The sequence below is a fragment of the Pseudoalteromonas sp. S8-8 genome (assembly GCF_000497875.1).
Lineage (GTDB): Bacteria > Pseudomonadota > Gammaproteobacteria > Enterobacterales > Alteromonadaceae > Pseudoalteromonas > Pseudoalteromonas arctica.
Genome location: NZ_AUTR01000047.1, coordinates 1 through 57,671, shown reverse-complemented (window position 1 = coordinate 57,671; position 57,671 = coordinate 1). Strand labels below are relative to the sequence as shown.

Below are 57,671 nucleotides of genomic sequence, written 5' to 3'. Positions count from 1 at the left end.
CCAAGAATTAATCAAATCAATTAAAGCAAAGTCTGAACGCTTTACTAAACCAACAGTTCACTAGGAGAGCTCTATGATTATTTTCGTCGTAATTTTAATGGGTGTGTTTTTCTTGATTACTACTAGCTCATCAATGTTTTCTGATACCGCTACTGATGAGCAAATGCGTGAGGTTGGTGTGCTGTTACCCAATCAAAATAAGAGTGTTAATTCTGACGATGACGATGACGATTTTTTGTTAGAGTTTGATGGCACTTTACCTCCAGATTATTATTCAGATCCAAATAATCTAGTAGTGATGTCTATAAATGATAGTGAAGAATTTTAATAGTTAAATTAGATGCTGGGCTTAAAAGCCAGCTCTAATAAATTTATTTAAGTATGTGTGTTAAAAAATACCCCAATTAATTGTTCTAAAAATAATAGCACTCAACTTTAGTATCATTAAGAAATAATTAAACTCGTATTTATGGGTTGGTTTCGTCTGAAATTAGGTGTTTTTTGATAGATCATTGATGGCTGGGTAGCCGTGTGCTTTCATCTAGTGAATTATTGGTGACTTTCTTTAAGTAGTGTTATTAACAGCTCGTAGTAAGGGGGGGAGGCTTTCTCAATATAGGGATGTTCTTGCTTTATGTTTTCCTCTAATTCATAAATTTTAAACGCAGGCACATTAAATTGTACAACTAACCGGTTAAACACCTGTTGTGGATTTGCCCCTGGTTTTTGTTCGCTCCCAACTTCCTTTTGTTTCTTTTTAATTAGCGACGTTACCTTTTCTTTCATCTCGCGTATATCGTCAGGAACATTGAATTCATTTTTAAGACGAGCCTTAAATGTTTTTAAGCTATGGCTGTCGTGTTCTTGTATGGCCGCATTACTTTGCGCGCGTAAATGCTCCATTCTATTTGATTTATTTACATCAAATCCATTTTTAATATCGTGCTTATTTTGTGAGTGTATTAGCTTCTTAACTGTTTTTTTATTGATACCAAGTGATGCAAATAACTCTGGGGTGATGAAGATACGCATACTTTGATAGCGCTTTAGTTTAACGCTGTAATTCTGTTGTAACATGACCAGCCCTGCAGCTGCTAAATCCTTTAATGCATTAATTACAGGGTTGTAGTTTTCACGACCATGGCGGTATTTGGCTGTTGGCTCTGATATGTGAAGTTGATTAACCATTTTGGCCAAAGCTTTAATGGACATTTTAATTTCAAACAGGGAGTTAGAATAGGGTTTGTATGAGGCACAGTAAACTAACGCCTTCATCGTTTCGCGAAGGGTTTGCTCTCTTTCTATTCGCATACGGTTAGTTCGCGCCGCTAGTGCGATGGTACTGAAACCAAGATTTAGCATGCCACCAGCGTATCGCGCTTTGTTTAAGAACGTATTAAGTTTGAAATCATGCATTTCAATACGAGCAATAAGCAGCTTAGCAATTGGATTTTTAGCTTTAAAATCGAAATGCGGAGTCAAATGCCTATGCACAGAGCGACCTGTTATTACAGTGTCGCTCATGGTCTGATGCTACGATCAGATAGAGTAGTTTTCATAAAAAACACTTATAACTTAAATTTTAGCCAAAAAAGCCCTTGACCTTATTTTTATGTAGTTATAAGCTTGTCCTAAGTTACGTGGGACTTACCAGTTGGCGCTGGTTGCTTACAACATTACATAAATATAAAACCTTCCTAGAACCGACTTTATGTCGGTTTTTGTTTTTCTATTGCTTAGCAATGTTACTTTATTGTTAGTTTTTCGTTGTGCTTAGCCTTATCTATATGTTAATTATTCAATTATTTATCGAATTTCGATCAAAGGATACTTCGCTTAAATAGTTAGATCAAGATAATTCACAAATGATGATCACTTTTTTATGCTTATTTGTACCCTTTTCTAATCAGTAGCCTAAAAACTCGAAATACGTATTATGTCTCTCAAGGGTTAGGCCGAGTATCCAACACTACTCTCCGTTGGGTATTTGGCCTTTTTAAATCTACCTTTGAAGCGCTTCTAACTCCTTTATCATTCTGTCCGTTTCCTTCTTTGCCTGCTCGATTATTTCATCTCGAAACTTAACTATATTTATACCTTTATCTTTAGCCATCGCGTTTATATCGCTTACGCGCAGGTCTTTAAATTGCTTGTCTGTTGGCGCAGTTATTGTTTGATTACTATCAATAATTAATACTCCCTCATCCTCCATCATTTTAATTAATAGCGCGAATGCCTCCATTGACTCCGCTTGTGTGTTTCCATCACGCATAAACTTATCAATTAATCGCTTACCATTTAATGCGATCACTTGAGATGATTTTTTACTTACTTGTTGCTGCAGCTGTGCTATTTGCTTTGTCTGTTGGTAAGTTTTAACGCTTACCAACAATAAAATAGCAAGGCTGGTGGCTAAAATTAGTTTTGTTAAATAACCGGCCATTATTTTTGGTCCTTAATATCATCTTGGTTCAATTGTAAGGTCATTCCCTTCTGAACTAAGAAATCTACTTCAATACCTGCTGGAATCTCTATAACAGGCCACATAGCCTCAGCAATTGCTAAGTAATATGAAGCTACACGTTCCATGGCGCTACTTGCACCTTCCATTATTCCTGCTCCAGCGTACTGGTTCAGGTTTTGGCTTTGCCATACGGTTGATGCAGAAAGCTCAGTATTAATCGAAGGTACTTGCTGCGGCGCAGCAGCACTTGCAAAACCTGATAAAAAGCCTGCTTTTATAGAGTTGCCTATTGCTTTACCACTTCGCTCGATTACCGTACCACGTATACCTGTTAAACCATCTGAACTAGACACAGCATAAGCCGTTAATGATTTTTCAATGGCTTGGCCATCATTGGTAATACATGAAATTGCTTCTGCACGGATTTCAACGCGTTCGCTTGCTAGGTTACCAATACCTGCACCAAGGACCATGCACTCACGTATATCCAGTGAGAAAAAGTTAGGCATAATCGCTTCTCGTTTTACACGAAGTAAAATAGGGATAGGTGTATCTTGTGAACCTACTTTTGTTGGCGCCGCAACACCATTTATTAACGTGCCCGATAATATTGAGCCCATTGCTAATGTAAATTCCCCTTTATCACCTTTTGCTGATGGGTTTCTTTCGTCATTATTTTTAGCAATTTGCCCTTCACGACTATCGTCTACATTTTGATTGTCATTCGTTAAACGCTGAACTTTAATATCACTAATGGTTACTTCACCAGAGCGCTGCACTTCACGTATACTGCGTTGAGTAATTGTTCTAATAACGTTGCCTTTAATTTGGGGTGATTGCGTTATTATCTCAGTTTGTGGCCTATATAGTACATTTTGGTTTTGCTGATCTGCTTGGTAACTGACTGGCTCACCTTGTACTTGAAACTGTTTGCTAGGCAACTTAGTGCTTATATCAATTGGTTTTGTGTTCGTAGCGCTCTTCCTTTTTAGCTCAAACATCTCATTTTGCATTTGCTGCATTGAAAGTTTCAATTGTTCAAGGTTTTCAGCGTCTTTATTGTATTTAGCCTCCATTTCGCGCTCTTTATCGGCTAAACGAACTTTCATTTCATCAACAATACCTTCTGCTTCTTGTTGGTCCATTGTACCCAATGTGTCAGATAGGCCCAAAATTGATGTTACAGACTGACTTTCAACCTGCTGTTCACTCATAGTGTCATCTGTAAAAAGTGAACCCCCAACAAACCAAAGAATAACCAGAAATATGATTCCTAGAATGCCCTTGCGTAACCATGGGTTGTCTTCAATATAGGTTTTTAGCTTTTCCTGAATCATTCACCTGCCCCCATTGTTAAGCGTGGTCTAGTCTGACCATATGACTCCGCGCTTGCCTTTTTCAGTTTACGAATAATATAAATCTCTGTTTCTTCCCCTGGTTGTAAGTAAGACTTTGGATATAGCGCAACCGATGTAACCCCATCGTTTAGACACATTTCTTCACGTACTTGGTAAACACGATCGCTATCATTGTGCACAAGAACTACATCAATAAAGTCCTGGCTTCCACTTAATCGTTGACCCGCTTCATGATATATAGCTATACGACACGGATGCTTAAGATAATTTGGTATATCGTTCGTTATTGAGTATCCAGATGGGGTCTTACCTTGCGCTATCGGTTTCAAGATAGAAACAATACTTTTTTGATAACTTGATGAACGCAGTACCGGTGCGTTTTGCGCTTCAAGAGTCGCTTTATCAATTTTTTTCTGTTTTTCCATTTCGTTAAAATGATTCAGCGCTTTTAACGTCATCTCAGCTGGCATATCTATATCAATATCTACCATGGCTGGTGGTGAAGCCATTGGTACTAATACGATGGAGATTTCAGATTCAATAACACCGTCTTCAGATAGTAATAAACTAATTGGTTGCATTGTTCTCAACGTCACATACAAGTGGCCGTCCTCAACCTCAAGTAAAGCTTGCTCTGAGTTAGCACTTGTTTTTACAGATAAACTTCTAAAGTTAGTTCGTATGGCATTACTAAATCCCTGCCCGACTGGAATTACTATGTTTCTTCCCGGCTTTAGGTTGTAAGATTGTTCGGGTTTAAAGCTTTGTTTCACTTTTTGTAAGAAATCAGGTTCATTACTACTCTTACTTACAGGAGTGTTTGACGCTGATCTATTAGTTTCGTTAGGTACAAAGCTATTAGTTGCAGCGCGCAACTCAGCGGCCCCGTTATAAGCTGGTTGACCCGCCGGTGTTGCATTCATTGGTTTTCTACCAAAGTTTGTTTGTATTGGTATGTCTAACCCTTCATCTTGTGCATAGACTGCCGGCATTAAGCTCAGTGATAAACAGATAGATGCTGTTATTTTATTTATTAATTTCATTTTCATTCCTTAATCGTCACTTATGACTTTTTTAAGCTCAGCAGTTAACATTGGGTTTTCTTCAACCAGATATTCAACATCACGGTTCTTTGGCAGACCTTTGTATGAGTTAAAGTGTGTAATAGCAGCGCGTTCAGAGAAAGGTTTAATTCTGAACTCATACGTCCATCTTTGAGGTAAATTGATATTATTGGCAGTGGCTTTTAGTTTGATAGTTCTGTCACCCCAGATCCAAACCAAGTCCTTTACAGGGTCATAAATAGCGTCTTTGATAACAAAGGTTTGCTCTGCATCTCTTGCTATTAAAATCTGAACCTCTTTTTTTAGAGAGGGTAATATTTGCTGCCGTAAGTAAGGTGAAAGCATGCTATCCAGTTGATTCAATACAAAATCAGCATTGTCCTTCGATAAATTCCCTGCTATCGACGCTGCCGCAACTGCCCATCGTAATTTATATTCTTTATTAGCCACATTACCCGCAACGACTAAAGGCTGTGTGAAATTAGGAGGGGTGGCGATTACTTCTGTATCTTTAAAAGCCAATGCGCAAGCTAATACCCCTGCAATGGCAAGTAGACCGTATTTAATTATTGTATCTTTAGTTTGATTTGTTTGAATCTCGCTAACGGATTTTAAAACTTTGCTTTCACTTCTTTTCATCTAATGAGTTCCTATTGAAAATATTCACGACTATATGGGTCAGGTATATATTTACTTTTTTTCAAAAATGGCAAAGCGCCATGCCACCATAGGAAGTGAAGGATAAAACCTCTTGAGTAACGTTCTTCGGTGTATTTCAGTGTAAAAAACCAAATTAAACCAAAAGTAAGTAGTTCCATTGGTTTGTTGATCAATATGCCAAATCCAAAACACATGATGGGCATAAGCACATAATGCATTGGCCATAATATGAGAGTAAGTGGCTCATTAATGCGTTTTGGCATTCTGTATTGAAAAGGATTATCTGACATTTGTTTGTCCTTCATTAAAATCTATTCGCTATTATTTACCGTTAACAGACGAATGCATAAAATTAGAGAGGGTGTATTTGATACCTCTAATTATTTAGATCAAAAAAAAAGGCTCAAAATGAGCCTTTTTTCTAGGAGGGAAACTAAGTGTGTTATTAAAGGCCTGGGATACCAGCGGTAAAGATTAAATCTAATACTGAACCAGCATTTACCATTAATACTGCACCAAGGAATGCACCAGCAGCCATAGTGTAGTTTTGTTGAGTGATGTTATAAACAGAGTAACCAAATGCTAATAGCGAAATAGTCTTACCCGGAATACCTTTTATCCAACCATCAAACGTTGTATATATCGAGTTCCATTCGGTACCACTACCTGCAGCAAGTGCTAGTGATGAAAACACTACACATACTATAGCTAGTGCTAATAGAAGGTATTTAGTTTTTTTAGATGTCTCAACGTTATTCATGTTGTCGATGTTTGCAATTGCTATACTCATGGTTATCTCCGATTAATGAGTTGTTTTAATTCAAAGTGATTATTCACTGTAATTCATTCATTTTAAAATTTTAGAGCGTACTAAAATGGCCCCTCTAAGCTATGCTAATTTTAAAGGAGCACATTAATGTGTTCCTAGTCCTTCTCAGCAAAATCATTATTACCTTTAACTTGGCTTATTTTAAATTTTACAGAGGGTTAAAATCGCACCTCTAAGGTATACATTTATAAAATTCCACCTATTAGGCGACTAATGCTGAAACCTTGAGCACTAACTGACTTAGCATCTTTAGTCTCTGTCATCTCCATTAATTCATTTTCAACTTCTATTGTGCTACTTATCCCATCTATAAAGCCTTTTGACTTAGCATCCTCACCAAGCCACACCATTCCATTAAACAGTTCAGGATCGTTTGCAAGTTTGTCTTTTCTCGCATCAAGCACAGATGAAACGAAATTGGTGTGCATTGGCATCATTAACGAATCTTTCAATAGCTGTTCATCTTCAACTTTCAGTTTTTTAAATGGATCAATGATTACCTTTTTACCCACGGAAGTTAAAATTTGTTTTTTAACTCCCAATTTCTCAGCTAAACCCGTTAAATCCCATGAATCAATTCGCACACCAATAGAGCCAACCATCGAACTTTTGTGGGCATATATTTTATCTGCAGGCGATATAGCTTGGTAACACGCTGAGGCACAAATGGCTTGAATGCTTACATAGAGCAGCTTTCGTTCAGTTACCGGTTTATCTGTGTAACTTTTTATAAATGAATAAGCCGTTTCTCCCTGTACGGGCGAACCACCACCAGAATTAACAATTAGCATTATTGCACTCGCCCTTTCGTCTTTATCCGCGCGTTGTATTTCTTTCGCTAAATTGTAGCCAGAGCCGCCACCAGCATCAGTCATCTCACCCTCAAGCATTATTTGCGATACATACTTAGGCTTATTTATTTCTAATGTCTCTGTCTTCCAGTTTATTAATATGGCCGTTAAGAAGCCTCCAAATATAATGAATGTTTTAAAAACCTGTGAAAATGAATAAGCCTTAGCTACTGGTCCTAACTTAGATTCAACTGTTGAAGTTAACTCTGATATGGCCTGTGTTAAATTTTCAGGTTGAACTTTAACTTGCTTAACTTTTTTTCTTTTAAGTTTTCTTAGTAAATTTGTAATCATTTTAACTTGTACCTTTATGGAAATTACGGATTATTCCTGAAATCAATAAGGCAATGCCTATCAAATAAATAAATGGAAAATAGGGCAACACTCCGCCTACAAAATTCGGAGCTAACATAAAAAATGTAAATAAGCAGAATGAAACCCAAATGATTTTTATATATAAACGCACCAAATTAGGTTTAGCCCCACCAAATCTATATGCGTTTGCTTTGTGTCTGTTCACAGACCCGTAAATTAAAGCTAAACAAAGTGGAAGTGACACAAACAACCAATACTTAAACATCATTATTCGCAAAGCGATCTGATACGCTAGTATCTGCCCGTTTATTGCTAATCTTTCTTGGAACGTACTACCTATGACACCATCCCATTCCGTGTCCTTTTCAGGCATTAACTTTGATAAAAACCATTTGTATAGCCCACTCCCATTTACCCATTTATCTTGTAAAAAGAGGGTTTCGTTATGCAATACGTTCCAATCATTCTCTGAAATCGCACCTTTAATCTGATATGACTCTTGCAGTACATTCGATTTGTATTCGTCTGGTTCAGTTAATAACAGCATGAGTAACATGGCTGCTACAGAAAGTGAGGACAGCAGTAATAATATTTCTAAACGCGTATGCTTACTTGTAATTGCAGTCTTCATACTGCATCCCCCCAAAATACTGCCAGCCTTTTGCCTGTGGCCGGCACTCCCCAAATACTTAAATCAATGCGATTGAATACCAATAGATTGAAAATTAAATATAGTTTTTTATTCGTCTCTTTCGTTGGCGTATGCAATGTTATTAAATTGTCCTTTGGGTGTTTATTTGACCAAGCACGCAAGCTTTCTTTGGTCCAATCCCACACCTCATTTTCACATTGAATTTTCATGCAACATAATTGAGTTAATTGATTTGAAATATATTCACAAAAAACCAAATACGCAGCCGATTGTCCTTGTATCTCAGCCTTGGCGTAATATGCGCTCAATGATGTTGTAATGATGGATATGTAAGTAGGTGCGCCACTATTGAATATATCAATGTTGCCCATGTACTCTTTTACTTTGTTGCATATTTTTACTACTGCCGGGTTGATGGTATCTATCATCGACAATTGTATTTTAATATTTGACTCACCAATTGAATCAACCAATTGCGCTTTCTCTGTCAGAGATTTATTTTTAACTGCATGCATGAATTTTAAAATTGATTCAGCGTCAAAGAATTTATTTAAAATGAGTAGCCCTACTTCATCTTTACGCAGGTACTCTAACTTTACGTTAAGTTCAGTCGTTGAAATTGACTCAAAGTTATTGTTTTCAATCCACGAATATAAACTTTCATTCGTAAAATCCCACGTTAATGAGGCTGACAATCGCTGGCCTTTTGGCCTGCCCGACACTTTTGCGTAAATGATTGGGTATAAGTTTTCTGATACTGCCAGAATTAGAGTTTCAACTTTTGTATTTTCAAGATTGTCTATAACGCCGTTCATAATTAGGCTAAATACGTGTTCTTTGTATATCTTGTTTTGTAAACCAACATACAGCGCAAGGTTTCTTGCCAATTTCAATAATGCTTCGTTATCACTGCATAACTTTAAAAACTTATCCTGATTTTTTTCACTTAGTCGTGCTCGTATCTCATTCTTAGATGATTGCTTTTCAATGTCATTCAGTGAAAGCCATGTTTTTTCAGCTGTTAAACCATTAAAGTTTTCAATTCGCCACTTTTCTATAACCATTTGGCTCGCTCCTCTGGGCAGCTGTTAATTACAATAGGTAACCTCATTTTAAGTTTACGGCCATCTGCTAACCGTGCTATGTATTGAAGTTTTGGTAAATCGCCCATTAAGCCCATTGGAAATGAATCATCCATCTCTTTAGCTGAACGCTCACCATGCATTGAGTTGAAGGCAAATATACTTTCGCTACTTGATGCACCAGATGAACTTTGATTTTGAACTTTTGTAATTGCTGTCTTTGAAAATTGCGCAGCAACATACTCTTGGGTCTTTGGATCAGTTGTTCTAAAAGAAATGAAGTTATTACATAATCCTAAAACCCTGTTTGCTGTAGGCTCATCTGTTTTAGCTGCAATATCGCTGATTGTTTGTGTAGCAAGGTAAAGCTCGATTGATGATGCACGACCAACAGCAAGGAGGTTTAATAAGCTGTCATTATTTTCAAGTGCGGCATGTGCTTCATCTAAGAAAACAGCAACTCGTGATGCTTTCTTGTCGTTATTGTTATAACGGCGACCAGACACGGCGGCAATCTCAGCCATAATCAAACGCGCTAAAAAACCTGCCGTTTTATTATCAGTCATTGAATCTAAACTTATATACAGACACCCCCCTTTTTCCATGAGGTTATCTAAATCTACTATTCTTCGTTTATCTTCACTTTCGGGATCATCAATAGGGGAAAACAAATCATCCATTGGCTTTGACGTTAACGCCGTTAATACAGGGCGTAACGATGTGATCATCTTTATAAAATGCTCAGAAGGGTGTTCTATTAATTGAATAATACCCAATATAGCCGCGTTCTCATGCGACTCGCTTAAACGAGCTTTATAGTATTCACTCATTACTTGCCAAGCTTCTACACCTTTTTTAAGGTACTCAGCCATATTCAGCTTTGTTTCGTACTCCGGCCCTAGTGTCCTTTCGTAAAACACACGTAACACTTTTTCACAGAACGGTATTTTCCCTGAAGACAACGCTTTTTGGATGGATGTTAAGCGAATAGGTGTGCCAATGTACTCCATGCCTGCAGCCACAAATGTTATTTGTTCATAGGCGAAATCTTCAAAGGTTTTGCTGCCCCCTGAAGTACCCATTAGTGGTGCCACTCTGTCAGCAATTTCTGAGACGCGTACAAAGTTCTTTAGTAACGGTATACGACAAGAGTCACTTTGTGCAGCTGGATGCACACTGAAAAACCTATCGCCATAGCCTAAGTGCTCCATTTCCTGCTTGATAGACTCTTTCCAGTCAGTGTCGTTTTTTGGGTCGATAACGACGATTACTTTGCTGTTATTTTTTGTTTTGTCGCCTTGTTTGATCTTGTTTTGTTGTCCATTTATATTGAAGCGAGCTGAACTTTCTTTAGCACCCATATGTATAGCGTTTAGGCTAAGCAAGCGTAATAGAGTTGTTTTGCCTGTACCTATATTTCCTGATATGAGTGTGTGCCCGAAATATGTATCTTCCACAACTTTTATTTCTGTCTCATCGCCTACGGCATGGATAAAGGGTTTTCCACCAAGCTCTTCAGTTTCATGCTGAAATTCGTCTGTTGCTTTACGTAGAAAAAATGGCAGCTTTATATCCGTTAGTTTAGAGTCCATATTCATAACTTGATAAATACGATTGGCATGTTCAGAACCCCATTCGAACCCATACCCCATAAAGTTATGTCTAGGGTCAACAAATTTATCATTCGTTATTCTTGGTTCAAGCGAGTTGATTTCTCGTAATTTTTTACAATCCATAAACTCTTTTCTATTGAGTTTTAGTTTTAACTGACGCTCAATTAATGGTTTTGCTTTCATAGCATACAAATAACTTCCACCAGCTAGTATGCCAGCAATACCAAATGAAACGGTTGCTCCTGGTTGAAATGCACCTAAAGTCATAAACGGAGTTGTTATGGCACCAATGCCATAAGCTATTGCTGTGTTTACTTCATAGATAGGTCGAAATAGAAACTCAACGTATCGTCCATCTGTTCTATTGTACTTGCTACTCACTGAACACCTCTGTATTTGATACATCTTGTATGTGGACTTGTATGGAAAAGGAACTCATGTCGTTAATTTTTACGTCATGTTTATAGCGCGCTTTCATTGATTGGATTAGTTTGCTTATTCGTATCCCCTTTATAAAAGATGGGTTTGAATCGCTAACTAACGCTACTTCTTTTAATATAATGTCTATGTGTTCTGGACCACCAGACACCTTAATTTTGTGAGCTAGCAAGATTTCGCCAAGACTTCCTTTGATGCTTGTTGTTGTGAATTCAAACTCTGTTGGGTCGGTTGAAGGCAAACTAGATTTATCTTTACCGGCAGTATCTTTTTCCTTAATAGTCATACTCTTTGCTTTAGATGAATTGGCATTAAAACTTTTTTTGGTTTCTGAACTTCTTTTAACAGCGCCAGTTAACGAGGACTGACCTAAAGGTGTTAGTTCAAAGCAAACGACAGACTTCGCTTTTTGACGCCGAACAAGTGTTGCAAGGGATGAGCTACCTAGTTTTTGCCTTATAAAACCTTTGCTTAATAGCTCTTGCCCAGCTTCGATTTGATTAGTGTTGTGAGCTTCAACGTACTTGTTTACGTCTACGTACCATTTATTATTGATTTGCAAAACATAGTCGTGGGATCTAGGCTTTTCTATCTCCAAAGCTGGTGGTATTGCCCGTTCAGTTTTTTTCGCAGGTGAAGTCTGTTCAGTTTTTTCCGCAGGTGAAGTCTGTTCAGTTTGTACTACAGAGGTATCGGTGTCGTTCTCAAATAGAATTGGTGTAACATTCGCCTTCTCCGGTTTTTTAGGCTTTGCCATTTTCTTCTTTTTGGCCGTGACCTGATTTTCCCCCCCGGTATTTACTTCACCTTTAGGCGCAACTGTTTTTTCTGTTTTGGCGGTATTGGTTTTTTCCTTCACATCGTTTACAGCAGTGTTAATTGAAACGGTTTGTTTAGTCGTGCTAATGTTAACTTTGTCATGTAATTCGTTCGTACTTTCAATTACCGTCTCTTTTTCTTCGCTAAGCGCTGCAGTGTCAAAGCTTAGCTCTGTAAAGCTTCCATCTTCTTTCGTAATGAAATATTTGTTTGATCCACTTAGGTAAAGCAAACCTTCTAAGTTTGGGTGCACTGGGTCAGAATCATATATCCACTCGCGATACACCACTTTGATCAACTCAATCCAACTAATGCTGATTGTTTCGTCAATGATGTTGATCACATCTTGTTCAGTGAACTTGCCTATAGCAAATAGCGCAAAGCGATTTTCTTTATCGAATGGCTCTACTATTCTGAAGTCTTCCATCATTCCTAATAGTGACTTGGTATCATTTGGCAGAGCATCGAAGTGGTTAGCGCGTGCAGCTTTGAGGATTCCATCAAACGCTGATTGCCAACGAATAAAAACACAATCTCCAATTACAAAAGCATGACTTTTTTCGGTATTAAAATTCCATTTACTTTTAAGACTTCGCATCGTATCAACAATAGACATCATTCTGGATTTTTTTAAGGTACCAAAAGCCGAAGTTGCCATTGTTTTGACATCTTTAGCCGTTGACACTGAATCTCCAAAACGAATTGCAGTGGCAAGGTATCCATTGATATGAGCATATCCGTTGAGTGCAGAGGTTAGATTGCTATATAAATCATCTGGGGAGTCCATAATGAACTCTAATCCCTCTCCTTTTAATATGTGAGGTAACAGAGTTGCACCTGAAGATACGTGTTCCCTGTGTACACGAGAAGCCCTAAAATGGACAAAATATCGTTCGACTTTATTGCGGGTAGCCCATTCAATTAAAGTTTCAATTTGTGGTATCCAAGGCTTAATTGGTTTCCCCCAACTCGCGATTGGTACACTTATATTTTTTTCATCATCAAAAATTGTATACGCACTCACCTGCATATCTGTCAAAATTTTACCTGTATCATGTAAAAGCGCCCCAACCCACGCTGCATACATGTAACGGACACGACGTTGTGCATCTAAGTCCACTTTGCCCACGGTCGGAGGCAATTGATTGTCTGCCTTACGTAAAGCGATTAAAGCTGCATCTAGCGAGTGCCGAAATAATCCACCTGGTTGTGAATGGTGGTGGTATTCAGATGCAGGAAGCATGTGAACATATTCGGCCAACTTGCGAATTACACTCAAATAACGCGCGCCAAAAAGATTAACACCATCCTCAGTGGTTCTATGAAACCCAATATCTACGTGTTGCTCAAGCGCTATAATTTGGTCCTTATAGCGCTTTAAAATGGCATCTACACAAAAAACACTCAGACCATTTACTTTGGGTGGGTAAAATTGAGCTTCAGCATCGTGTACCGGCCTGTTATAAATATCCAGATAAATTTCTCCACTTACATTGGTCTGTAGGTGGATGGGCTTAGGTTTATCGTTAAGCACTTCTACGTCACCGGAAACCGGCTTGGTAGAAGTGGATATACCAAATAGCATTTTCATGGTGGATACAAATGACATTAGGCTACCTTGCTTTCACTATCTTCATTTTTAGCTTTAACAATTAATACTAATTGCTCTTCTGTCAGTATTGTTTTTGCTACCTCATAAGGAATGTCACACAGCGAAAGCATGTTAAATTGTGGATCACGTAAAAACTCCAAATAGTAACGCGGATTAAATTGGCCACCTTCACGTTTACCCGGCGAAGTCACTTTCATTATTCTGTCAGTAACACCAGTAACAATTGCTGCTGCCTGTTTGCAAGCTTGCTCATACTCAAGATCATCTAAAGCACCAAACATAAATAATTTTTCAATTGCGTTTAACTCTTTGTCCACGGCAACAATTAACTGAGTAATTGTGAGTCCTACTGGGTGCGAAACTTCAAATTGCATGGCATAGTTGTCTGGTGTATTAATTATAAAGTCACCCATAACCGGTAAACTTTTCTCACGCTCTACACGTTGCTCATGAAGTGTGTCCAACTGAGCTTGAGCAAGATTTAAATTAATATCTCTATGCCACTCACTTATTCTTGTGTACGCAACGCTTGAGGTTTTTGCCATGCGTAGAATTGCGGCTAAGCGCTCGAATGCATTTAAAATTTTATGCTCGTTAAGCTTTAAATATGAGTGAGTGTGGTCTGTTTCATAGTTAATCGTGGTCGTGATTGTTTTCATTTTACCAGCATGCTTTGTTGTGGCTCTTTGCGCCTGGTTATTCTTTACATGTTCAGCCGATATTGAATTTTCAGTTTTATTCTGCATTTTGGATCTCCTTAGTTTCTAAAGTTTTTGTGTTGTTTAGTAGCTTTAAACTTTGATGAATCATATTTATAAGTGTGATAATTGGCTCTGCTTCAATTAGAAATTCATCAATTAATTTAACTTCCCAGCTTTCAGCGTTTTTTACTAATTGGAATCGACTTGTGGTGCCATCTTTATTCCGCTTGAGTTCTTTTGCGTAGCGAAGCGTCTGCTTATTGCTTTTAGCAACATTCAGCCTTGCCCAACTATTTTCGTAAATTCGCCACCTGAGTGTTACTCGGTTGTGGTTTTTGGTTTTGTATATGCGAATGCTCGGTGCAACCTTGCCGACTTTATCGGTTCGGTCTGGATTAGCGGCTTGACTTATGATTTGTCTATTCATGTCTCGCCAAGCACACCAATACCCATCCACTAACGAATCAAGCTTTAAAGCTAGGTCGTCCTTTTTATCAGTTAAATACTGCCGTACTTCAAATGCATCTTGGTTCATTTTTTTAAACTCTTGTTTCTGTCTTGTTGTTATTTTCGCGTAATTATCTGTAAGAGAAAAAAAATACAGAGGGTATAAATGCATGTTGTAAATTTCGAGCACCTTCCGGTGAGGTTTTCTTTTACTATTGATGCCCTAAAATCTAATTGAGGGCAGTTTTCTCAAACTGCCCCTAAACGGGCGGTTTTGCAAAAGCTGCCCCCAATTAATTAAGGGGATAATTAAGTTTTAGAGGTTTGTTTATTTCGTGTTTTATTTGGTAAGTTAAGATTGATTAGGCAAATGCCCGCAATGGGCGTTTTGAGTGAGGTCTTAATTAATTGAGGGCGCATTTAATTATTTTTATTAGTTTAATTTAATATTCTGCCCTAAAAATGGGCGCAAAAAATATCTCTCCCTATTAATTGAGGGCGGTTTCTTTTCTTTTTGCTGATTTATTATTTTGTAAACTTTTATTTTAAGAAGCATGAAATTTAGCGTATTTCCTCTAAATAAATAGAGTTGCGCCATTGGGGGTAGGTTTTGGGGGAATGCACTATTAATTGAGGGTAGTTTTAATTAATTTATATCTTTGAGACTAGTGGTAATGCCCTAAAAATGGGCGTAAAAAAAATCGCACCCTATTAATTGAGGGCGGTTTTAGACTTTAGATTTTTATGGTTCTAAATTATTGAGGCGTAATAGTCTTAGTTTTATATTATAAATATGCGAGTTTTTTATCGTTCAGCATCTCAATCATAATGCTGGCTATACCAATAAAGCAGAAATGAGGCTCACTTTGTTAGAGCGTTAATGCATTTAATAAGATGGAAATATTAAACGAGTAGCGCTGTTCATAAATAAAAGCAGCATGAGAACTATATGTTGTTTACTTATCGTTAATCCCTACGTATTGCCATGTTGCGCCGTTTTTGTGCCGTTTTTTTGCCACCTACCGGTAAACAACCGACCTACCCAATATAATAAATAATATAGTGCCATATTGTGCCGCTTTAGTGCCGTTTTCATACCACTTGCCTATAAGCGATTGACATCTCCAATACCATAAACTGCGCATTTCCATATTACGCCGCTTTCATGCCGGTTTTATGCCCATTTTGTTCTGTGGCTTTGGTATTGACTGTGTTTTTAGTTTTCGCTCACTCAAAATAGCTAATTAGTTCCATAATTAAAGCTTAGAGGTGTCATTTTGGGGTGCTCTAATATTTAAAGCTTTTAATTACTGGGTGTATTCTCTGCCTGAACAATAAATATAGGAGTGTAGAGAATGGCTAAGAAGATAGTGAGAGCTGCTGAGGTTGGGTTCGGAACAGTAAGTTTTACTGTGTCGGGTGACGATAAGCCAGTGATAAAAACGTTTAGCTCTTCTGTTGGGCGAATTAATGAGAGCCGAATTGGGCAAGCCGATATGGGGATTGGTAAGCGTGAAACGGTAGAAGTAGATATTGATGGCGACATTTTTGAAGTTGGGCCGGATGCTTATTTAAGTGCTCAAGATTCTGATGATGTTTTAAGTGATCATTATGTTGGTTCCAAACAATATAAAGCATTATTAAAAGGCAGTCTTTCTCTAATGCATGATCGTGTTATTGATTTGCTTGTTGTTGGCCTACCAGTTAATCATTGGTCCAAAAAAAATGAGCTTATAAAGCTAACTGAAGGTGTGCATGATTTCAAAGGCGGTAAGCAACGAATAGTTAAAAAGACTATGGTGTTGCCACAACCTGTTGCTGGATTAGTCTCTTATGCGACAAGTCTACCTAAACAAGAGTTTGAAAAAAACTTTAAAACAGCAAACGTTGTTTGTATCGATGCCGGATACTTAACACTAGATGTATGTACATCTCGTGGACTAACGCCAATAGAAAAAAGAAGTGGTGCAACTGAGAACGGCTTTTCAACTGTGTTGAATGAGATAATACCGACCCTATCAAAAGCTTTTTCATTAACTAACAACCTATCAAGGCGCTTAGTGGATGATGCTTTCTGGAAAAAAAATGGAAAGCTAAAGGTTAGAGGTTACGAATACCCATTTCCAATTTGCAAAAAAGAAGATAATGATCTTGGTATTGAATATGACGTAACGGGGAATATAAATAGTTCTACAAGTACGGCTGCAAACTATGTAAGAAATATTGTAGGTAGCGGTGATGACATTGATTATTTTGTTTTATTTGGTGGACCTATTAAAACGTTTGAACCTGCTATTAGAGCGCAATACCCACATCACAAAATGATTGTACTAGAAAATAATTTAACTACCGTTGTTGAGGGGTTGTTCTACGCAGGCAAACAAGTCGTTAGAGGTTAACCTATGAGTAGTATAATTAAAGTAACAGCGAGAATAAAAAGAGAAAGTAAACTTGGGGTTCATTTGGTCAATGATTCTCAGTTATCTGGCTATCCTAATGAGTTAATTAGATTAGCCATTCAAGGTTTGTTATTTGAGAGTCTAGTTAATAATGGGGGCGAGGTAAAATTATCAGTTAACCAATCGAATCACTCTTTGGTTAGCAGTAGTTTGAACAAAGCCTCTAATGCTGTAGAAAAAACTCAAAGTAAGCCTGAAGAACAAACCCAAATTGAGTCTGTAGAACAAGTTGAGGAAGATGAAGACCAACTTGACCTCGTACCTTACTTGGGCAGGTACATTGACGATTCTGATTTTAATTTTACAGATTCAAATGGAAATCCTGATTAAATAACTGCTCATCCAATCCTTTAGGATGGGCATTTTATAAAGCGCTTTGAAAAATAAATGTAATTTAATTTTTTTTATTTTAAATGTTTTAAGTTAATGTCTCATTAAGCATTGAATCTATTAGTATTTATAATTTAAATTAAAAATTAACCCACCCCTAGTCACAAGTGGTGACGTTATTTTTATTGAGATGTTCCTTTTATGAATCTATAATTCAAATTCATTGAATAATTTTAAACGGAACTAGAGCAATGCTAGAAAATGCTAACAACCTTGCTGAGCAAATTAATAACTACTTTAATTGTAATGTGGAGCTGTTATTAATTATTAAGTCACTTATTGATTTTGATTGCGATATTGAGGGTGTCATTGGCATTGATTCACAACTTGTAGAAGCCCTTAAAAGTACACATGTTCAAGATATTGCATGTTTAAAAAATGCAGATTCTCGCCTTCCTTTATTCCAATTAGCGTGCTCACCAAGTGACCTAACTAAAGCTATTGCTAGTATGACAAAAAACAAGCCAAAAGCAGGGTCAATAGACCACATATTTGCTTCTGAGGTTAAATAGAATGTCTATATCATTGACTAATATTTATAAAAATGAAATTGCAATATGCGCTTTAGCAGTGTTAGGTACTGAGAAGAAGATCCTACTTGCTTTGTCTCATAGACGAAAAGACAACATTAAACACTTTTGGAAAGACCTCCCTTTTTCTAGACAATTTCGTCGTGGTCAAGGGGGTTGGGTAAAAGATACTGAAGGGCGGTTGATGGCCGACAGAATTTTATCGTTATATAAAAAAATGTATAAAGATACCCAGCTCGACAGACCTATAACTGGTGTTCAATTACTGAATATGTACTATGCTTATAATGCATTGTACCCAAACTCAAAAATTCACCCTACTCGTATATTTTACTTTTTCCCACTAGTACGTGAACAGCTACTTGGTATTATGCCCTCATGTGCTTGTTGTTCTAAGTCTTATGTAGTTCATTATGATGACAACTCTGATATAAACCTTTGTGCATCGTGCCAAATTACTGGTGCGAAAGCTCCAAAGGCTAAACGTGAGAAACATGAGCTATTTGAAGATCAGATAACTGATGTTCCAATGCATGATAATTTACCTCAGCGACAACAAGTTTAAAAGTTAATGTAAGAGACGCATTTAAAAAATTTGATTTTTAATATTTGAAAACCAATACTAGTAGCAATTTCAAGTGCCAAGGTGTTGGTTTTTTATGCGTAAAACTTTTTTATCATTACTTCTTATTGCTTCACTACCTTTGCAGGCCGGCGAATGGCTTGATCCAATGATTCCTAATAAGTCACAAATAAGCATTAATTTTGTTAACTTACTAGGTGATGAACAGGCTTCGCTAATTAATGTTGGGTCAAACAATAATGCTGAACAAAAGCATTATCTTGCGGGTGTGCTAATTCAAAAAGATAAACCTAAATATTTAGCTTTAATAGTAGCTAACTTAGATAAAAGTTTGTCAGGATTTGATTTTGATTTCAATCACGTAAATGTAAAGGCTACATGTTCTCGCCTAAAAGGTGATGTGGCAGATGAACTCTTAAAAACTAAGGCTTATTTATCACAAAGCGTGGAGCTGTACTATAAACAAATGTCATTTTCTTCTCCATGGCATCAATTTAAGCAAGCAAGTAATACTAAGCGTTTTATTCAAAAAATCTCAGATGTCGGTAATGTAAATTCTATTTCATTGTGTGAAATTCCAAGTCAATTTTTATAATTTATAAAAGAGGCTCATTAGCCTCTTTTTTATTTCTTCAGTTAACTATCCCCCTCCTTTTTTAGACGATTGAATGTTTAGAGGTAGCATATTTGTACTCTCTATTATTTCAAAAGTTCCTATATAAATAAGAAAATGGCTCAATTGAATATTGGGGGTCATTTTGAAAAACACTATATTAGCTACTTTACTACTTGCAAATTGCTTTAACGCTTCAGCTGCATCATCAACTTCAACAAACTCTCCTTTTTATGGCGATAAGTACAGAGGTTGGTATTGGTTTGAAGATCCACCAGTAGAACCTGAAAATGAGCCAGAAAAAGAAAAACAGGCAGCACCTGCAGCTGAAACTAAGCCAGAAGAAGAGAAAAAAGAAGAAAAAGTGCGCTTAGATGTTGCTTGGCTCAGATCAAAAATACCAGAATATCAAGAAGTTGCAATTAATAACCCAACGAGGGAAAACATTGCACGATACATGTATGTTCAGCGTTACATGCTAGATATGGGCTCACGATTTGCAACTAAAACAACGGAATTTAATCAGTTCGAATCTGAATTAGATGAATCAAAACGTCGCCCTATGTCCACGTTTTCATTAAACGTATTTAAAGATGACACTAAAAAAGCGATAAGCAATGTTATTAGTGCAATCAATGAAAAATCTCATTTATGGTTTTTCTTCTCCTCTAATTGCGCCTATTGCAAAAAACAACTTCCGTTATTAAAAGAATTAAAAATACGCTTCGGTATGAATGTACTTGCTATCTCAATGGATGGTTCAGTATTGCCCGGCATGGAAGATATTGAAGTTGTGGTTGATAAAACAAATGTTGCTCAACGCTTTGGCGTTCAGTTCACACCAACCATGTTTATGGCTCTTAATGACGGTACCGGTTTTACCAAAATAGGTGAAGGCTTAACTACATTACCTCTAATGCAAGACCGTATTCTTTTATCCGCCCGCTTAAAAAATGTAATTACCGATGAACAGTATCAACAAACTCAAAACGTTCGGGAGATAAATGTGCTGACCGATACGGATGGAACTATGTTAGCGGATGCAGAATTAATTGAGAATGATCCTGGTTATTTAGCTGAAATACTAAAAGCGAAATTAGCTGATTCTAAGCCAGTAGGTGCTCAACTGTTTAACTCTCTTTCTGGGGAATAATGATGAAATTAAAAAGAATTGGAATTTTTGTTAGCTTATGCATATTAACAAGCTCTCAAAATGCTAATGCAGGAATGAAAGACTTATTTGATTCGTATCAAAATGATTTAGGTCCATATCAAGTTGACGTTGCTAGTGGCAATAACTGGGGGTTAGGTCAATTTTCTGCTCGTTGGAATCAGCCTACAATTGATGTTGTATCATTAGAAAGCCCATCTATGTCAGTAGGTTGTGGCGGCGTAGATCTATATGGAGGTTCGTTTGGTCTAATATCAGGCGACGAGCTAGTTCAAGTTGGTAGAGCTGTTGCTCAAGGTGCAGCTGCGTACTTTTTTAAACTAGCAATTAATAATATCTGCTCAACATGTGCTGCAGAAATGGAGAACTTACAAAACAAATTACAGCGATTTAATGAACTGGCTCGAAATGCCTGCGCTGAATCTCAAACCTTCTTAGCTAATAACGAATATGTTGGTGAAGATAGGTTGGTAATGCAAGAAAGTCTTATTAGTTCAGATATGGCCTCAAAAGTCGGTTCTGTTACTAGCTGGGCGGGGTCTATTCTTGGCGATAAAAATACAAATGAAAAGAAAGATTTAAATACCAGAAAACTAACTCTTGAAGGTAACTCAGTCTATCAAGCGGTTACCTTACTAAACCCAACTTCAGCAACGCCTTTTTTGGATGCGCTTGAGTTTAAAGGTGATACGCAGAAGAAAAAAATGGCGTCTATGTTAATGACTTTATTGGGTACCAAAGTTATTAAGTTTGAAAATGGTGCGACTGATGTAGATTCAGAACCGGGAGTTGATAACACTGGACCTGCTAATTATTCTGATTTCATTTTTGGGAAAACAGCTGTACCGATAAAAATTAGAAGCTGTGGAAATGAAACTATCCCAACTGGAGGCGATTATCGCTGCTTAAATGTTGAAACAGAAACAGTGAGCTTTACTCCATTAGAAATGGTAGTAAAAGCGAGACTTGTTGGAGAAGCCGGTAGCCCTGGTATTTTTGCTAAATATTTAAGTCAAACACCTCTTAACGCAGAGGAGAAGCGCTTTGCTAAAATATTCACTTTCCCATATGTACGTTGGGCAGTATTTGCTAAAGAGAACCATATAAACATAGACGATATTGCGAATTATGCAGCTACATTGTTGTTGAGACAAATTAACGACGAAGTTTTTAATCAGGTCAGCAAAGTTTATGCAATGACCGCTTCGGCTAAAGAAAATATGTATAACTCAGGCACATCTTTAAAAAAGGAGTATGAAATTGCATACAGAGACTTTAGCAAACAGTATGAGCTTGTAAGCGATAAGATATATGCAAGTAATACAGAGAGCACCCAAGCCCTCCAAACAGTAGTGCAAATCTCTGCTATAACCAAACAGACTAAAGGGTGATATATGGACTTAAATGTTTATTTACAAGGTGATTTAGAGTTTGCGAATGATACTCTTGTTGCTGTAGCTCGTATGTTTAACGCTGGTTCGACTTACGAGCAAATACAAACAGGTGCAGGGATTTTAATATTCCTAACTCTATTTTTATCATACTTTAAGTATATTTTAGATCCAGAGCGCTCACCTTACCCTTTTAAAGAGTTTGTCTTCGGCGTTATGGGCTTTATTATGTTTGTAGGTCCCCTATCCCCACGTTTTACTGTTCATCTACAATCAGTTTCAACTAGTTCGCTTGACGTTAGAACTGTCTCAAATGTACCTTTCTTAGTAGCTGTTCCTTCTTGGGCTGGTACGAATTTAATAGGTGGCTTACGTGATATAGCTGCCAATAACTTCACAACACCTTCAATGGGCAGTAATGCACCCGCAGACCCATTAGGAGCACTTGTAAGACTCCATTCTATTCCTATGTCTCCCGTTATAAACTCCTTAGATCACCCGGGACAATACGACTTTAAAACGTCTATCAAAAATTATATAAATGATTGCTATATACCTGACCAGCTATTAAGTACAGGTAATCCAAATGGGAACATGGGTGGACTAGATGCAGCTCGCTTAGACAAGGTAATTGATAAAATTAAGGTTACATACCCTGACTACTACACGAGAATATTTTTAAATAATAGTCCAGATGGAGAGTATCTATCGTGTGACTTGGCCTATAACAAAATCTATGCCCATGTAAATACGGGCAAATTCCCTACTATGGTTTCTAGTTATTATGAAGCGCGCGGCGTTGATGGTCCTTCTATAACTGCTGCATATAGCCTTTTGACTGGTGGCGGTATGGCCAGCCCTAATCCATATGAAATAATGGCTGGTCGTTTTCTTGCTTTTCATACTTACGAGGCTCTACAAGGTCAAGATAGCCCGTGGGTTAATAAAATGGTTTTTGAGTCAATGCAAAAACGTTTGTATGAGCAAGCAGGTGAACGCTCTTTGTTCATGAACTACATGATTCCAATGATTTCTGTTTTTGAAATGTTTACGTTCTTTATAGGCCCTGTAATGATCCTATTATCTGTTATGGGCGGGGCTGGCTTCGCCATGATAGGTAAATACATGTACCTCATCTTGTTCGTCAATTTATGGGGTTTCATAAAGGTTTTTGTTGATTTATTTACATATAAAGCAGCAGAAAAAGCATTTTCAGTATCAACTAGTTTCGCACAGATGGACCCATTTTCAATGGGAGCTATGCCCGCTGTAATATCTGAAGTAGAGGGCTTCTTAGGTGTTGCTTCTGCTTTAACTGCTGCAATTCCAATGCTTGCAATGTTTTTACTTTACGGTGGTGTTCACTCACTAATGGGTGTTATGAGTTCTGTTAACCCAACTGGTAAAGGCAGTGTTGATGGTACAAATATGGCCCCAAGATTATCAAGTTCATGGTCTGATGGTGCGCAAAGTATGGGTACGCACAGCAATACATACAACGCTGGCACTGGAGCTATTGAAGCTAACGTGAAATCAAGTGATTCGGGTCGTTTTGCAAACGTAAATATAGATTCTGGTATTAATAATTCATTAGGTAATTCAACATCCATTGCCGAGAAAGATGTTCAATCAAAAACCCAAGCATATGAGCAGACTGCATCTACTGCTATGGCGTCGCTTGAACAAAACGCAGATGTAGTAGCAGGATCAAAAAACAAGACTTGGGGAGATATGAATACGGCCGAAAAAACCGTTGCATTGAAAAAGTCACTTGAAGAAGGGCAAAGTATTTCTTCGGATGCTGCTAGCCAAGCCGCATTCCAAATTATGGGGCAAGCAGGAGTTTCAGTAGGGGGCGGCGTTAATACGCCTAAAGGTTTTTCTGCGGTAGGTGATACTCCTACTCCTGGTAAGCTTGGTTTGAACGCAGGCGTTTCAACAAATTTATCAAATATGGATATGACTAAATTTGGTATAAAGGATAGTTCAGCCCAAAAGCTTCTTGAAGATGTAGCAGAAAGCCATAAGGGGCAAACAACTAATAGTGAGCAAGGTGCTTACAATATTTCCGAATCAAATCAACAAAGCGAAAGTTTTCAAGAAAGTTTAAATAAAGGGCATAAATTACAAGAGCAAATTGCACAATCACGAGAACTTTCAACTAACTTAGGTGCAATGTACAACTCAAGTAATGGTCTTAAATTTAGCCAAGCGCTAAATAATGAAGCTTTAGCACCCCTTGTAGATGGCAAAGCTTTAGATACTTATATTGATGGTCTATCCGACGATCAAGTTAAATCATTAGTGGGTAATGATGCTGGTGGCACAGTTGATAGTAAAAAAGATTACCTCAAAGATAAATATCAAAAAGAAGGCGCTGAGTTAGCAGGTCCAGCGCAAGCAGGTTACGGAGGTATGCTGTCTATACTTGACGACACATTAGCAAAACAACCGCAGTCTATCGATGAAGTTAACAGCCAAGCAGATATGCTTGCTGATTGGAGCCAAGTTGTATCCGACAATGGCCAATCAAATGGCGCAACACCATCTCAGCTTAATGCGCTAAGTATGATGAATGACTCTTACCGTAAACTTGATGAAACTACAGCAGATGGTGGCGTGATAAAAAATGCTTCCCCTGAGTTACTAGGATTAGATACAGATACTTCTAATGCTAAACAGGCCGAAAATGCGATTAAAACGTCCAAGATTGATAAGCCTTTTAAAAATGATATTCCTTCTGAAAGTGACTATTCAAAAGAAAAATACGGGGCAATGACTGAAAAACAAGCTGATGCAATGAAACGTGTTGAAGGTCATACTTTATTAAGTGGTGACCAACAAGATGTAATCGATAGAATTAAAAGCGGAGAGCTAAACGGTGCAATGTGGGCGTTCGGGCAGATTGAAGGAGAAGATAAATTTGCTCGATTTGCTGCTGATAGAGCTGCTGAATTAGGCTATGACGAAAAGAGTGTTTATGAAGGTACTCAAGCATTGAATACAAAATCGCCTTCTGAGATCCAAGATATGTTTGGTCGCGTGAATACCGGCACAGCTTCATTTGATGATATGAAATCAGTAGCACAAATGTCACATGCAGCTGATTATTTGACTAATACACAATCTGGCAACGACTCTTTTATTGTAGGTTTAGGTGCTGGCGAGTTAGATGAATTTAGCGGTTCTACATTAGCATTTAAAGCTGGAGAGCAAGCGTTAAGTAAAACAGCGCTAGGTCGCGATATTAACGATGTAATGGATATGGGTGGTAAAGAAGGGTTTAGTCACGCGTCCGCTATAGATGCAGTGGGCTTGATGGCCGGTAAAGGTGGTACTGTTGGTGGACGATTCGCTTATGAAACATCACAGATAGACTTAGAAAGTAAAAATCAATCATACAAAAATGGTATTGATAGAGCCGACAAAGATAGCTTCTTTGGTTCCGGTATAAATTACGGAAAGGACGGTGATTATAAAGGTTCAGCTTTAAATTCGTTCAAAGATAAAGCTGCCAATATTATCCAATCTAATCCGACAAGTTATGACGCTCATTCTGCTGTAGCTAACTTACCAGCATTGCTTGATAACGAATCACTTGTAGGTGGTAGAAATGGTGAATTTACATCTGACCTAGCGAAAAAAGTAATGCTAAGTGGTGGAGATAATAACTTATTAAGAAGCGTACATGAGAATTCGGATGAATTAAGGGCTTCGGTAAATTCTTTACCTGATCAGGGCAACCTAGTCGAATATAAAAAGAATATGAATGAAATGCTTGACCAAGCTGGCGTTGCTTATAAAGAGCAAGGGCTATCATCCCTTTCACCGTATTCTGACGGGAATGAAATACAAAAGACAAGTAATGTTGATGTACCAATGGAAGTAAGCTCTAGTCAATCTCCTGTAGCAACATTCAAGACTGATAACGGTAGATTTACTTTACAATCACAAAATGAAGATGGTTCATTTGTTTATCAAAATGAAAAGGACAAAGGTTATTCCTATAAGCAAGGTGATGCTTACATGTCACCTATAGAGAGTAAAGAGCCAAATAGTGTAAATTCGACTAGTAAAACTACTGATAAATCGCTTAAAGCACCTGAAGGATCTACAAATACTACTCAGTTTGATAATAGCGAAATACCACTATCTACTGGTGTATCAGCATTCGCAGTTGGTGTTCCTGGTCTATTGAATTATGTAAATTCACAAACTAACGCTAATCAGTCAAAAGTAAGCGATGAAGCGGCAGAAAAACAGATACAAGGCGTGGATAGTTCTTCTTCTGTCCCAAGAAATACTTCTTCTATTGATGGTTATACTTCACAACCAAAAGCAGACAATACTCAGGCTGACAATGACAACTCATTAAATGGTGATCAAGCTCTGAACGCTCAGAATGTGAAAGCTACTGATGTTGGTACAGGTAATACGCCGCTAAATACAGGAGTTGCTGCTTCAACTGCTCAAGGTAACGCCACTCAGCAAGTGGATGAGACTACTCAACAAAAAGCTGACAATGCTCAGGCAGGCAGTGAGAACACATTAAATGGTGAACCAGCTGATAATGGCCAAAACGTGAAAGATGATGTCGCTACTGCAAGCACTGCACCGCTGAATACGGGTGCTACGGCTTCAACTACTCAAGCTAACGCGACACAGCAAGTGAATGACGCTACTCAACCAAAAGCTGACAATGCTCAGGCAGACAGTGAGAACACATTAAATGGTGATCAAGCTGATAATGGCCAAAACGTGAAAGCTGATGCTGCTACTGCAAGCAATGCACCGCTGAATACGGGTGCTACGGCTTCAACTGCTCAACCTAACGCGACTCAGCAAGTGAATGACGCTACTCAACCAAAAGCTGACAATGCTCAGGTTGACAGTGAAAACTCACTAAATGGTGAACCAGCTGACAATGAGCAAAACGTGAAAGCTGATGCTGCTACTGCAAGCAATGCACCGCTGAATACGGGTGCTACGGCTTCAACTACTCAAGCTAACGCGACACAGCAAGTGAATGACGCTACTCAACCAAAAGCTGACAATGCTCAGGCAGACAGTGAGAACACATTAAATGGTGATCAAGCTGATAATGGCCAAAACGTGAAAGCTGATGCTGCTACTGCAAGCACTGCACCGCTGAATACGGGTGCTACGGCTTCAACTACTCAAGCTAACGCGACACAGCAAGTGAATGATGCTACTCAACCAAAAGCTGACAATGCCCAGGCAGGCAGTGAGAACACATTAAATGGTGAACCAGCTGATAATGGGAAAAACGTGAAAGCTGATGCTGCTACTGCAAGCACTGCACCGCTGAATACGGGTGCTACGGCTTCAACTACTCAAGCTAACGCGACACAGCAAGTGAATGATGCTACTCAACCAAAAGCTGACAATGCTCAGGTTGACAGTGAGAACACATTAAATGGTGGACCAGCTGATAATGGGCAAAACGTGAAAGCTGATGATGCTACTACAAGCAATGCACCGCTGAATACGGGTGATGATCCTTCATTAGCTCAGAGTAATGCGACCCAACAAGTTAATGATGTACAAAAAAAGGAATTAGAAACTAAAGGTGAAAGAAATGAAGATGTGCAAAGTGGTAATGAAAGTAAGCCACAAGCTGACATTGCTAATAACGCTAACTTAGACCCAGGTACACAGTCTATGCCTAGCGATGTAAACGAAGAGCCACCAGCGACAAGCAATGATGTTACCGGCAATGCAGATCAACAATCTGAAATGTTAGATGAAAGTGACGCTGTTAGCGGTACAGATACACCAAAAGAAACTAGTTTAGATGCGCATCCTGCACCACATTCAATGATGAGTGAAAATACAGGAGACGTAGACACTGGTGCTCATATAGAAGCTGGAAGTAAAAACAATGTACCTATTAGCGAAAAAATAGAAACAACAACTGACGGTGTTGATGCACAAATCTCATCTAAAACACCAATAACTAGTGAGTCAGATGTAGAGGAACTACCAATAGATGCTATGCAGTTTTTAACTGATAATGAAGTTGGCCCTAAAGAGTTTGAAACAGACTCAGGTGAAAAATATACTCGCGTCGGTTCGTTTGGTTCTGCCGATGATCCAATTGGTAATGTATACGTTAATTCCGATGGTAATGCATTTTTCAATGATGGATTTAGTTCTAAATTACAGGACTATGGTGATATATCCGGTATTGACTATGTGAAACAGAAATAACAAAAAAAGCCCGAAAGGGCTTTTTTCTAAACGGTCGCGCGAATTGTCAAAATTGCTATTATGTTAAAAATTTTAAAGATAGGCTTTGGTTATGAATAAATATACGTTTGCAGTCGCTCTACTTGGTTTAATTCATTTCAACGCAACAGCAAAGCAAATTGAAGTGAGTGTTTCAACTATCGGCCTTACTGAGCATCAGGTTAGAGAAAAGGTAAAGTTGGAAGCTCGCTGGTATTCGGCCAAAAATGTACCAGTATTAGTTTCCGGCAGTGAAAAAATAAACTCGATCGGTGAATACAGCAGAGAAGTTACCGCTTTATCAGCAGCCGCTTTAAATATTACAGTGTTGAACGAATATTGGGATAACGAGGCTGAGACTTTAACCAGTAAGCTAGAAGTCACTCAAAATACGGATATAAGTGAGCATGTATTCGGTAGCCTTCTGAAGAATGACGCTTTAAAAAAACAGTTACGAAAAGCATATGAAAACTTGGATAAAGTTTTAAAGGTTAACTCAGAATACGATTTTACCGCTGCAAGTAGTGAAATGGGGATGTTGGACACGGTTTATAACGTTTTGTATATGCGTAATAGTTATGAAGATTCAATGCGGGTGAAATCATTATTACAGATTGATTATGAAAGTTATGTTTTAAATAAGTACATCACCCCTTATTTCAATTCATTGGAGCCCATAGCTATTGATGTAGACGATAAAGGGTTGGTTATTAAGTACGGGAGTAAGTTTTATAAAAAGCTCTCAAAGAGCTGTATGGCGCTTGTAAATGCATTTTTCTTTCAAAATACAAGTTCAACTAACAAAATATCTAGCAATACCTGCATAGACGAGCCGATATTTAATCAATTAGATCTTTCATATAAGAAAAAATGGTATGCATATGCTTCGGACTATAAGGATGGTGAAATTGTAATTATATATCCAAAAAAATACTATGGTGCTGAAGAATTAACGAGAATAATGAATGATCCTGTTAACGAGCTAAGAAAAATAGTTGTGATTAGTTACAAGGAAGATAACAAGGTTCGTTGGTAAATTTATGATCTGGTTTGCTTATAAAAATGCCTAGGCGAAGATGTTTAGCCTGTTTAATGTACGTTTAACAGGCTAAATCGGTATGAATTTCAATTCAAATAACTTGTTAGTAAAATACTGATCTACACTATTATTTCGGGATGATGATACAAGTAACCTTGGGCAAGTTCAGCTCTAGTTTTCTTTGCAATCAATAACTGCTCCTTTGTTTCAATCCCTTCAATAACTACTTTATGCCCTCTGTTTCTAATTAAATCGACTAAGCGATAGAATTTAATAGCGTTAGCTTTTGATGTTGTCGCTTTTTGTATTAACGATATATCCAATTTTACAAAATCTGGGTTTATAGAATTTAACGATTCAATATTAGATAACCCTACCCCGTAATCATCGATAGCAATTTGAAATCCATGCTTTTTCAAATTAGCTAAATTCTTCTCAAATATAACTTCATTGTGTTTGGCTTCACACTCAGTCACTTCTATTACTATTTGTGTGTGAGCTAATAACTTTGATAGCTGGTTACTGCAAAGATTAAAAGAAATGTTAGCAATCTCACAACGGGAAAAATTCATGAAAACCCATACATTACGCTGTTCAGCTATTTTTTTTACGGCAGTTATTTTCAGATTTGTTAATTCGACCAAGTTATCAATAAAAAAATTCGATGAAAATGGCTTGCTATTCTGAACGACAGTCAACTGACGACGTATTAATAATTCACATGCAAGCACTTTACCTGATTGTAAGCCCACGATTGACTGAGAGTAGTAGCTGACATTATTCATTAATGTATTCCACCAGCTCCACAGGAATATGATTAAGTAAAAAGAATGTAGATTTTAGTGTTTCATTCTTTTTGTCCTTTATAAAGATACGATGCAGCTTACCCTCTTGCCTGGTTGTCACAATAAACGCGTCAATATGATGGAACGTTAAACCGAAAATAGTCAGTGATAGTGACGTATTTGATACCTTCATTCGCACTAATAGCACAATCAATGAAAGAAAAGTTGGTATAGCAAGGTCATTAGGTGGCGTATCTTGATAGCCTGAGAAGTAGTGGAGCATCATTAATGGCCACAATACGCCTATACTCATTAAAATGATAAGTATAGCTCGCACAGGTGGTGATATCGAAAATAAATAATAAGTTCTGTTCATAATTACTCCTTAAATTTTCAATATTATAAAACAGGGTATTTGAGTCATGAAATTTTACACATGGGTAAAATAGGCTCTGTAAGTTTCGGCTAAAAACAATTTTTGCTTTAAGATAGCTATGGTTGATCTAAGAGAGAAGTTTATCGAAGTCAAATTCTTCATTTAATCTTTAATTTTTGGATTCAAAAGATTTAAGGTTTGATGTAATGAGAACTATTATTATATTTCAGTGAGTTAATTTGATTACATGAAAAAACATTACAGTGCTTGTTAGATTTTATTCGTTAAATCGCTTATTATTAAGTTTGAGTGCATTAAAAATTGCGAAAATGCATGACTAGACGTAAGTTAATATAATTTAAGGTATATAAATAATGCCATCGACAAACTCAATATCTAAACTAGGGTTAGAGGAAGCTGCAGTAAAGCTTTTTCAGATGGGTATTCGTTCTGCAACAGATTTTCAAAAGTTGTGTAACGGCCAGTTTAATGGATTGCAAGGTCGTCCAGCAGATATTCCCTCTAATCCAATGATGTATTTTAAAGAGATCAGCAACTTTAAAGAGCTTCTTAAACTCGGGCAAAGACTAAGTGAAGAAATACAGGCTGAAGAACAGCCAAAAAAAATAAACACAGATGAACGCGATGTAATGTCTTATGAAGATCTAAAGCAATTGGTGCGAAAATACAACGTAACCTCGATACGTCAGTGGAAAAAGGTTGTGAAGGAAGATAAGTTACCGGGTTCTTTCCCTAGCTCTCCACAGGCTTACTACAAGGATTTTGAAGGCTGGGATCTGTTTCTTGCGCCTAAAGCGTCCCGTTTTTTAGAATGGGATGAAGCAAAAGCCTTGGCAAAAAGCGTCCGTGTAGAGCATGGTTTAAAAAACGCTTATGATTGGCGTTGGCTTTCAAGGCAAGGCCATAGACCAGCAGAGTTACCGAGTGCGCCTGATTATTATTATACTCAGTTCACAACATGGAAAGATTTTTATGGACTGGAGTAAACATATTTGTAATAGCAGTAAAGCACAATTGCTTTACTGCTGATTTTTTTCTTTCAAGTAAATGTGTAGACGCGGTATTAATGGCTCTACTTTGCTAACCACCTCTTTTCTACCAGCATAATCTCCCAACGGTTTAAATTTAAACGTATCAACACAGTTAATTAAGAAAACAGGCGAATGCGCGTGTAAATCTTTTCTGAGGGTCATTTCCGTACCGCTATTATTCGGGTTTTTAGGCTCGTTGAAGCGCAATTTCAAAATCGGCGTTGCAGGTGCTTTCCTAGTTATGTTAAATAGCGTGTTACTTGTGAAATGACTGATAAGCTTACGCTCTTCTTGAATGTGAAGCTCAAAGCCTGCTCGCGAATCTGTACTATTGCCATGGTTAGGTGCATACGCCAAAGAGCGGTCTATTTTCTCAATCACCTGCTGCTTAGTTAGCGTTTTAATTTGTGACTTATGTTCCCATGAAAAACGCGCACTCAAAATATCCTTTTGAATAAAGACAGGGTGTGTTCGTGTTGCCATTGGAAATATGAGCCCAGGTTCTGCGTCGTGAACAATTTCAAATCGTTGATCAACTGATTTAGCCAAGCGGTGAATAACACCTTTGAGTTTCACCTTCTCTGCATTGAGGCTATCAAATAAAGTGGCCAACCTTTGCATATACGCAAAGTCGCATTGGATATTGATCAGGCCCGGTAATTTGATTGAATAGCGAGTTGATTCATTGTGTTGTGCGCGAAACTTACCGATATGCGTAATCGTCTTACGGATAGCCTCAATGCCGGTTTGGTGAATAACATCAAACGGTGCATCTAAAAGAGCTTGTTGATGTTCATCATTGAATTTCAAACGAATGCGAGACTGTACCAAGCTTCGAGTTTTGGCTATGTCTTCAGTGATGGTAGGTAGGACGAATATATCTGCACCAATAGAGTCAGTATTTTCTTTAAGTGCGCAGGTTAGAGCATCTACAGCATTAAGCACTTCATTGTATTGAAACTTAAAATCGCCCCGCGTTGTTTTGATTAGTTGTTCCATAGTGCCTCTTACTGTCCAATAATGACTACAACATGCACATATTATATACCACCTAATACGCGCTCTGACACATTTTTGTATAATATTTAGCTTGGCTTACCCTGATAGCGTGTTTATTTTCTTTTTATTTATTATTATTTTCTTTTTTTTTCTTTGGAGCGTGGCATTAGTGGCGTATCAGGAAAGGGAAAGATATATGAAATAAACAGCTACCCGAAGGGTAAAGCTGTTTCACCTTGTCTGTCAATAACATGTATGTTGTAGTCATATATATAGAACCATTCAATTTCATTCCCTTAATTTGTAACACTAGTTTACTCTTCCTACTCAACGACTTTAAATTTTACAGCCCCCCTTTTTGGTATCTCTATTTTTTTAGCTTCTGTGTTAATCCCTTTACTATTCACCTATACACTAATTAAATGCTTATTGGAGTTTACATGCTTACCTCTATTCTCTCCGCATCGCTTATTATGTTGGCCACCAGCGCCAGCCTAAATATAGATACGGCTTTACCAACTGAAAAACCAACCTTTTTACACCACGAACAGGCGTTCATACTCTCATATGACTTAACAGATACTGACGTTAAACTAACGTGGGATGTTGCTCCTGGTTATTATCTTTATCAAGACACCATTAAAGTAAATGAAATCTCTGAAGACGCACTTCAATTTACCAGTACGCCCGTTTCAACCCATGATGAATATTTCGGTACCACTATGATTATTAAAACGCATGCTGCAGCACACTTCGCTAAATCAGCCCTTAAACAGACTACGTTTAGTGTTTCTTATCGCGGTTGTGCTGAAGCAGGCCTGTGTTACCCACCCGTTACTGTTGAAATTAACTTATAGGACAACTGAACATGTTTAAAAGTCTCTCTATTATATCTTTGGCTATATTAGCCTCAGCCTGTTCAAACACGATTGTCGTAGAAGAACAAAAAAGTGTGGTTAAAGTAGCAACCAAACCTTATAAACCCACCTTTCATTTTGTCGAATTCGAATTTGATGCAGCGGAACCAATCAATGTTAAGACTATGGCTAAACAACTCGCGCCACACATTGCCCACTTAACCGCTAATCCTAGTCATTTTGTTTTATTGCAAGGCGCCGGTGATGATTCGGGGTCCTTTAATTACAATTTCAAGCTTGGAATGTCACGCGCTACTTTTATAGAAAACTATTTACTCGAGCGCGGGGTTTTACAATCGCAAATAAAAGTAAGCTCTGTTTCAAAAGCAAATAGTCACTTAAAGCCATACGCGCGTACAGTTCATTTAAGCTATTAATTGCACTGTGCCTGCGAACCCCACTCTGTGGGGCTTCATTTGTCTGGTTAGTGAAACATTTAAGGTATTATTTATTCATGCTTAATCATTAATTATATTTTCTAACACACTACTTATAGAGGGTTATTCTGAGCGTTGTGTTATATTCCGCACGAATTTAAATCACTACTATTTTCTTATTGGTTAGCACCTGTTTTAAGTCAGTATTTCCAATGTGTATAAGTGTTCTTAAGGAACCGTGATGGCAATAATCAAACGCTTACCTCTAGGGTTTTTATTTATAGCAGGGGTAACATCTATTATTTTTTCCGCTGCTATTTGGTGTCAGTGGGATAATGAAAAAAAATTCATGAAGAACGCCAAATTTCGACGGTTAATCGTTTTGCCAGCAGCGTTGACTCATTACTTAGCACCCAAGAATTAGTTTTATCGTTTCTTGAACAGTCTATTGTTGATGGCCAAGAGCTCATTGATAGCGACAGGGTTACAGAAGAGTTCGATCACCTTATAGAGTCAAACCTAGATATAGCGATGCTTGGCATTTCAAATCTAAATGGTCAACCTAAATTAGTGAGACCGCGCATTAAGCTAGACCCTCTCTTTAATTTATTAGACTATGATGAAACACGCGATGGATTTATTAACGCTTTAAATAGTGACCGTGTGGTACTTGGGCGAACATATCGAATAGACGGACAACTTCTTATACCGTTACGTAAAACATTACGCACTGACGCCGGTGAGCCTATTGCGTTGATTGTTATTGGACTAAAAATAGATGGCGCGCGCTTGTTTAACAATCATCAGCATTATGCCGCCTATAATACGCTCACAATGTTGCGTGATGATGGGTATCGCCAATTTATTTCGACTCACCTTGATTATTCCAGTGCGTACACAAATAAACCTTTTATCTTCTCTGAGCGAATGGGTAAACCCATTCCATTAGTTGATGTGATTGCTAGGCAATACCCCTACACAAAAGATACATTCAAGCCGTATCTTTTTTACAACGAACGGGCTCAAGTTGTCATCGCACGACTTGATACCTATGGTTTATGGATCAAGTCTATAATATTGAAAAGTGACATTTTAACCCTCTTAATTTCGCCTTTTTTAATTCAGTTTTCTCTGTTAATCGCCATTAATTTAGCTGCACTATATATAATTCGCTTACTGGCCGCTAAGCAGCGACAAAGAGATCATGATTTACTCCACCAAGCTCACCATGATGAACTGACGTCATTGCCTAACAGACATTACTTTAACAACCACTTGTCTGACTGGTTTAAATGCACGAAGAAAACATTTTCCATGATGTTAATTAATGTTGATCACTTTAGATTAATCAACGACAGATATGGCCATTTGGCGGGCGATCGCATTCTGCAAGAGGTAACGGCACGACTTAAAAAATTTGAAAAAAAAGATGAACTCCTTATTCGCTATGCGGGTGATGAATTTATTCTTTTAACACCTGACATACATACGACCGAGCTTCGCCGCAACGCATCAATTATCATTAAAGCAATGATGTTACCCTTTCAGATTGGTGAAAGTGAGTTACGCCTTGGTTGTAGCATAGGCATTGCGAAAGCACCTGAACATGGTAAAACATTAACCCTGCTTTTACGTTCTGCCAATATCGCGATGTATAATGCGAAAAAAGAAGGCAATACGTTTAATGTATTCACCTTCAGCATGGCCCAAACTTATATGGATCGTTTGGAAATAGAAGAGCGCTTACGTGTAGCTGCTGAGCTTGAGTGCTTTTACATGGTTTATCAACCGCAAGTGGATGCAAATAATACCCTATACGGCGTTGAAGCACTTGTAAGGTGGGAAGATAAAAAGTTGGGCTTTGTACCCCCTGATAAATTTATCGCCATTGCTGAATATTGTGGCCTAATGCCAAAAATTGGTAATTATATTATTGAAAGAAATGAGTGCATTGCAAAAAAGCTTAAATTTAACCTTTCAAATAGCAATCAATATTTCGGCTCAACAATTTTCCCACATTGATTTTATTACGATGCTTAAACAGTCCATTAACCGCCACAATATTGACCCAAAGCGAATTACTATTGAGATCACTGAAAGTCTTTTTATCGATGATATTAATAAAGTGCTCCCGATACTTAACCAGCTTCGTGATGAAGGCATTTGTATTTCACTTGATGATTTTGGTACGGGTTATTCGTCTTTAAATTTGCTTCGCACATTACCCATAGACGAGTTGAAAATTGATAAGAGCTTTGTGGACGATATTATGCATGATGTTCAATCGTTGAAAATGGTGCAAAACATTATTTCAATTGGTAAAAATCTAAACTTGACGTTACTTGCAGAGGGCATTGAAACTGGTGAGCAAAAGCAGTGCCTTATAGACTGTGGTTGTGATTTGTTTCAGGGCTATTACTATTCAAAACCGCTATTATTAGGGGTTTTGTGCCCATCCCCTCGAAATCGGCATTAGGATGAAACATTAACTTTTTTAGGCTTATCTTCATTTAGAATTTTATAAACTGTAGATCTTCCTATTCCTAATTCCTTGGCTATATCAGTGGCTCCCATTTTACCTTTATGAAGTTCAAGTAACTTAACCCGATCAACAGAACGTTTTCGACCAAAAGCAACACCATTTGCCATAGCGTCAATCCGACCTTCATTTGTGCGTTCTAATATACGTTCACGTTCGGCATCAGCAACAGCACTTAGAATAGTAACAACCATTTTCCCCATTGTTCCTTCAGTACTTAAACCTTCTTTAATAAAGCGAATGGCAATACCAGCTTTATCAAACTCTTTTATTAATTTAATCATATCGGCAGTATCACTACCCAAGCGATCTAATCGAGTAACTAAAACAAGATCACCTTCTTCTACCTTTACTCGTAAAAGATTCAAACCCTCTCTATCCATATTAGATCTGCTACCAACATCAGAAAATATTCTTGATGGTTTAGCACCTTCAGCTTCTAGAGCTTGTTTTTGGAGTTTTAGTGATTGTTGGCTAGTTGATACTCGTGCGTATCCAAATTTTCTCATAAGCGTCTATTAAATCGATAAGTAGAATTGTTGTCTATTTAGGTAATGTAAACGATTTAGTAGACGATTAATATAGGGTATATCAAACTGTCTACTATGTTATGAGATAAAGTACATGTTGATGTCTTATTTAACTATCTATATTCATAGTCTCTTGTCGAGCTGATTATAAATACCTAAACTTGACTTAATTGTTCAATCGCCTCAATTTGCTTAGTAACTAACTCCAAATAAGTTATCTTATGTTGGATCTTAATATTAAGTAAATTAAGTGTTTCGTCTGGAATATTATGCTTGTCAGCATTAATTGCCATTAATAATGGCTTAATATCAACAAGAAGAAGACCTGCTGCTCTTGAAGCTCTGATAAACCTAAGACGTTTCAATGCACATAAATCATAACGACCATAGCCTGATTTGGTTTGCTCATTGCAATGTAATAAGTTTTCAAGCACATAATTTCTGACAGTGTGGACGGTGGTTTGAGCGGCTTTCGCTAATTGAGAAATACTCAATGGAAAGTCCAATAATTCATCGTCTGCTTGGATAAAGCCATTAAAGTCGGGAATTTTATTTAGAAAAGAGGCATATTCAATAGGGATATTTTCAATTTTTTGGCTGTTCATTATCGTTCCTTATTTGAAAAAATATTGATACTAAATTTTATAGCAATAAATATGTAACTTATTGATAAGCCTTTAGACCTTAAAGAAGTGGTAACTAAAAAAACAAATAGTTACCACCTAAAAACAATAAATTACAAAGGAGTATTCGACATATTATAGTGACGTTATTTCATCAATGACAACACGCATTTTCGTCATTGAAAAACAGTCCTTCGAAGTCTGTTTTTCCTGACATTCTGTCGATATAATACTGAGAATCTTTTTGGAATGTATCTAAACAATAAGGACAGCGACAAAAGTGCAATTCATGGTCGTTAAACTTAAAAGGTACGGTTAGCGCCACTGGTTTTTCTGCCAAACACGTAGGGCAAACTTTTATATCCAATGTTTCCCTCAGATATTTATCTGGTTTTTTTTGAAAAATGGCTAAACACCCCTGACAACAAAAAAAATATTCAACAGATTTGTACTCTATCTTTGGTGCTTGCGAAATATTGATCCCTAATCTGATTAGCGAACAGCCACAGGTTGAGCAAATCATCGTGGATATCTCCTATTAGTTGTTTAAAAAAATAATGGTTTAACCCGCGCAGCACGATAAATCTTTAACATCTTTGCTAAAAGTTTGCGCACATAGTTTTAAACCCTCAACCATCGTTAAATAAGGGAATAATTGCCCTGCAAGGTCATCTACCGTCATATTATTATGAATAGCGAGAACAGCGCTTTGTATTAATTCGCCACCTTCATGAGCGAGTATTTGTGCGCCAAGAATTTTACCTGTTGCTTTGTCAGCGACAAGTTTAATAAACCCATCTGTTTCAAAATTTGCTAATGCTCTCGGTACGTTCTCCATATCTAACACACGGCTAATAACATCAAATCCCCCTGTTATGGCTTCCTCTTCCGTTAATCCCACTGTTGCTACTTGTGGATCTGTAAAAATAACCGCTGGCATGGTTGATAAATCAAGCCTAGCGTCACCACCTGTCATATTAATACCAGCCCGACTGCCTGCTGCGGCTGCTACATAAACAAACTGGGGCATGTTAGAGCAATCACCAGCGGCATAAATATTAGCCGTTGATGTTTCCATTTTATCATTAACAACAATAGCGCCATTTCTTTGTGTTTCAACACCCACCTCCTCTAAACCAAGCTGCTCGGTATTTGCATGACGACCCGTAGAAATGAGTAACTTGTCAGCGTTTAAAACCCCCTCATTAGTGTCTAATGAGAATGAGTGTCCATCATGGCTAACGCTTCTCGCTTGTGTGTTATTTAATACGCGAATACCTTCTTTTTCAAAGCATTCAGTAAGCTTTTGACCTAATAATGGATCTTCTGCATATAACAACGTATGGCGTGCTAATACCGTAACCTTACTACCTAAACGCGCATAAGCTTGGGCTATTTCTAACGCGATAACGGATGAACCAATGACAAGTAAACTCTCAGGTAGTTCTTGAGCAAATAGCGCTTCTGTAGATGTCCAATACGGGGTATCGGTTAAACCATTAATTGGTGGAATAGTCGGTGTAGAGCCTGTTGCAATTAAAATGCGATCAGCAATAAGTTCTTCTTCTGAGCCATCCTCTTTTTTGACAAGTAATGTATTTTCATTTTTGAAACGCGCAAACCCTTTTAATAAGGTCAATGCAGGGTTTGACTCTAAAATACTGATGTATTTAGCCCCACGTAATTCATCAACACGCGCTGTTTGTTGATGTGCTAGCAGAGAACGGTTTATTTGAGGATTATTGTTTTCAAGTCCATCAAATGGGTTTTCTCGTTGTTGATGTGCTAATTGCGCAGCACGAATAAGTATTTTTGAGGGGACACAACCGACATTGACGCAACAACCACCAATGACCTCTGCACCTTCGATAATGGTTACTCTAGCCCCACCTTCTGCCGCCTTAATAGCACTAGCAAAAGCACCTGAGCCACTACCAATAATCGCAACATGTAATTGTTTGGTTTTATGTAAATCTAGTTCAGCTACGGTATAGCCAAGTGCTTCTATTGCATCAATAATTTCACAACGGTTGTTGTCATTTTCTGTCTCGATTTTGGCTGTAGCATTATCATATGAAACGTCAATACATGTTACGCCTTGGATTGCTTCAACAGCTTCATTAATGTGATTAGTGCAACTGCTACAAGTCATACCTTTAATAGATAAAGTGAACATTTAAATATTTCCAATTTTTATAAGTTAAAAAGTAATGGTTATGCAGGGCACGTTTCATCATCACAGCGACGACTTGCAGGAGAAACCATATCCCATATTGAAACCGCAACCATTAACCCTAGCCCTGCATAAGTAGCGTATGAACTCCATTCATATTCAAACCAAGGGTATAAGGACAATAAAACTAAAATCGGGCCGATTGAACCGAGTAAACTACGGTGCCACTGGCGATGACTAAGCCAACCTAAAAGATTCATTGCTAAGGCTAATGAGGCAAATAATGGAAATAAAGTATTGATGAATAATCCTTCCCATTGGCCTAAAAACCCCATACCTAATGCCGCTGCAATGTTGGCAATAGCAGGGAAGCACATGGCACACCCCATTGCTGAAACAACTGCGCCTAAAGATCCTGTTTTATCGCCAATGCGTGTTAAAAGCTTTAAAGGATTAAACATAGCTCACCTCTATTTTTTCAATGTAGACGGATAACCCGCATTGGTTGTTGCTTCTATTAAGGCATCAACGTTGGTTTTGGCATCATCATAAGAAACCACGGCTAATTTGGTTCCGTAAGTGACTTCGGCTTTTTCAACACCCTCGACATTTTTTAGTGAATGCTTAACCGTTATTGGGCATGTAGCACAATTCATCGTGGGTACGTCAAGCGTAACCGTTTGAGTTTCAGCAAAAGCACTGATGGTTGAAAGAGAAAGTAAACAGCTTAATAATAATTTTTTCATAGGTGATCCCAAATTTTAAGTAGTGTAAAAGTAAATTTTTTGATAAAAAGTTAAGCGAACCAAAGTATCCAGTAATTGCTAGTGACCAAAATAAGCGCAGTTAATGCACTAAGCCAAAAGATAACTTTACGTCGCTGTTGTGTTGCTGGTACCGCACATGCCGTATCAGGTTTACATTCTTCTACAGGACGGTAAATCTTCCAGCCTGAGTAACTAAATAACAACACCACAAACAGAACAAATACGGGTCTGTAGGGTTCAAATGCGGTTAAATTACCTATCCAAGAGCCGCTTATGCCAAGTAGCAATAACACGAGAGGGCCGACACAACATACCCCTGCGCCTATGGCAGCTAAAATGCCGCCTATCATTGGAAGGTTTGATGTTTTCTGATTCATATGGATACCTCGTTAAATTATGGTATTAATGTAATTCATGTACCTAGGTACGGAGTCAAGAGCGTTTTTTATTAAAGTAATAAAATGTATTTTGACCATGCTCAATATGACCTTGATTTAGAGCAGGCTCTTTCATCTAGCGCTATAGTGATATGCAATTCGAGAGATAAAACGAAGCCGATAGTTCGACATAGGAACAATGGGTAAGGTTTGGCGGTGTTGATAATTTGTTTTTAAGTGACAGGCAGTATAAAAAAATCAGCTGAAATTTGACACTTTATGGCTGTAAAGAATCGATAATAGGGCAACATGTATCATCTTCGTTACTTTGACATTGGCCGATATGTTCTAAGAGTGCTTTTTCTAAAAGTAATAAATCGGCTTGTTTGGTTTGAATAGCCACTAATTTTTTTTTCGCTAACTCTTCTACTTGGTTACAGGGACTATCATTAAGTGAAAGTAATCCCTCTATTTCACTTAAGGTGAATCCTAACTCCTGAGAACGCCTAATGAAACGAATTCTATTTACCGTTTCTGTTGAATATTGTCTATAACCCTGTAAAGGTTTAACGGGTTGTTTTATTAGTCCCTTACGTTCATAAAAACGCACGGTTTCAATATTGATCCCGATTTCCTTTGCTATTTTACTGATGGTTCTAGACATTAATTGTCCTTACTGAGAGTATCATAGTGTTAAATACATTTATTATTGTAACTTGTTTTATCCGTTCTTTGTGTTGCTAATTGACTCGATACCGTTGAGTAAACCAACTAAATCTATTTCTTTACGATCTTTATTAAAAGCATATTCACCGTTTAAATTAATATGCTGCCAAGCAACAGGCGATAGTCTAGAAATAAGTTCAACCACGTCTTGCCTGCCATTTCTTTCTTGTATTTGCAGAAATGCCGAAAGTAACGCGGAATTATAATAAATAATGCAATTAGATATGAGCCTAGCGCAGTCGTTCCATTGAGATACTTGGTAATCATTTCCTCCACGGAATTTGTTACCATTAACTGAAGTAATTGCCCGTTTTAATTGATGGTATGCTTCACCTCTGTTCAATGCTTGTTGAACATAATGGCGCAGCGTTGAATTATCAACATACTCTAAAACGTAGATAGACTTTATTAAACGATCGTACTCATGCAAAGCTGACAATGTACGGCTCTTGCCGTTACTTAATTTTCTAATGATAGTGCTTTGGGTAGTAGTTTTACGGCTCAATGAGCAAACAATATGTTGAATTTCATTCCACTCTTGTGCAATTAATTTATGATTAATTTCTTTCTTTAATTGAATACAGCCACCATCCTCTTCAGTCACTTCAAACAAATCAAAAAATACTCGTTTCATTTTTGCGTATCGAGGGGCAAACGTGTAACCAAAGAAGTCCAAAATTGCGAAGTTAACATTATTGGTACCATGCGTATCGGTCGATAAGGTATTTGGCTGTATATCTGATGAATTGTTATAAAGTAAGTCGAAAGCAAAGTGGCCTTCATACTCATTTGCACCAATAACTTGCGTACTCACTGGAACGTGATTTGAAACAAGTGTTAGCGCAGAAACCCCTTTGCCTTTTGAAAAATATTTAGATGAATAACGCGCCTTAAATGTATTAATACGGCACTCGAATTTTTGACCATCAATACTTGAAAATAATTGGTTATCATCCGCGTGGTAATAAGCAAAAATTGGCAAAGTGGCGATTGCATTAGAAACCTGATCATTAGATTGTGTTAACGTCTCATATCTAATATAGCTATCATCCACACTACGTAATATCCCCATGGAACGGTCGGAGATATTCGCCATTTTATATAAGCCATAATTAGTACCATTAGCTAATATGCAAGCGATTAGATCTTCCTTATTAGCCGGTGATTTTTCTTTGTTGACAGAAATGTGAGTGAACGATTTTAGAAAGTCAGTCTTTTGGTCAACAAAGAGCATTAGTTCAACAATGCCCATATGTTGGATTTGATTATAAAGGGGGTTTTCAATACTTTCTTGCCATCGGTTGTTCGGAATTGACCACTTAAGTTCAGTCTTGCCAGGAATAAATTCAACGTACTTATTATCGCCACTAAAAATATGCTCACTCACTTCCTTCAGCTTGGCCTCTAATTGTTGATTTTTATCGGCTAGTGTTTGGTTGATGGGAGTAGCGAGTTTATCAAGCCCTGAATTTTCAATTATTTCAGTTTTGTGCTCCCATTCTTTAGGTTGAATAAGATCTGAGGCTAAACTACGATTATTAACGCTTTCTTTAACCGTCATTGTATTACTATGAAACAGTTGCTCTGCCTTACGGTAAAGGAAATATTCAAAACGATTAGCATTTAACTTGATATTGTCACCTTCAAAATATTCGCGGTCACTTTTAGGTACCACATCGATATTAATCGTTTTTATGGTTTTGAATTCGCTTAACTCTTCGTGAGCCGTAGTGTATTGTTCGCGTAATTCGTCCTTTAAGTGAATGAACTCAATATCAATAGACATAAAGAGTGAGCGGATCAGTTTTCTAATTTTACTTGATTGTTTATCGATGAACTGCCATTCATATTGTAAGCGTCTAGCTAACGACACCTAGCCTTTCTTAATGTTCCAAGGTAACAGCGCCTCAAGGTTATCAGGCTGCTCAGCTAGGTGCTGTAAGCAACTAGAAATATAGTCATGCACCACAAGGTCATTTGCCTTCGCCGTTTCAACAAGGCTATAAAGTACCGCACTGGCATGTGCACCCTTGCTGGTATTTGAGAACAACCAGTTTTTTCGCCCTATCACGAAGGGTTTTATGGCTCGCTCTGCGCGGTTGTTATCTATTTTAAGTCTGCCATCATCAAGGTACCGCCGGAATTTTTCAAATTGATTTATCGCGTAGTTAATGGCTTTACCTAGCGCCATTTTGGGCGGGATTTTATCTTTGTGTTTGAGCAACCATTGGTATAACTCGTCAACAATAGGTTTGGCTTTTTGTTGTCTAACAGTGTACTTCTCTGTGGCTGGCTTATCTTTGATGGCTTGCTCAATACCGTAGAGCTTACCAATGAGGTTGAGCGCTACATCCGCTTTGCCTGTTTTCTTATTATTGCCTTTCGCTTCGATGAATTTACGACGCATATGAGCAAGGCATGCAACCAGTGTTGCCTGAGTTTGCTCATAAGCCTTGTAACCATCAACGTGCATGTAGCCTTGGTAACCATCAAGAAAATCAACCGCACATTGGCCCGCACGGCTGTTATGATAATCGAACAGGACAATATTAGTGCTTTTACCCGGTTTATCATCACCGCAACAATACAGCCACATATAGCTTGTCGCTTTATCTGCGTTGATGACGTTTAACGGGGTTTCATCGCCATGGATAACTGCTTGCGATAACAACACCTCTTTTAAGCGTTGATACAGGGGTGACAACAATTGTGCACAACGTAGCATCCAGCTCGACATGGTTTGCCTGCTTAATTCTATACCAATATCGCCTAACATTGTTTCTAGGCGATAAAGCGGTAAGCCAAACTGGTATTTACACGTGATTATTTGACTCAGCAAGCTGGCCGTTGCGATACTTTTTGGAATGGGTGATGCGGGCATCGGGGCGGATTTCACCACACAATCAATACCTTCTTGCTCACAGTGACGGCATGTATATTTCGGGCGAATCGTTTTAATCACTTTGATATGTGCTGGCACAAACTCTAATGCTTCACTGCTGCTTTCACCCATTTTATGTAAGGTGCTTTGACAGCAATCACATACTTTTTCACCCTCATTGAGGTCAACAATCACGTCTACTCGTGGTAATTGCGCCGGCAGTGGGCGGCGTTTCGGTTTGGCTTTTTCTTTCTTTACTGAGGGCGATGTGGCCAATTGCGATTTATGATACTCATCAAGCGTTTCTTCTGCTTCATTGAATACTTCACCCGCCCCCGGCATTTTTTCTGATTTCTTAGCGTACTCTTTGGCAAGTTTCGCATTATAAGCTTGCAGCAATTCGTGAATTTGCGCATCCTTTTTAGCTAACTCTTCATCTTTTTTAGCGACGACATGTTGCAACTCAAGCAGCATGCGCTTGAGTTGTTCTGGGTCATCAGGAAGTGAGTGTGCATCAAGTTTCATCCCTGCAATTTAACAAAGTTTTATGCACTTTTCTCGTTTGCAGGGCAAATAAAAACGGATGTGTGGCAATGATCGTTTACTGTTAATTAGATCATAGATTGATACTGCAATTCTTCATGGCCAAGCACATCATATCCCGACAACAACCAATCCAGTTGCCCAGAGCTGAGTTCAAATTCTTGCAAAGTGGCTTTATTTGGCCATTTGAACTTTTGTTTTTCGAGTCGCTTATACCACAAAGCAAACCCTGTTTTATCCCAGTACACTAATTTGAGTTTATCTTTCGCTTTGTTGCAAAACAAAAATAGCGCGCCAGTGTAGGCATCACGTTCAAGCTCGCCTTCAACGATGGCGACCAGACCATCAATCGATTTTCGAAAATCCACAGCATCGCGGTGTAAATAAATACGCTCGGGTTCAACAAACATTTTCATCAGGCAAACTCGCGTAACAATTGGCTGAGGTAAGTTGCAGGCGTTGTTGATGGCAAGCTGACTTTTACTTTGCCAACAGTGAGGGTTATCGGCTGTTGCGGCTTGATAACGTCAGGTTGTTTAGTGATTTTGGCGCGAACAAAATTGCCAGGTAATGCCTTTAGCTTGTTTTTTGCGGCATAAAAAGTTGTTTTTGATAAAGTATTTTGCTGACAATACTCAGTGATAGTTAAATCACTCGATTGTTGCTCTTCTATAATACTACGCCATTGCTCAAGGCTACGTGTTTTTCTCATAGCTACCTCTTAATTGAAATTCAGGGATAGCTTAATAGTTTTGACGAGTTACTTGCAGGTGCACTTGGCTAGACGCTTACTTCATATTCACGTCCATCAAAGTCAGTATTATCTAAATGGTCGCTTAACAACTTAATACTATCGGCAGGGATCAGTTCAAAAGCTTTCTTACGCACATCACCAAAACTAAGGTTATCGTCCATATCTGTATCGATAAAATACTTTAACAAGCTACCAGCGGATTTTAATTTGGTTCGAACAATAGTGACATCCTCTACAATGCGTTGTTTAGCATAGCCCTTAGCTGATTCCGTCAACTTTCTAATCATATAGATAAAGGCTGATACTAAATTGTCGTTAGTTTCGCGGTATCTAAAAAATAAATAGCACACAAGATATAAGATGGTCTGGCTGTCATCGTGTCTTCTGAGCTTATAAACGGACTTATGTTTGACCAAGGAAGCATAATACTCAAGGTTCTTAGGGGATAATTCGAGTTCAGCAATAAGTACCTTAATTTCAGGGTAAAGTGAACGTATGATTTTATGCGTCTTCAGCTCTTGTGCTATTTGACTAGCCGAAAAATCTTTAGCCATTTTCTTTAATTTGGCTAAATCAGTAAAGGTGCTATTTGATTCAAGTAATTTAAGTAACGTTGCTTTTGTAGGTTGGGCTAAGTTTTCATTGAGAATAGTCTCGATACGATTTCGTTCATTTGATAACACTGTTGAGATAGTGTCTTGCAATGTTGTGTAGCCAGCTAAGGCTATTCTGTTTTGACCAAAATATGCAATGCATTCATCAAAAACATATCTAGGCTCCAAATTGATTTTTACAACATTATTGAGCCTTCTAAGCAACGGTTCCTTATCTATTTTACTTTGAAAAATCGAAAAGCCAGTATAGCTCAGTAACTTTTTAATTAATGCAGTTTTAGTTCTGGGGGGTAAATCTTCAGTATCAATATATTTATCATTGAAATACTTGGTTTTAATATAGTTATAATCAGCTTCAACATCAGCAAACGTAAAGTTAAACACTATAGGTCGTGATCTGAAGTAACCTAATAGTAGAATAAAATATATTCGTGTTTCAGTTTGTCTTAGCGTATTAATTAACTTCTGTGTTTCTTTATCTATAGAGAAGTAGTCTTCTCTATCTGCTCGGCTAAAGTTTGGTAATGCGTAAAGCTCATTAATTTCAGACTGTGTGAGAATTTGAATACGTTTTGTTAGTTGAGCAGCAATGATGATAAGCCTTTAAAATTATTTTTTGATAATCATACCTCAAATAAGTGATCAAATAATAACCTTAATGCCGATTTCGAGGGGATGGGCACAAAACCCCTATTAGTCGATTTGTATGAATATACGTCCGAGAGTAAATAGGTATCCAATCAATTACCTTACAATGCACTACACGAATCATTCGTGTAATTCTTTACTAATAAGGGATGTACTTACTAAAGCATACGCTCCGCATTCCAATGGAGTGCACTGAGCGTACGTTAAAATCTAGTTTCCATCTTATAAAGAATGCCTTTTTTCTATTGCAAATTTTAATGCGTTTTGGACAGCTTCATTTTGTGAATATCCATCATTCTGATACCCATCAACCCAAGCTTGGTAGTAGCTTTCATTATCATCAGATAAATCAAATACTTTTAGGGTTCTTCCATGAATACCAATGATAGTATTTTTAATGTCATACATAAACGTACCAAATTTAACTGGTGATTTTTTGAATTTACCATCATGATCAACTATTGGATTTTGCTTTTGATTTAGATTTTTTAACATACGGTTACTCCTACATTCCAATTATTTTGTTGATTTATCTTTTTTCATTCTTAAGCTTTAGTGAATTTACCTCTTGCTTAGCATCTCGACCATGCTTTTCGTGCATTGCGTCCTGTCTCATGCTGCCATCTTCTCTTCGGAAATCGTAATCTTGCCAGTTTCTAAGCTCTTCTTCCGCCTGTTGAAGTTCTTGTTCGACTTTTGTTATTGTTTCTTTAATGGTTTCTTCTTTCATTATTAGTCCTTTCGGTTTGTTTACTTTAGACTTTGGAATATTCCAATCACACTAATTTAAATTTATTTACTGTCCTATCTCATGCTTCATGCCGCAAATCATTCTCTTTTAAAAAGCCCACGTCATTCAATTTGAAACGCCGTGAGCTTTTTAGTATGTATTACATAATTACCAATTAAACGATCCTTTAGTGCGGCCACCCGCATCATCTACGGCTTCATAGGACACGTTCATAGTTGGGTATTGTGATAACCTAAGTTGAGTTGAAGCAGCACCACGACCTACATACTCACCATTAAACCACCAGTCATAACCAACTACATAGCCATCTTCGTCTTTACAGGTTGCCGTAATACGAATTGTACCCGAACGTACTAACTGAACACTCTGACAGGTTGGCTTTTTGTTTTCAAACACTTCGTATCGTTCATTAATTTCAGTTTCTTGGCCATACATGCTGGTAGCAATAACCTTTATGTCATAAATACCCGCTTCCTCAATTTCAAAACGATTCATTGGGCTTCTTGGCGGTTTAACTTCAACTTCGTCTCCATTTATAAACCACTTGTAGTCAATGATGAAATCTCGTGGGTGACCGCCTTTAGTTTGGGCGCGAGCTACTAACCCCAGTGGTGCACGACTATAACGGTTCGATGGAAAGTGAACTAAACTCCCTTGCACTGGATCAGCTTCAAGTACGTCAATAAACTTACTTATCTCTTTTACTTTGCCTCTACTATCCGTCACTTTGGCCTTAATTTCATGCACACCCGGCGTTTTGACGAGTAAATTAGAGTACATGCGGGTTGGATTCGTTATCTCAATATTGTCACTTTCCAACCATTCATAGGTATAAGTAACTCCTGGCATAAACTTATGTTTTTGCAATATCATGCCTGTGATGTTTGCTGGCGCTACTAAGATATTACTTCTTATATCAATAGTCGTTTCAGGAAACTCATACACCCAGCTCTCTAAATTACGTTGAGTTTCACGATAAGTAGCCTCTTTATAACCATCCACCCATGCCTTTAACACAAACTTCAACCGGTTGTTGTCATCAAGATCACTTTCAGTAGGCGTGTACTCAAACGACACATCGTTTTTCAATTGGCCATTAGGCAATACCCATTCATATTTAACAGGTAAATCAACGCCACCGTTTAAGTTTAACACCTGTCCTTCTACATCTATTGTCGTGCCCATTTCAACGAGATGAGGTGCACGTATCTGTGCCATCACTGGCCTTGGAGTTACAGGACGCGCATAGTAACGAGCTTCGGACCATGCCTGCTCCCCCGCTGCTTCAGTTGTTGTACTGAATCTGAATCGACCCATAATGAGCGCTTGTTCGCCTTTAGCTATAAATGACTGTACAGGCGCACCTTCAAACCATGTTTTACCCTCATCATGCGACCATTGAGCTTGTCCGTCATATGTATGAAGGGTCGTATTGTAGTCGAGCATATTGAGCTTAAACTCTTGCCCTTCGTATACTTGAGATGGTCCTTTAATCACTAAGCTTGCTTTGTCGTAACCACTAATTTTAAGTGGGGTGCTAACTGACGCTTCACCCGTGTTTTTGTTTGTAACCGTTGCTCTAACGTACTTATCTCCAGCAGCTTGCATTAAGAAAGGTATCGCGTTACGCCCTTCGTACTCTTCTAGCACTGACCAATCAGCAAGGTTCTCTGAAATCTCCCATTTTGTATCATTGCCGGCAACCATATCTTCTATCGTTTCATAGTCATAACGAACTAGTGTGGTAAACGGCACTTTTCCGCTTACTTGTGAGCTCCTTAATTCACCATCTACTCCAGTACCCAAAACTATTCTCATGAATATAGGGGTCGATATAATTTTCTTTTCATATTCTTTATGTGGCGATTTGACTGACGCGACAGCATAGAAACCATTACTTTTGCGGAAAATATCAGCAATAGCAACCGTGAACTGAGCTTGTCCATTTTCATTATTCGATTGTGTATCCGAAATTACTTGTTCTTCACCTCTGTTATTTTTATACGCTAAATAAATATCCCATTCGCCCATGGTGCTTGCATCATATTTACTTATTTTTTCTTTCCAATTCCATTCTCCCATGAACGCCGTTACTTGAACTTCATCTGTGCTTAATACATTGCGTTCTGAGTCCATGCTTAAATTTATAGCCACTTTACGAGATGGTAATACAATAACTTCGCCTGTCGAACCTGCTAAATGTTCATCTGATAGCGTGTAGGCGGCATTTATTGCCAGCGGATAGCGGTCAAACACTTTTCGCTTATCAACATCGTCATCACGAATAATGCCAAGTAGCTCATATATCGGCTTGTGGCTCCTCTGTGCCATGTATTCAGACGATTCATACTCACCACGACTTACATTGATGTTTAACTCCCCCGCGACGTGTTGAAGCCTATAGCGTGCTAAAACGGGATTTTCTGGGATAACACCATAAACACCTTCTTTAAGTTCAATAATAGGGTTTAAATCAAATGCCATTTGTTCAGCAGTTTTAATATTGTATTCAAACTCGCCAGCTTCTACTTTTACTTCATTACCATCAGGGTTAACAACATAAGCGCTGTAGCTAACCGTATTATCAAGTTCATCATGTATAGACCCCGTAACAGTCATAGCCCAGCCTTGATAGAGAGCGTCCATGCCTTTAGGTAGGTTGTCTAATTTGACGTAACAGCCTTTTCTAGCATCTCTTGATATTTCAATAGCTAAATCTTTAGATGCCACAAAGTTACAAAGATACTGGCTTTGGTAGATCTATAACGTACCGCGCTGAATATATTGGTAAAGATCATGTGTGCCAGTGTCTTTAGATTTAATACTGAATTTTGACGGCGCATACACATATTTCTCTTCAGTTTGACCTATATTGCCAAACGAATCTTTCGCTTTTACAATCAGTTCATAGGTATCACCGGGCGTTAGGTTATCTAAATTTCCATCAAAGAACTTAACGTAGCTTTTAGCATCAATTGGATCATCCACTAAAGTAAGTGGTACACCACCAAATGTAGCCTCTATTATTTCATTTTTTGTATCCCACCCTGGATTTGTTACAGCGCCAAAGTCACTGGCAAAGTAAAATGGATTGGTACTACGAGATTTGTCACGTAAATATGTTAATTGAACTTCAGGGGCAAAGCGCTGCAAGTAAAAAATGGGGTTTTCATAATCAGTACCGTTATCGTAATAGTCACGCAGGTTCAAACTGAACTTAAAAGCACCATCTGACAATGGGGTCATATCGTAGTGATAAACAATGTAATCACCCACCAGCTCGGTTTTGGTCGGTGGGAGTCGATTATCTTCACTCAAGTTTTGTTTTGAGCTACTAAAATAGAATGTATTGTTATCAATCTTTACTGATTGTTGAAATCTTATGTCTTCAATTTCTTCGATTATTAATGCCGAATTTTTTAATTTCCATGTTTCATCATTTTTAATGTTGGTGAATGGCGATTTAACAATAACTAGAATTTCATCCTGTTTAGCTTTAGCACTGCCTTCTTCTAATTGCTTTTCAATAACGCTATCATCGTTTTTGTTGTTAATAACAATTTCATGCAATAAAGGCGCTGTATAATCCCAGCTCAATCCATTTGTAAATGTACCCATGCCCTTGTCTAAAAAGTAAGGGCGGTCAGAATCAATGTCGATTTTCAGGCTAGTATTACCCTGTAACTGGTCTACTTTATTCCCTAACGGTGCTATATCGACAGGTAAAGCACATTTTGTAAAGTTACTCTCTACTGTACAACTCTCACCATTAAAGCTAATGATTTGTTTATACAGCCGAGGCTCAACACTAAATGTAATTCCCTTAACGCTTGCGGTGCTATCACGCAGTAGATGGTTTGCACTTGTTGAGACAACTCCATTGGTAAACTCAATCGTGGTGGCCGTCAACTTAGGTGCTATAGGCTCGACAATATCAACCGCTTTTGAGCCAATTGAAATAGGCATAGATTCATTCTCATTGAAGAAAATCTTAATTTCCCAATCAAAGGTTGTAGAACCAAGTTTGTCCGGAAAGCCATTTACCTTGCCAGTCGATTTATCTTCGGTTAAGCCGCTTGGATAATTAGTCCATTCAACCAAACAAAGTGGTGTTTCTTCAGCCCCAACTTTATCAAATGCACGTTTTTTAGCTTGCTCGATACTTGTTGTTAACGCGCAGCCTTGATAATTTGCCATCGATACATACGTGTCTATATCTTGTATTTCATGATAAATAAAATCGTCTGTATACTCTAGCGTAGTCGCCAAGCTATCTTTTGGATCGCGTGGCGTTACTAGAATTTTGTCATGAAATAATGTGAATAACTCATTGTTATACCCAACAACGCTTACTTTAAATTCAGCAAACTGGTCATTTAATGATACTAAATAAGAAGAAAGCATAGCTTGTGTATCAGTAACATCAAAGCTTTGCTTTACGCCCTTGATATTCATCTGTACGTAGCAAAGCCTGTCTTTAAATGTGTCAGAATTTTGTACTTCCTCAAGTGACGAAGTGAAGGCGCTACAGTAGTTAGATGCCTGATCACCTAATCTATACTTTAATTGAAATTTATCTGTAATCGCGTAAGGCGATGTATTAACCTGCTTTGTTCCTTTGTAGCCGCTGAACTTATAATCAGTTATTAGCACCGGTGAATTAGGTGCAGATGAAGCGATCAATAAGCTGCCTTTTGTAAATGTGTTTTGCTTGGTCACCAAGTCTAAGTTGTAGCGACCTCCACTTAAAGCAAAGTCATAAGCGTAATCAACGGTTTTTGTAGTACCTGGCAATATTTCTTTGTTATTAATAAATACACTGCCTTCACTGTCACTACGTAAAGTCACAAAAACTGGGTATTTTCCACTTATGGTACTGCCATCACTTAATTTAATAGGTTTACTATAAAGAGGAAGGTTACCGTCAACGTCTTTGAACACCGCCCCCGTTGCAGGTAAAGTTATTTCTGATAAGCCACTTTCTAAGCCTATTTTTTCTGCAACATAATTAAACCGTAACTCTTTTTCAATTATATTCCCTACATTGTCTTCTGCTAAGACGGTAAGAATGTATATTGAGTTTTCGTCTGGGAATAGCACTGGGTATTCTAATGCATAAAGACCTTCACTAGTTTCGCTGGTGGCTAAGAATACATTTTCGTTAGCTGGGCCACCTTTTAAATTGACAGACTTAATTTTAGATTCATTGTCGTCGGTAAGAGATATCGTAATTTCATCCAATGATTTTATTGTAGCGCCACTTTCTATCGAAAAAACTAAATCAGGTGCCTTTATATCGTTATCAATCGATAAAAGAAGCTTCTCAACATAGTTACTATAATTATCTTTAGCCCAAGCAAACATCTCGAAAGAGCCATGATCTAAATTAGAATAATTAACTGTAGCGACATAATCTGAACCGGAACGAAGTAAAGAAGAAGCTGATATATTTTCAATTACATTGCCGTCCTTTTTTATAATAATTCCAGCACTACCGAGCTTCACTCTATCCCACGTACTGCCCGACTTTAACTCAGTAATACTAAAACTGATTTTTTTTTCTGTTTCATCATGCTCAATTATTTCATTAATTATTGGGTCTTGTGCATCCCACTCCCAAACATGGCTTAAGGTACTGTCAAACATGCTAGTGTTGTCAGAGCTTCGTAAAAGAGGCCTTGAATGGTAATAGCCAACAGTACCTGTTTTATTAAACGCTAAGTTTGTATCTAGTTCACAGGAACTATCCCCAGGTGGAATTTTACATGAACTTCCATACATACTTGCGTATTGTTCGTAACCTCTAACACTTCCTGTAATTCGTATCTTTGATATTATTGTATCGCGCCCATTTTCACCCGAAGCCCTATAGGTTTTAGGTACCCAGCCAACCCCATCAACAAACGCTTCTATATTAGTGCCTTTTGGTGGTAATGTTTTGTCTGTAAATTCAGGGTTTGGAAAGGAAAGAGAGTTACAACGCCACGTACTGTTGTTTGTCCACCCAGCATTTGGATAGTTGAAGTTATTAGAGGTATTTGCTGGACCATAAATTTTAAAATAAGCGAATTCATCATCAACTGAAATTAAACCGCGATTCGTTATACCTGTTGTTGACCCTGCGAATACAGATGCTCCCGGAGCTGCTTTATAGGCCTCTTTCGAGATACGGTATATAGCTTCAAGTGGGTTTTTGTTGATTGGAGTTTTATCGGTAACAGGCCTAAATCCGGCTTGCCCCAAGTAATCACCTGTGTACGTTGGGTCTTCAATTGCAACGATTTTGGGGCTTGGTCCACATTTAGAATTATTATAAAAGTACATCTCTTTTTCAGCACTGTTACCTGCTAAATCGAATACTTCAAAAATTACTTTGTGCTTACTTTGTGCTTACTTTGTGTTCCTGAAGGAAAAAATACAGCTGCATTAGAATTATCCCCCCCTGTTCCTAACATAGCTTTATTCAAGATTGGATAATATGGTACATCGCCTGTTTTATATAACTGACCTTCCTTACCATCTGATTCCCAATATGTTTTATAAATTATTTTATCAATACCAGAAAGGTCATCGGTAATATTACCAAGAGTAAAGTGGCGGTCACTCGTATGACTAAACTTCGGTAGTCCATCTGGAGCATTACCACTGCCATAGGGAAATGACCATGTAAACGCCCCCATTGTTGGGGCCGTAGTGTCAACAATTAAATCATATGTTTCAGAAGAAATTAAATTGCTACTTGCACTTAAAATACTCGCTGTTGCTTGATATTTACCGTCTGCAATAGAGTCTAGTTTTAAAAGTGAGCCGTAATATTCTTTCCCATTAACCGTAATACGATCTGCTGGGCCTAACTTTTCACTAGTTAATGTATTCACAATTTCATTGCTTGAATTTGTGATTGTTAGCTGAACTAAGCGTTCTACACCGGCGCTTAGAGAAAATTGAATATCGTTATTTGTGCCGATATACGCTTCTGTTGGCTTTTGAGTTTTTATAACTTGGTTTGAATCAGTGTAGTTTATTTCAAGTAACTCAGCTGATGCGGTGGGGATTAAACCACCAGCCGTTAGCAATAAAGTTGCCTTAGTGAATTTGTTCATGACAATACCTATTATGGATAATGTAGGTATTCTTAAGCATTGAAAGGGAAATGTTAAAAAATAGGACGCATAAATTAGTACACTCTAGCTTATGCGTTTTTTATGATACGGGACTATTAGTTTGTAAATTAAACTGTATGCATTTGATTTACATCATAATTATCCACAAACCTTTTTAATTGGCCATATAGCTATATTCTTCCATAAATTAAACATCAAATTTATATTGAAAGAATTATTTTGAAACTCTGACTTCTCAACCTTGTTTTGAGCTACACCAATGTAGATATAGATAACCAAGATAAAAAATATGATGCTTCCATACTTTTCATTTACGAGCCAAATTAAGTCTCCTAGTGCATATAGGATTATAAAAGGTCCACCCATATATAAAACGTACTTTAAAAAACCAATAAAATGAGTTTTTATTCCCTTCAATAATTTCGATACTTTTGACTTTATACTCATATAACGCTACCTGTCTGCCAAGTTTGAAGTAGATATAATTAACCGACACTGTGCCGTTAAAACGTAGAGGTGTTAACTGTATGACCTCTAAATTATGGCGGTTAATCCTGATTAGTGGCACTAAATCAATCTGTGCACGTTAATTTCTGGCCATAGAGCGTGATTTTAACATCACCACGTTGATGAAAGTTTAAGTAACCATTCTGCAATGGCGCAACATCTTCAATATCGAATGGCCTTAATAAGATGCCTTCATCGGTAGTTACAGGCAGATTAGCCATGAGTTCATAAGTAAACCGTTGTTTATCTGAACTACTTACTAATAATTCTAAATAAGGCTTTTCACCATCCACAAAGATGGGCTCACCTTTAACGTTTATTTAATTAGTAACGGTTTTTATAATCTGCTCAGTCGGTTCGTACTCTATTTCAAGTGTCGAAGATATGAGTTGGCTTTCGCCAGTGACTATAAACTGCCATTTTTCACAAGCTGAAACTCTGGATATACTGGTTATACTTGCTGCAAGCAATCCAATTTTAATGATATTCATATTAGACCTTTCATGTGGATTTTTTCTAACCTTACTTAGTATCAAGTGCAAATAAAAAAATTACAGATAGCATTTATAGCCTCTGTAAAATTTAATGTTGTGGTAGCCGGTTGATATTATTTGACGAAATCATGTGTTATTAACTCAAATATTGGAAAGCAGTTATGAAACTTAAAAAGAGTAATATTGTACTCGCTTTAGCCGCAGCCTCGGTACTCAGTGGATGTGGTAGTGAGGAAGATGAAAAAAGTGGTGGATTTACTTTTCCAGAAGACACAACTCCCGCATCAATTTCTATTGAGGCGTCAAAACTTATTAATGAGCCCGCTGACTCAGTTTTAGATAGTAGTGTTCGCTTGTCTCTCTCAAAAGCAACAAAAGAAGAAGTGACATTAAGCTATGAAGTGACCGCTATTACAGCGAGTGCGGGAGTCGATTTTGAAGTGACTGCGGGTGAATTAACGATTCCAATAGGCTCATTAAGTTCTACTATTTCATTTAAATTGTTACTGTAGTGGCATTGTAGTGGCATAGTTAATTTGGCCACCCATTAAGAAAGAAATGTTATGCTAATAAGCATACAAATTTGGGTGAAAAAATGACGAAATTAAAACGCGCAACGTATTCTGCGGCAATCAAATTAGAAACAGCTCAGCTTGTAGTTGACCAAAGTTATACTCAAGAAGAAGCAGCCAAAGCGATGGGGGTGGGTAAATCAACCGTCAGTAAGTGGGTTACTCAATTAAAGCAAGAGCGGAGTGGCCAGACACCATCTGCTTCACCAATGACGCCCGAACAAATTGAAATCCGCGAACTTAAAAAGCAAATCCAACGCATTGAATTAGAAAAGGATATATTAAAAAAGGCTACCGCTCTCTTGATGTCCGACTCCCTGAACAATTCTCGTTAATTGAGAAACTAAATCAACGAGAGCGTTACCCAATTAGCGTGCTGTGTAACGTATTCAATGTGCATCGTAGCAGCTATAAATATTGGGCTATAAGGGATACAACGCCGACACTAGAACAAATAAGGCTAGAGGCTGAAGTTAGAGCAATACATGCAATGAGCGGCGGCTCAGCTGGGGCGCGGACAATCGCGGCAATAGCAACGAACAATGATTTTGAATTGAGTCGTTATCGTGCTGCTAAGCTAATGGTTAAATTAAAGCTTGAAAGCTGCCAAGTACCTCAACATTCATATAAACGCGGCGGTAATGAGCACCTTGAAATTCCAAATCTGCTTGATAGACAATTTGATGTTGTTGAGCCAGATACCGTGTGGTGCGGTGATGTGACGTATATTTGGGTAGGTAATCGCTGGGCTTATTTAGCCGTTATTATTGATTTATTTGCACGTAAAGTAGTTGGCTGGGCCATGTCGTTGTCGCCAGATACTAATTTAACGCTAAAAGCGCTTGAACTCGCGTATGAAAGCAGAGGAAAACCGACAGGACTGATGTTTCATTCAGACCAGGGTAGTCACTATACCAGTTTAAAATATCGTCAACGTTTATGGCGCTATAAAATCAAACAAAGTATGAGTAGGCGTGGAAACTGTTGGGATAATGCACCAATGGAGCGATTTTTTAGAAGCTTTAAAACGGAATGGATGCCAAAGGTTGGATATGGAAATTTTATAGATGCTAAATATAGCGTTAGTGATTATATCAACGGATATTACAACAACGTTAGGCCACATCATTATAATGCCGGTTTAGCCCCAAATGAATCTGAGGTTAGATGCCAAGATTCTAAAACTGTGGCCAAAATTAGTTGACCACTACA

52 protein-coding genes and 1 pseudogene (1 of these 53 running past the window's edge) are annotated in these 57,671 nt (G+C 37.9%); 17 read left to right on the top strand and 36 right to left on the bottom strand.

What is annotated here, in order from left to right; all coding sequences use genetic code 11:
* Both L659_RS1000000124075 and L659_RS0116285 read left to right on the top strand, forming a co-directional pair.
* Positions 1-64: the final stretch of a hypothetical protein gene (locus tag L659_RS1000000124075; RefSeq protein ID WP_259398326.1), read on the top strand. 68 nt of this gene lie to the left of the window's left edge; 64 of the gene's 132 nt are visible here — the last part of the coding sequence; its start codon lies off the left edge, out of view; it ends in the stop codon at positions 62-64.
* Between the two features lie 9 nt (positions 65-73).
* Positions 74-328 (top strand): hypothetical protein, encoded by a 255-nt coding sequence (locus tag L659_RS0116285; protein WP_024591241.1) that lies wholly within the window; start codon positions 74-76, stop codon positions 326-328.
* 221 nt (positions 329-549) lie between these two features.
* Here the strand turns inward: L659_RS0116285 and L659_RS0116280 are convergent, their stop codons facing one another.
* The 14 genes from L659_RS0116280 to L659_RS0116215 all read right to left on the bottom strand — a co-directional run bounded on the left by L659_RS0116280 (position 550) and on the right by L659_RS0116215 (position 14,993).
* Positions 550-1,524, bottom strand: a complete 975-nt coding sequence (locus tag L659_RS0116280) for a hypothetical protein (protein WP_024591240.1) — start codon at positions 1,522-1,524, stop codon at positions 550-552.
* A 478-nt stretch (positions 1,525-2,002) separates the two neighbouring features.
* On the bottom strand, positions 2,003-2,443 hold the full coding sequence (locus tag L659_RS0116275; protein WP_024591239.1) for a hypothetical protein: 441 nt from the start codon (positions 2,441-2,443) through the stop codon (positions 2,003-2,005).
* Positions 2,443-3,678: a TraB/VirB10 family protein gene (locus L659_RS1000000123255; RefSeq protein ID WP_196812474.1), complete on the bottom strand. Its 1,236-nt coding sequence runs from the start codon at positions 3,676-3,678 to the stop codon at positions 2,443-2,445. Before L659_RS1000000123255 ends, L659_RS0116275 begins: the two co-directional genes overlap by 1 nt.
* 119 nt (positions 3,679-3,797) lie before the next feature.
* Entirely contained in the window at positions 3,798-4,865 is a 1,068-nt protein-coding gene (locus L659_RS0116265) for a TraK domain-containing protein (RefSeq protein WP_024591237.1), read from the bottom strand.
* Positions 4,866-4,874: 9 nt separating this feature from the next.
* Positions 4,875-5,525 carry a TraE/TraK family type IV conjugative transfer system protein gene (locus L659_RS0116260; RefSeq protein WP_024591236.1) on the bottom strand — a complete coding sequence of 217 codons (651 nt, stop codon included), beginning with the start codon at positions 5,523-5,525 and terminating at the stop codon, positions 4,875-4,877.
* An 11-nt stretch (positions 5,526-5,536) separates the two neighbouring features.
* Positions 5,537-5,836 (bottom strand): type IV conjugative transfer system protein TraL, encoded by a 300-nt coding sequence (gene traL / locus L659_RS0116255; RefSeq protein WP_024595919.1) that lies wholly within the window; start codon positions 5,834-5,836, stop codon positions 5,537-5,539.
* 155 nt (positions 5,837-5,991) lie between these two features.
* Entirely contained in the window at positions 5,992-6,336 is a 345-nt protein-coding gene (locus tag L659_RS0116250; RefSeq protein WP_024591234.1) for a hypothetical protein, read from the bottom strand.
* A 224-nt stretch (positions 6,337-6,560) separates the two neighbouring features.
* Positions 6,561-7,520, bottom strand: coding sequence for a S49 family peptidase (locus tag L659_RS1000000123250; RefSeq protein WP_024591233.1), 960 nt, complete (start codon positions 7,518-7,520; stop codon positions 6,561-6,563).
* 1 nt (position 7,521) lies between these two features.
* Positions 7,522-8,172 (bottom strand): DUF4400 domain-containing protein, encoded by a 651-nt coding sequence (locus L659_RS0116240; protein WP_024591232.1) that lies wholly within the window; start codon positions 8,170-8,172, stop codon positions 7,522-7,524.
* A complete protein-coding gene (locus L659_RS0116235) occupies positions 8,169-9,257 on the bottom strand; it encodes a hypothetical protein (RefSeq protein WP_024591231.1) in 1,089 nt (362 codons plus the stop codon). The genes L659_RS0116240 and L659_RS0116235 overlap by 4 nt, the downstream gene beginning before the upstream one ends.
* Positions 9,248-11,269, bottom strand: coding sequence for a conjugative transfer system coupling protein TraD (traD, locus tag L659_RS0116230; protein WP_024591230.1), 2,022 nt, complete (start codon positions 11,267-11,269; stop codon positions 9,248-9,250). Before traD ends, L659_RS0116235 begins: the two co-directional genes overlap by 10 nt.
* Positions 11,262-13,754, bottom strand: coding sequence for a MobH family relaxase (mobH, locus tag L659_RS0116225; RefSeq protein ID WP_024591229.1), 2,493 nt, complete (start codon positions 13,752-13,754; stop codon positions 11,262-11,264). Before mobH ends, traD begins: the two co-directional genes overlap by 8 nt.
* The gene (locus L659_RS0116220) at positions 13,754-14,503 is read right to left on the bottom strand and encodes a hypothetical protein (RefSeq protein ID WP_024591228.1); all 750 of its coding nucleotides are present in this window, start codon (positions 14,501-14,503) and stop codon (positions 13,754-13,756) included. Before L659_RS0116220 ends, mobH begins: the two co-directional genes overlap by 1 nt.
* Positions 14,493-14,993: a conjugative transfer protein MobI(A/C) gene (locus L659_RS0116215; RefSeq protein WP_139016105.1), complete on the bottom strand. Its 501-nt coding sequence runs from the start codon at positions 14,991-14,993 to the stop codon at positions 14,493-14,495. Before L659_RS0116215 ends, L659_RS0116220 begins: the two co-directional genes overlap by 11 nt.
* 1,267 nt (positions 14,994-16,260) lie before the next feature.
* On the opposite strand from L659_RS0116215, the gene L659_RS1000000123245 reads away from it, so the two are divergent.
* The 9 genes from L659_RS1000000123245 to L659_RS0116165 all read left to right on the top strand — a co-directional run bounded on the left by L659_RS1000000123245 (position 16,261) and on the right by L659_RS0116165 (position 29,327).
* Positions 16,261-17,304 (top strand): ParM/StbA family protein, encoded by a 1,044-nt coding sequence (locus tag L659_RS1000000123245; protein ID WP_024591226.1) that lies wholly within the window; start codon positions 16,261-16,263, stop codon positions 17,302-17,304.
* A gap of 3 nt (positions 17,305-17,307) precedes the next feature.
* Positions 17,308-17,694, top strand: coding sequence for a hypothetical protein (locus L659_RS0116200; RefSeq protein ID WP_024591225.1), 387 nt, complete (start codon positions 17,308-17,310; stop codon positions 17,692-17,694).
* A 251-nt stretch (positions 17,695-17,945) separates the two neighbouring features.
* Complete coding sequence (locus L659_RS0116195) at positions 17,946-18,266, top strand: hypothetical protein (protein ID WP_024591224.1); 321 nt, start codon at positions 17,946-17,948, stop codon at positions 18,264-18,266.
* A gap of 1 nt (position 18,267) precedes the next feature.
* Entirely contained in the window at positions 18,268-18,849 is a 582-nt protein-coding gene (locus L659_RS0116190) for a FlhC family transcriptional regulator (protein WP_024591223.1), read from the top strand.
* A gap of 94 nt (positions 18,850-18,943) precedes the next feature.
* On the top strand, positions 18,944-19,462 hold the full coding sequence (locus tag L659_RS0116185; RefSeq protein WP_024591222.1) for a hypothetical protein: 519 nt from the start codon (positions 18,944-18,946) through the stop codon (positions 19,460-19,462).
* Between the two features lie 163 nt (positions 19,463-19,625).
* Positions 19,626-20,633 carry a conjugal transfer protein TraF gene (gene traF, locus L659_RS0116180; RefSeq protein WP_024591221.1) on the top strand — a complete coding sequence of 336 codons (1,008 nt, stop codon included), beginning with the start codon at positions 19,626-19,628 and terminating at the stop codon, positions 20,631-20,633.
* A gap of 2 nt (positions 20,634-20,635) precedes the next feature.
* Positions 20,636-22,042, top strand: coding sequence for a conjugal transfer protein TraH (locus tag L659_RS0116175; RefSeq protein ID WP_032827111.1), 1,407 nt, complete (start codon positions 20,636-20,638; stop codon positions 22,040-22,042).
* A gap of 3 nt (positions 22,043-22,045) precedes the next feature.
* Positions 22,046-28,273, top strand: a complete 6,228-nt coding sequence (locus L659_RS0116170) for a conjugal transfer protein TraG N-terminal domain-containing protein (RefSeq protein ID WP_024591219.1) — start codon at positions 22,046-22,048, stop codon at positions 28,271-28,273.
* 91 nt (positions 28,274-28,364) lie between these two features.
* Positions 28,365-29,327 (top strand): hypothetical protein, encoded by a 963-nt coding sequence (locus tag L659_RS0116165; protein WP_024591218.1) that lies wholly within the window; start codon positions 28,365-28,367, stop codon positions 29,325-29,327.
* 122 nt (positions 29,328-29,449) lie between these two features.
* On the opposite strand, the gene L659_RS0116160 is transcribed toward L659_RS0116165, so the two are convergent.
* Complete coding sequence (locus L659_RS0116160; protein ID WP_024591217.1) at positions 29,450-30,115, bottom strand: EAL domain-containing protein; 666 nt, start codon at positions 30,113-30,115, stop codon at positions 29,450-29,452.
* Complete coding sequence (locus L659_RS0116155) at positions 30,108-30,491, bottom strand: hypothetical protein (RefSeq protein ID WP_024591216.1); 384 nt, start codon at positions 30,489-30,491, stop codon at positions 30,108-30,110. The genes L659_RS0116160 and L659_RS0116155 overlap by 8 nt, the downstream gene beginning before the upstream one ends.
* 374 nt (positions 30,492-30,865) lie before the next feature.
* On the opposite strand from L659_RS0116155, the gene L659_RS0116150 reads away from it, so the two are divergent.
* Positions 30,866-31,498 carry a hypothetical protein gene (locus L659_RS0116150; protein WP_024591215.1) on the top strand — a complete coding sequence of 211 codons (633 nt, stop codon included), beginning with the start codon at positions 30,866-30,868 and terminating at the stop codon, positions 31,496-31,498.
* Between the two features lie 33 nt (positions 31,499-31,531).
* Here L659_RS0116150 and L659_RS0116145 read toward each other — a convergent pair whose 3' ends face one another.
* The gene (locus L659_RS0116145) at positions 31,532-32,542 is read right to left on the bottom strand and encodes a DNA replication terminus site-binding protein (protein WP_024591214.1); all 1,011 of its coding nucleotides are present in this window, start codon (positions 32,540-32,542) and stop codon (positions 31,532-31,534) included.
* A gap of 440 nt (positions 32,543-32,982) precedes the next feature.
* Between L659_RS0116145 and L659_RS0116140 the strand changes: the two genes are divergently transcribed.
* The 3 genes and pseudogenes from L659_RS0116140 to L659_RS1000000123945 all read left to right on the top strand — a co-directional run bounded on the left by L659_RS0116140 (position 32,983) and on the right by L659_RS1000000123945 (position 36,312).
* Complete coding sequence (locus L659_RS0116140; RefSeq protein WP_024591213.1) at positions 32,983-33,399, top strand: protein-disulfide reductase DsbD domain-containing protein; 417 nt, start codon at positions 32,983-32,985, stop codon at positions 33,397-33,399.
* Between the two features lie 11 nt (positions 33,400-33,410).
* Positions 33,411-33,836, top strand: coding sequence for an OmpA family protein (locus L659_RS1000000123240; protein ID WP_024591212.1), 426 nt, complete (start codon positions 33,411-33,413; stop codon positions 33,834-33,836).
* Positions 33,837-34,367: 531 nt separating this feature from the next.
* Positions 34,368-36,312, top strand: a pseudogene (locus L659_RS1000000123945) (putative bifunctional diguanylate cyclase/phosphodiesterase).
* On the opposite strand, the gene L659_RS0116120 reads toward L659_RS1000000123945, so the two are convergent.
* The 19 genes from L659_RS0116120 to L659_RS0116025 all read right to left on the bottom strand — a co-directional run bounded on the left by L659_RS0116120 (position 36,309) and on the right by L659_RS0116025 (position 55,686).
* The gene (locus tag L659_RS0116120) at positions 36,309-36,884 is read right to left on the bottom strand and encodes a recombinase family protein (protein WP_024591208.1); all 576 of its coding nucleotides are present in this window, start codon (positions 36,882-36,884) and stop codon (positions 36,309-36,311) included. The pseudogene L659_RS1000000123945 and the gene L659_RS0116120 overlap by 4 nt on opposite strands.
* 176 nt (positions 36,885-37,060) lie before the next feature.
* The gene (locus tag L659_RS01000000123045; RefSeq protein ID WP_024591207.1) at positions 37,061-37,510 is read right to left on the bottom strand and encodes a MerR family transcriptional regulator; all 450 of its coding nucleotides are present in this window, start codon (positions 37,508-37,510) and stop codon (positions 37,061-37,063) included.
* Positions 37,511-37,682: 172 nt separating this feature from the next.
* Positions 37,683-38,051 (bottom strand): YHS domain-containing protein, encoded by a 369-nt coding sequence (locus tag L659_RS1000000124130; RefSeq protein WP_024608233.1) that lies wholly within the window; start codon positions 38,049-38,051, stop codon positions 37,683-37,685.
* Positions 38,052-38,090: 39 nt separating this feature from the next.
* The gene (merA, locus tag L659_RS0116110) at positions 38,091-39,704 is read right to left on the bottom strand and encodes a mercury(II) reductase (RefSeq protein ID WP_024591206.1); all 1,614 of its coding nucleotides are present in this window, start codon (positions 39,702-39,704) and stop codon (positions 38,091-38,093) included.
* A 38-nt stretch (positions 39,705-39,742) separates the two neighbouring features.
* Entirely contained in the window at positions 39,743-40,162 is a 420-nt protein-coding gene (merC, locus tag L659_RS0116105) for an organomercurial transporter MerC (RefSeq protein WP_024591205.1), read from the bottom strand.
* Between the two features lie 9 nt (positions 40,163-40,171).
* The gene (gene merP, locus L659_RS0116100) at positions 40,172-40,447 is read right to left on the bottom strand and encodes a mercury resistance system periplasmic binding protein MerP (RefSeq protein ID WP_024591204.1); all 276 of its coding nucleotides are present in this window, start codon (positions 40,445-40,447) and stop codon (positions 40,172-40,174) included.
* Positions 40,448-40,497: 50 nt separating this feature from the next.
* A complete protein-coding gene (locus L659_RS0116095; RefSeq protein WP_024591203.1) occupies positions 40,498-40,845 on the bottom strand; it encodes a mercuric transporter MerT family protein in 348 nt (115 codons plus the stop codon).
* Positions 40,846-41,122: 277 nt separating this feature from the next.
* A complete protein-coding gene (gene merR / locus L659_RS0116085; RefSeq protein WP_024591202.1) occupies positions 41,123-41,509 on the bottom strand; it encodes an Hg(II)-responsive transcriptional regulator in 387 nt (128 codons plus the stop codon).
* A 57-nt stretch (positions 41,510-41,566) separates the two neighbouring features.
* Positions 41,567-43,444 (bottom strand): Tn3 family transposase, encoded by a 1,878-nt coding sequence (locus tag L659_RS1000000123520; protein ID WP_024591201.1) that lies wholly within the window; start codon positions 43,442-43,444, stop codon positions 41,567-41,569.
* Positions 43,445-44,977: an IS66 family transposase gene (gene tnpC / locus L659_RS0116075; RefSeq protein ID WP_024591200.1), complete on the bottom strand. Its 1,533-nt coding sequence runs from the start codon at positions 44,975-44,977 to the stop codon at positions 43,445-43,447.
* 86 nt (positions 44,978-45,063) lie between these two features.
* Positions 45,064-45,411 carry an IS66 family insertion sequence element accessory protein TnpB gene (gene tnpB, locus L659_RS0116070; RefSeq protein WP_024591199.1) on the bottom strand — a complete coding sequence of 116 codons (348 nt, stop codon included), beginning with the start codon at positions 45,409-45,411 and terminating at the stop codon, positions 45,064-45,066.
* Positions 45,411-45,707, bottom strand: a complete 297-nt coding sequence (gene tnpA, locus L659_RS0116065; protein WP_024591198.1) for an IS66 family insertion sequence element accessory protein TnpA — start codon at positions 45,705-45,707, stop codon at positions 45,411-45,413. The genes tnpB and tnpA overlap by 1 nt, the downstream gene beginning before the upstream one ends.
* Before the next feature lie 68 nt (positions 45,708-45,775).
* A complete protein-coding gene (locus L659_RS0116060; protein WP_225305755.1) occupies positions 45,776-46,924 on the bottom strand; it encodes a DUF4158 domain-containing protein in 1,149 nt (382 codons plus the stop codon).
* Between the two features lie 309 nt (positions 46,925-47,233).
* On the bottom strand, positions 47,234-47,506 hold the full coding sequence (locus tag L659_RS0116055) for a hypothetical protein (protein WP_024591196.1): 273 nt from the start codon (positions 47,504-47,506) through the stop codon (positions 47,234-47,236).
* A 34-nt stretch (positions 47,507-47,540) separates the two neighbouring features.
* Positions 47,541-47,741, bottom strand: coding sequence for a hypothetical protein (locus tag L659_RS0116050; RefSeq protein ID WP_024591195.1), 201 nt, complete (start codon positions 47,739-47,741; stop codon positions 47,541-47,543).
* A gap of 168 nt (positions 47,742-47,909) precedes the next feature.
* Positions 47,910-50,492, bottom strand: coding sequence for a hypothetical protein (locus tag L659_RS0116045; protein ID WP_024591194.1), 2,583 nt, complete (start codon positions 50,490-50,492; stop codon positions 47,910-47,912).
* Between the two features lie 30 nt (positions 50,493-50,522).
* Positions 50,523-54,086: an Ig-like domain-containing protein gene (locus tag L659_RS0116040; RefSeq protein ID WP_024591193.1), complete on the bottom strand. Its 3,564-nt coding sequence runs from the start codon at positions 54,084-54,086 to the stop codon at positions 50,523-50,525.
* Positions 54,087-54,130: 44 nt separating this feature from the next.
* On the bottom strand, positions 54,131-54,865 hold the full coding sequence (locus tag L659_RS0116035; protein ID WP_024591192.1) for a DUF4165 domain-containing protein: 735 nt from the start codon (positions 54,863-54,865) through the stop codon (positions 54,131-54,133).
* Positions 54,866-55,458: 593 nt separating this feature from the next.
* A complete protein-coding gene (locus tag L659_RS0116025) occupies positions 55,459-55,686 on the bottom strand; it encodes a hypothetical protein (protein WP_024591190.1) in 228 nt (75 codons plus the stop codon).
* A 362-nt stretch (positions 55,687-56,048) separates the two neighbouring features.
* Here L659_RS0116025 and L659_RS0116015 point away from each other — a divergent pair, with 362 nt between their 5' ends.
* Positions 56,049-56,399 carry a hypothetical protein gene (locus L659_RS0116015; protein ID WP_024591189.1) on the top strand — a complete coding sequence of 117 codons (351 nt, stop codon included), beginning with the start codon at positions 56,049-56,051 and terminating at the stop codon, positions 56,397-56,399.
* Positions 56,400-56,482: 83 nt separating this feature from the next.
* Positions 56,483-57,663 (top strand): IS3 family transposase gene (locus L659_RS0116005; RefSeq protein ID WP_155945821.1). Its coding sequence is split into 2 segments (ribosomal slippage): positions 56,483-56,741 and positions 56,741-57,663, totalling 1,182 coding nucleotides; the frame shifts between segments, so codons are not numbered across the junction.
* Positions 57,664-57,671 lie beyond the last annotated feature (8 nt).

Bases quoted from the DNA above. Each gene is read 5' to 3' on its own strand.
- mobH (WP_024591229.1), bottom strand. From the start codon at position 13,754: ATGTCATTTGTATCCACCATGAAAATGCTATTTGGTATATCCACTTCT.
- L659_RS1000000124130 (WP_024608233.1), bottom strand. From the start codon at position 38,051: ATGATTTGCTCAACCTGTGGCTGTTCGCTAATCAGATTAGGGATCAAT.
- L659_RS1000000123250 (WP_024591233.1), bottom strand. From the start codon at position 7,520: ATGATTACAAATTTACTAAGAAAACTTAAAAGAAAAAAAGTTAAGCAA.
- L659_RS0116195 (WP_024591224.1), top strand. From the start codon at position 17,946: ATGCTAGAAAATGCTAACAACCTTGCTGAGCAAATTAATAACTACTTT.
- merR (WP_024591202.1), bottom strand. From the start codon at position 41,509: ATGTCTAGAACCATCAGTAAAATAGCAAAGGAAATCGGGATCAATATT.
- merP (WP_024591204.1), bottom strand. From the start codon at position 40,447: ATGAAAAAATTATTATTAAGCTGTTTACTTTCTCTTTCAACCATCAGT.
- L659_RS0116050 (WP_024591195.1), bottom strand. From the start codon at position 47,741: ATGAAAGAAGAAACCATTAAAGAAACAATAACAAAAGTCGAACAAGAA.
- L659_RS1000000123255 (WP_196812474.1), bottom strand. From the start codon at position 3,678: ATGAGTGAACAGCAGGTTGAAAGTCAGTCTGTAACATCAATTTTGGGC.
- L659_RS0116200 (WP_024591225.1), top strand. From the start codon at position 17,308: ATGAGTAGTATAATTAAAGTAACAGCGAGAATAAAAAGAGAAAGTAAA.
- L659_RS1000000123240 (WP_024591212.1), top strand. From the start codon at position 33,411: ATGTTTAAAAGTCTCTCTATTATATCTTTGGCTATATTAGCCTCAGCC.
- L659_RS0116285 (WP_024591241.1), top strand. From the start codon at position 74: ATGATTATTTTCGTCGTAATTTTAATGGGTGTGTTTTTCTTGATTACT.
- L659_RS0116150 (WP_024591215.1), top strand. From the start codon at position 30,866: ATGCCATCGACAAACTCAATATCTAAACTAGGGTTAGAGGAAGCTGCA.
- L659_RS0116190 (WP_024591223.1), top strand. From the start codon at position 18,268: ATGTCTATATCATTGACTAATATTTATAAAAATGAAATTGCAATATGC.
- L659_RS01000000123045 (WP_024591207.1), bottom strand. From the start codon at position 37,510: ATGAACAGCCAAAAAATTGAAAATATCCCTATTGAATATGCCTCTTTT.
- L659_RS0116175 (WP_032827111.1), top strand. From the start codon at position 20,636: ATGAAATTAAAAAGAATTGGAATTTTTGTTAGCTTATGCATATTAACA.
- merA (WP_024591206.1), bottom strand. From the start codon at position 39,704: ATGTTCACTTTATCTATTAAAGGTATGACTTGTAGCAGTTGCACTAAT.
- L659_RS0116160 (WP_024591217.1), bottom strand. From the start codon at position 30,115: ATGAATAATGTCAGCTACTACTCTCAGTCAATCGTGGGCTTACAATCA.
- L659_RS0116035 (WP_024591192.1), bottom strand. From the start codon at position 54,865: ATGAACAAATTCACTAAGGCAACTTTATTGCTAACGGCTGGTGGTTTA.
- L659_RS0116095 (WP_024591203.1), bottom strand. From the start codon at position 40,845: ATGAATCAGAAAACATCAAACCTTCCAATGATAGGCGGCATTTTAGCT.
- tnpA (WP_024591198.1), bottom strand. From the start codon at position 45,707: ATGAGAAAAACACGTAGCCTTGAGCAATGGCGTAGTATTATAGAAGAG.
- L659_RS0116015 (WP_024591189.1), top strand. From the start codon at position 56,049: ATGAAACTTAAAAAGAGTAATATTGTACTCGCTTTAGCCGCAGCCTCG.
- L659_RS0116120 (WP_024591208.1), bottom strand. From the start codon at position 36,884: ATGAGAAAATTTGGATACGCACGAGTATCAACTAGCCAACAATCACTA.
- traL (WP_024595919.1), bottom strand. From the start codon at position 5,836: ATGTCAGATAATCCTTTTCAATACAGAATGCCAAAACGCATTAATGAG.
- L659_RS0116265 (WP_024591237.1), bottom strand. From the start codon at position 4,865: ATGAAATTAATAAATAAAATAACAGCATCTATCTGTTTATCACTGAGC.
- L659_RS0116165 (WP_024591218.1), top strand. From the start codon at position 28,365: ATGAATAAATATACGTTTGCAGTCGCTCTACTTGGTTTAATTCATTTC.
- L659_RS0116040 (WP_024591193.1), bottom strand. From the start codon at position 54,086: ATGTACTTTTATAATAATTCTAAATGTGGACCAAGCCCCAAAATCGTT.
- L659_RS0116055 (WP_024591196.1), bottom strand. From the start codon at position 47,506: ATGTTAAAAAATCTAAATCAAAAGCAAAATCCAATAGTTGATCATGAT.
- merC (WP_024591205.1), bottom strand. From the start codon at position 40,162: ATGTTTAATCCTTTAAAGCTTTTAACACGCATTGGCGATAAAACAGGA.
- L659_RS0116140 (WP_024591213.1), top strand. From the start codon at position 32,983: ATGCTTACCTCTATTCTCTCCGCATCGCTTATTATGTTGGCCACCAGC.
- L659_RS0116155 (WP_024591216.1), bottom strand. From the start codon at position 30,491: ATGAACAGAACTTATTATTTATTTTCGATATCACCACCTGTGCGAGCT.
- L659_RS0116280 (WP_024591240.1), bottom strand. From the start codon at position 1,524: ATGAGCGACACTGTAATAACAGGTCGCTCTGTGCATAGGCATTTGACT.
- L659_RS0116220 (WP_024591228.1), bottom strand. From the start codon at position 14,503: ATGCAGAATAAAACTGAAAATTCAATATCGGCTGAACATGTAAAGAAT.
- L659_RS0116250 (WP_024591234.1), bottom strand. From the start codon at position 6,336: ATGAGTATAGCAATTGCAAACATCGACAACATGAATAACGTTGAGACA.
- L659_RS0116275 (WP_024591239.1), bottom strand. From the start codon at position 2,443: ATGGCCGGTTATTTAACAAAACTAATTTTAGCCACCAGCCTTGCTATT.
- L659_RS1000000123245 (WP_024591226.1), top strand. From the start codon at position 16,261: ATGGCTAAGAAGATAGTGAGAGCTGCTGAGGTTGGGTTCGGAACAGTA.
- L659_RS0116215 (WP_139016105.1), bottom strand. From the start codon at position 14,993: ATGAACCAAGATGCATTTGAAGTACGGCAGTATTTAACTGATAAAAAG.
- L659_RS0116145 (WP_024591214.1), bottom strand. From the start codon at position 32,542: ATGGAACAACTAATCAAAACAACGCGGGGCGATTTTAAGTTTCAATAC.
- tnpB (WP_024591199.1), bottom strand. From the start codon at position 45,411: ATGAAAATGTTTGTTGAACCCGAGCGTATTTATTTACACCGCGATGCT.
- L659_RS0116185 (WP_024591222.1), top strand. From the start codon at position 18,944: ATGCGTAAAACTTTTTTATCATTACTTCTTATTGCTTCACTACCTTTG.
- L659_RS0116240 (WP_024591232.1), bottom strand. From the start codon at position 8,172: ATGAAGACTGCAATTACAAGTAAGCATACGCGTTTAGAAATATTATTA.
- L659_RS0116260 (WP_024591236.1), bottom strand. From the start codon at position 5,525: ATGAAAAGAAGTGAAAGCAAAGTTTTAAAATCCGTTAGCGAGATTCAA.
- tnpC (WP_024591200.1), bottom strand. From the start codon at position 44,977: ATGAAACTTGATGCACACTCACTTCCTGATGACCCAGAACAACTCAAG.
- L659_RS0116235 (WP_024591231.1), bottom strand. From the start codon at position 9,257: ATGGTTATAGAAAAGTGGCGAATTGAAAACTTTAATGGTTTAACAGCT.
- L659_RS0116170 (WP_024591219.1), top strand. From the start codon at position 22,046: ATGGACTTAAATGTTTATTTACAAGGTGATTTAGAGTTTGCGAATGAT.